This is a genomic window from Sphingobacterium haloxyli (assembly GCF_002980525.1).
In the GTDB taxonomy this organism is placed as follows: Bacteria; Bacteroidota; Bacteroidia; order Sphingobacteriales; family Sphingobacteriaceae; genus Sphingobacterium; species Sphingobacterium haloxyli.
In genome coordinates this window covers 1-57,671 of record NZ_PVBQ01000021.1, presented here as the reverse complement: position 1 = coordinate 57,671, position 57,671 = coordinate 1, and the positions used below count along the sequence as shown (strand labels likewise).

The window sequence follows — 57,671 nt, the reverse complement described above, 5'->3', positions numbered from 1 at the left end:
CACACGGGAATCTTATATAATGCCCCTGCTGACGTTTTAATCGCGTCGGGGTTGATTTCTGCGGATCCTTTTCGCGGAACGATTATCGCATGCACTCCAGCACATTCCGCCGTTCGCGCGATAGCCCCCATGTTGCGGACGTCCGTTACACCATCTAACATTAGCAATAGTGGTATTTCCCCCTTTTCGTATATGACGGGCAACAAATCTTCGATACGCTGATAAGTAATGGGTGAGATTACGGCTATAACCCCCTGGTGATTTTTTCGCGTAATACGGTTCAATTTTTCAATAGGTACCTGCTGATAACCAATATTATGCTCTTTCAATAAAGACTTCAATTCCAAGAAGAGGCTGCCACTCAATCCGCGCTGCACAAACAGCGACTCAATTTCCTTTCCACTATCTATGGCTTCAATAACCGCTCGGATACCAAATACCATCTGGTTTGATTCTCGCTTTTCTCCTCTTTCCCTATGTTGAAAGTTCCGCATGTTTATTTATTCTACGCTTTAAAAAAATGTTCCGCAAAGATAAGAAAAGAAAGACGTATTAACTCAGTCCGAGATTAAATGCTTTACGAAGTGTTTCCAGCGCAGGGTTTTTCGAAACCATAGCTTGGTATTTTTCAGCCGAAGTATACGGTTTTCTGACTTTTGTAACCTCCACCTGGACACCCGATAGATCAAGCGAAAAGTTTTGAAGCTTAACCCGCAGATAATTTAAGATATCTATTTTACCTAATTTCAGTTCGTCCATCTGTACTGCGTTCTCTACATCCACCTCGATCACTGTTCCATTTAAACGCGGGGGATTAGCGGTCATAATCGTATATAAAGTAATGCGCTTCGTCTGCTTTAAACTGTCTGCAAATGCATTCCATTGCGCTATAAACGCATTGAAAGTAACCTCTCGGAACTCATTTCCTTGAACGAGATCCGGTTCCTCTGTGTCAGCTTCAGCTTTATCTTCAAATATAGTATTTAAGTTGGGGACGTTTACGGAGGTAGAAATTTTGCCCCATCCTTTTTTAATAGTAGTACTTTCAGTCGTTACAGACAATATTTCTACGGTCGGTGTAGAAACCGTCGTGGGGACCTGTGGGGGAGGAGCTTCCTTAGGGGCTGACGATATGGGCTTGGGAGCAGGAACACCGTTAGCTACTGCCATTGGACGGCTCACGGTTGAATCAGGGAGTTTTTTTTTTAGCTCTGTCGTAACAGAGGGTGTAAAACTTCCGTGCTTACTCAGCAAAATAGCCGATGCTATATGACACATTTTTAATAATGCTAATTCTACTTGTAAGCGTTGATTTTTGCTACTTTTATAGTTTATTTCACATTGGTTGGCAATATTTAACGCGGAAAGTAAAAGCCCCGAGCTAAGCGCCTGCGATTGGTCAAGATACTTTCGTTTAATATTTTCACTTACTTCAAGCAATTTCAGTGTTGCAGGCTCTTTAGATACCAATAAATTACGAATATGTGTTGCGAGACCGCTGATGAAATGTCCTCCATCAAAACCATTATTTAATACCTTATCAAAAATCAACAGGGCCTGTGCAGCGTTCTCTGTCGCGACGCTGTCCAGCAATTGAAAATAGTAATCGTAATCCAGAATATTGAGATTATCGAGAACCGTTTGATACGTAATATTTTTATTGGTGAAGCTGACAATCTGGTCGAACATGGACAGCGCGTCCCGAAGCCCTCCATCAGCCTTTTGGGCAATAATATGCAGTCCATCCGGCTCAAAAGCTATGTGCTCTTTTTGCGCAATGGAAGCGAGATGATTCGCCATATCCTCTACGTTGATACGGTTGAAGTCGAATATCTGACAACGAGAAAGGATAGTCGGGAGTATCTTGTGCTTCTCCGTTGTTGCAAGAATAAAAATAGCATACGAAGGGGGTTCTTCCAATGTTTTCAAAAACGCATTGAACGCTGCCTGAGAAAGCATGTGCACCTCGTCAATGATATAAATCTTGTATTTACCAGCCTGCGGCGGGATTCGAACTTGCTCGATCAAGCTACGGATATCGTCCACAGAGTTGTTAGACGCAGCGTCCAATTCATGGATACTAAAAGAGTTCCCTAGTTGAAAAGAGTTACAGCTCTCACAAGTACCACAGGCTTCTACCTGTTCTACTATATGTTCACAATTTATTGTTTTCGCTAAAATACGGGCACAGGTTGTTTTCCCCACACCGCGCGGCCCACAAAACAAAAAGGCTTGCGCCAATTGATTGTTGTGAATGGCATTTTTGAGTGTGCTGGTAATATGTTGCTGACCAACAACAGAGTCGAAGGTAACGGGACGATATTTCCGTGCTGAAACAATAAAATTATCCATTGCACGAAGATAAGGATTTTAAGAAGTAAAATCTAAAAATTAAAACGTAAAAAAACCGCTCCCGGGATTAACTTTCCTATGGAGCGGTTCGCATTCAATATGCCAGATTATACCGTTGTATCAGCTTTCGGCTCCATCACTCTCCACACCATAGCGGCTATCACAGCGCCCAGAATAGGTGCTATAATAAATAACCACAGCTGAGATAACGCCTGTCCACCAGCGAGCAATGCAGGGCCCAACGAACGTGCAGGGTTAACAGAGGTGCCTGTAATTGGAATGGCAACCATGTGAATTAACAAGAGTGTAAAACCGATTGCCAAACCCGCCATCGTGCTGTTTCCAACTTTCGAGGTAGTAGCCAGAATAACGAATAGAAATATAAAGGTCAATACAGTCTCAGTAATAAAGGCTGCGGCCGTTCCATATTCGCTTTGGTATTTTGTTCCCCAACCATTTGCGCCGTAAGCCCACTCACCCGCTGTAAAACCTGCTAATTGACCGGTCAATATTTGTTGCAGGACAAACGCACCGAGAAGTGCACCCATACATTGTGCGATAATGTAAACCACGGCGTCCTTGACCGACATCCTACCCGCACATAGTACACCGATCGTGACCGCCGGATTGATATGGCAACCAGAAATGCCACCAATAGCGTACGCAAATACAACCACGGAAAGACCGAAAGCCATCGAGATACCCAATAACCCCAAACCGGATAATCCTGCCATCGTGTCCACGCCAGCAATAGCTGCAGCACCGCAGCCAAAAAGAACCAAGCCGAACGTACCAATTAACTCGGCAACAAATTTTGAAGACATCTTAACTTCCATAATATAACAGTTAAAAATTAAAATTAGTGAGGCGCTAAGTTAACACTTATATGGACTTGGCATGGTATAAAAATAAAAATTTGTAGCGTCTATACTACAAGAAATGAACCTCACTATATCGACAAGTTACCATACGCTCCATTTACTACAAATCTTATAGGATTTTATAGGGACTTTATTCGGATTTCCTTCGGACTTCATTCGGATCAATACGAATAAGTGCCGATTAATTTCCTTATTATATAAGTCTAAAATATATGTTAAATAATACTTAATATTTGATTTGTGACTGCCTATTTCCTATCTTAATCCTGTATTATAATTTTTGAACTATGGCACGAGTTAAAAATGGTGTAAATGGAACTGTTTCAGGTAAAGTTGGACCGTCCGTTTTTTGTAAATGGAAAGACATTTATTATGTTAGAAGTCTTCCCCGGATAAAGAAAAATCGAAAACCCACCTCAGGGCAGCGAAAGAACCAGAGTAAATTTGCTTTTATGCAAGAGTGCCTATCACTCATCGTTCCTTTTGTTCGTCTGGGTTTTATGCAGTACGCTCCCAATCGCACCGGACATAACTCTGCAATGTCTTACAACCTACGTGAAAGCGTCGTTTTTGAAGACGAACGTTATCTTCTAGATTATGAAAAGTTTGCCATAAGCCGCGGGCTACCTTCTCCGGTTTCTAGCGCTGAGATCAATCAGGAGAACGGGCAGGTCATCATACGTTGGAGTGTAGACGCTATCTTCAGACAAAAGCACAGCGAAAGAATGTTCCGGTGCATAGCGTTGCTCTACCCCGATAAGAGCGTAGATTACCCTGTAAATCCGACCGGAGTATTGCAAGATAATTATCTAGAAGACGGTGAACAGGTTATTTCTATAGAACAGGTCCCTGACGACACAACCTATCACGTTTACCTCGCTTTTCTTGCTTCCGACGGAAGTAATATCAGCACAGACAGTATATATTTGGGTGAGATCACAAAAGCGTCTATACCAAGCGAGCACCATCGATAGACGGTTCATGCCCTAAGAGCAATTCCTCAATGTTTCGAAGCGTGGTTGTCGCTATCTGTGTTAAAGCCTCTTCTGTAAAAAATGCTTGATGGGCTGTGATCAATACGTTCGGAAAGCTCATCAGACGCTGAATCGTATCATCTTCAATGATGATACCGCTTAAATCTTTAAAGAACAATTTCTCTTCCTGCTCGTACACATCAAGAGCAAGCCCACCGATTTTGTGTTGCTTCAAACCTTCAATAACCGCTGCAGTATGGATTAGTCGTCCGCGGCTAGTATTCAGCAAAACAACATCGTCTTTCATTTTTTGTATAGATTCCCTGTTAATCATATGTTTATTCTCCAACGTTAATGGGCAATGGAGCGAAATAACGTCAGAGCACCTGTATAATGTATCTATATCAACATACGACACCCCCAGTTCCTTTATCTGTGCATCTTCGTAAATGTCAAAAGCGAGTAATTCGCAACCAAACCCTTTCGCTAACCGACAAAAGGCTTTGCCAATCTTTCCCGTCCCAACGACACCGACTGTCTTTCCGTGAAGATTAAAGCCCAACAAACCATTCAACGAAAAATTCTGTTCCCGCACACGGTTATAGGCTTTGTGCGTTTTTCGATTCAATGTCAACAGCATCGCCATAGCATGTTCCGCCACGGCTTCCGGTGAATAGGCCGGAACACGACATACAGCTATCCCAAATTCCCGCGCTGCATCTAACTCTACGTTATTGAAACCTGCACAGCGCAGCGCCACTATTTTCACCTGCCGCGACGCAAGCACTTCAATTACTTCACGGTTCACGCGATCGTTTACAAAAACACACACCGCGTCCACATCGTTTACAGCCCGCACAATATGAGGGCCCAAATGTGTTTCATAAAATTGATATACAAAAAGTTCATCTTGATTTTCACGATCGAAAAACACGCGGTCATAAGGCTGGGTGGAGAAGAAGGCTATTTTCATCAGTGTTTGTTTATTATGTATTCAAAAGTTCCTGAGCTCGGTTTATTCCCCCTTTTTATGACTTGAATAAATCTCGATGGTATCAAAGGCTAAATATATAAAAATAACAAAAAAGATACAATAGTACAATTAAGGCAAGATAATTGCTTCCGTTATTCCGTTTTAATATAATGCGTTAATAATTTAATACACAAATATGAAAAAAGGTATATTTTCCGCTTTTATTTTATTCGTTTTTTTTTCAACACAGGACGTCTTAGGTCAATTTTCGCGTCCCATTAGTGTAGGGGCAGGAGCAGGTGGCACAATGGTCTGGGCCGATTTAGGAAACACGGACACGCGATTTGCGGGTTACGTAGAAGCAGAAGGATTAATAACCCCTTTTATCTCTATCGGGGTTAAGGGGGAAAAGGGGACATTAAGCGCCTATGGATGGAATAGTGATTTTGAGAATCGGTATCACGCCATAAATGCCAATGCAAAAGTTAGGCTTGGCCAGTTTTTATCCCTTCCAGCTAACTACAGTTATTATACACTGGGGGCTAGTACATTCAGCAAGATACTCGCCAATATCTATGTAGGGGCCGGTATAGGGGTACTGAAAAATAACATCGATCACCGTATAGATGCAAGTTATCGGACATCTATCGAAAATAACGGCGGAGAAATTTCGGAAGATTTAAATTCTCATCAGCTGGCTATCCCGCTCAACATCGGACTAGACATACCAATCGGGCGCACACTGTACGGTCCACGTTGGGCAATAAATATCAATTATCAGCAATCCCTGCTTCCGAAGGATAACGTTGACGGGGTTATCAATAGCAAGATGGATCAGTATTCCTATCTTTCTGTAGGTGTGAAATTAGCCTTATTTAACCGTAATTAATATCGAACATCCATAGCTTAATAAATAATGAATAAGAAGAATTTGAGACACAGATTAACCCAGCCTCGAACTATTGTTATCGCTTTGGTAACATCGCTGATAGTTGTAGCAGCTTGTAAATCGAACAATTTTTATAGCGCGCCAAAGGTATCCGCCTTTAGAGGCGGAAAACTTCCCGCTCCTCCTGGCATGGTCTACGTCCCGTCAGGAACCATTCTCTACAAGAGTTCATTGGACAGTGGAAATGTAGGCAAAAACATCAGTCTGAGCGCGTTTTTCATAGACGAAACGGAAGTGACCAACAAACAGTACCGTCAGTTTGTAAACTGGGTAGCTGATTCCGTTGCGGTGACAGATTATCTAAACGATGACCAATACTTTTTAGATATTGTCGGTGAAGACGGCCAACGCCGAATTGATTGGAAACGGTTAAAGCGTGTTTCTCCTTTATGGAAAAGCAATGATCCCTCCATTCAAGAACGATTGGCGCCGATGGTTATTATGAAGGGAGCCCGTAGAGCGTTAAACGAAGAAGTTGTTAAGTATCGCTTTTCGTATTTAAAATCAAACGGACGTGAAGAAACGGAGTATGTGACGGATACCGTTCCAGTGATGCCTATTGAGGATATCTGGTCAAAAGATTTCCCGAATGCACAGCTAGCCTCTATGGATGCCAATTACTTCACCCATGAATCGTTTGATTATTACCCCGTAGTTGGCGTTACTTGGAAACAAGCGCGTGCCTATACCGACTGGCGAGGAAAAGAATTGATGGCAAGCATCATGAAAAATTCTTATTTGAGCGGCTATCACCTCACATTCAGTTTACCGACCGAAGCACAGTGGCAATATGCCGCGGAGGGGAAGTTGGATCCGCGTGATACTATATCCGGAACTCGATTGACGATTGACGGAAAAGAAGGCAAAAAGAAACTAGCCGTCAACTATAAGCAGGGAGAAGGAACATATTCGCAAGATGGAGCAACCTTTACGGTACCGGCAAAATCGTATACACCGAATGCATTCGGCATTTACAATATGGCTGGAAACGTAGCCGAATGGACACTGGACGCCTATAGCCCTTCTGCTATCGCTTTCGTCAATGACTTGAATCCAGTTCTGTTATATGATGCTAATGAAAGTGACAGTGACGCTCTAAAAAGAAAGGTGGTAAGAGGTGGTTCGTGGAAAGATAACGGTGAGCAGTTAAATAGTGAAACACGCAATTATGTCGTCGAATATGAGCCTCATTCCTATATCGGGTTCCGGTGTGTAATGTCCGCTTTTGAAATGCCAACCGATCAAAGTAAAACAAGAAGATATTAAAAGATGGAGTCTAGAATTATAAGAAATTTAGCAGAAATGAAAGCACTAGTCACAATTGCGTTAATATGTGGGTTTAACCATGCTATAGCACAACAAGAAGTCGACGTCCTATCGCAGCGGGACACCACGACATTGGATACACTTACACAGGACGTCTTATTAGGAAATGAGCAACCAACTCCCTTATATGATACGGCGAACCAGGATATATTAATGGATACCATTCCAGTAACGGACGGTTTCTATCAAGCAAGTAATCTGGAAGACGCGGTTCCGTTCTCCTATCCGAAAGTGAACATGAAAAATATCCGTTTTTACAAACGGGTGTGGAGAGACATCGATTTATCCCACGAGGAGAACTATATTTATGCCATCCCGGGCGCGTCCTTAATTGAGGCCATCATGAAAGGTATGAATGAGGGGAAATTAACCCCTTACAGTCCGGAAGACGATTCGTTCAAAACAAAAATGACCGCCAGCGAAGGTGTCGCGCGTTTCGCCGATAGCGTGTTGGTTCCGATTTTTGACGAAGAAGGAAATCAGATCGATGCACAGATGGCCTTAAATGAATTTAACCCTGAGCGTGTTACCAAATTTAGAATTAAAGAAGATATATTCTTCGATAAGCAGCGCGGTCGTTTAGAAACCCGCATTATCGGTGTGGCACCATTGATGGACATTTCTTCTTCTGCGGAGCTTGCAGAATCAGTAGGATCAACACCCGCATTCTGGCTGTACTTTCCGCAATTGCGTTATACGCTTGTTAAGGTCGATGTCTCCGACCCCGATAGAGGTCTTTATGACATGAGTATGGATGACTTGTTCGTTCAACGGAAATTTGCCAGTACGATTATTCGTGAATCGTCGCCTAGCGCCATGCGACAGGAAGCACAATATGCGGAAAATGCTTTACAGCAGTTGCAGGACGCCCAACAGATCGAGGACAAGCTGGAAGCATATAAAGAAAAACTTTGGTCTACTCCAAAGGGCGTGAACGCCGAAGAACTTGAAAATTACCAACCGCCGGTGCAGCAACAAAACAACACGCCGTCTACCAGCAACCCATCAAGTACAACGACGCCCACAACAGCTGAAGAAGAGACGCCGTTAGAAACAGAAACTCAGCAAATCCCAGAACCTCAGCAGACAACAGAAGAAACGCAAGGTTTGGAATAAGCACATATATCATACGGTATAATAAAAAAATGCCACTCGCGTTCGAGTGGCATTTTTTTATTAATTGTAATTCCCCACTAATTCGCTGTCAACGCAACAGCATTCAATTGTCTTGGAGATCCATCCGGACCCACCGCTATAATATTATCAAATATCACTCTGGTCCCTGGAACAATTCCGTTGAGCGCCGTTTTCATACTAGAGCTCAACGTTCCGCCATTTGTCGAAAGCACAATTGCGTCTGCCCTTGGTTTGGCAATAATCATACTGAATTTAGTGACCTTGAATTTAGCATCAAAATCAAAGTTGTCCAATGTTGCGAATACAGCATTTTGTGCTTTCAATGCAACGGTCGCCATATTGCCGCCTGTTTTTCCACCGAACTTAGCAATTGGATCTGGTATTCTCTTAACTCTAAATTCCGTTGTACTCAACGTCTGTGTTTTACCGGGCGCTACTTCGGCGGATACCGATATGCGAGCTGTTCCCGGCGAGCTAACCGTGACGCTATACTTTCCTCCAGAACCAGAAATACGGCCTCCACCTCCACTCATGTTTACGTTGATCTTATTGGTAGGTGTGCCGGGCGCAGAGACTGATATCGGATTACTGACACCGATATAGAGCACATTCATTTTATCCGGTGAGACAACGGCCGACGGCCTGGCTACCTGGTAGGTCTGTTCAGGCGTACGATATTCTTTAATCGTGCCATCGGTCTGCTTTACTTTAATAGTTCCTGTCCAAGTAAAAATACCTTCCTGGTTTGTAGGGACGGTATAAACACCTTTTCCATCCACCACGTTTAACGTGTTTCCGTTTACACTAATCGCCGGCTCTGATTTGGAATCTGAAGCGGTCAGGAAAACTTCGGCTGTGTAGGGTTGACCTTGAACAAGGTAAGATGTGGGCGCTACCGCTACCGCAGCAAACTTATCCAAATTCACCACAGCTTGATCCATCTTGCCCAAAATAAGCTTCACCACATCGGATTCTGCATTCTGTGCGTCAACCTGTATTTTGGTCAGCGTGGTCATCGCAGCCGTCAAAGGCGTTCCGCTTCCAAAGTTAACCTCTTCCCATTTCCTTTTGCCATTCACGGATTTCTCCGGATCTTGCGCTTCCAATGAAAACGAAACGGATTTCCGATCATCTTCGCTCAATAGCGACAACAGTTTTTCACGGGTACTATTTATCTTGTCTTTTAATTCCGCTCCTCTCTTACCGTTTATCATCAGATGGGGTGCAATATCAGCGTTTTCACGTCGCACCAAATCACCCGTATCTTCATCATATCCACCGCCTTGTTTCTCAAATTCTTGCTTTACTTCATTAATGTATTGATCCAGTTCATCTACAACAGCGCGAGCCTGTTTAGCCTGTTCATAGATCGGCTTTGCCCGTTCTGGTTCTTCTTTTAATTTTGTGTTCTCAAATGCAGCAAACAACTGTTCGACGGAGTTGTCTACATTGGTTTTAGAAGCTTCAAGACTGTCGTTAATATTCTTAAAAGCATCTAAGATGGAGTTTGGTACATTTAATGCGAGTAAGGCTAGCAATACCAAATATAAAATATTGATCATGCGTTGCCTTGGAGTCTCTCTTCCGTAAGCCATTCTTTTCCTTTTTTGTTATAAAATGATGTTCCTACACACGTGGCTGATTCATTGCTGTCAACATACCGCCATACACGGTATTCAAAGCTGCTAGGTTCTTCGCCAACTTATTCACTTCTTCTTTAAATGCCTTCGAATCATCTAGGGATTCATTGAAGTTTTTCATTGTATAACTTAAGCTTTCATAGAATTGATTCATGGATTGCAGATGGGATGCCGAATCACGTAATTCCCGTTCGTACATCTCGTTCAACGATTTCAGGTTGTTAGTGAGATTTTGTACTTGCTGATGATAACCAGCGGTATCCATGTTCGTGTTAGACATGGATACGAGATTTGCAGACGCTTTTTCAAAAGCTAAACTTAAATTGTCAAATTTGGAGCTCGCATATTTTAATTTTTCCGTAAACTCATTCGCAGCGAATGACACATCCGATATTTGGTTAATAGCCGAAACTTTATCACTGAAATCACGCAAGCCTCTTCCTAGATTTTCAATCATAACAGGCTCTATCTTCGCATCCGCGAACATCTTGTCTAATGCTTCTGTCGCTGAGGGTCCAGTCGGCTGCTGACTACGTACAACGGCATGCTGTGGCAACTCTCCAGCGTAGTTCTCGTCCAATTCAGGATATACCCTCTCCCATGCGGGTTCTTTTGGTGGTGGATTGAACCCCATCAAGAAAAATAGAAAGGCTTCTACCGCTAATCCAATACCGATCATATAGTTGGCAAACGAACCTCCTATATAAAGTATTTTAAACAGAACACCAACAATAACGATACTAGCTCCCCAAGAGATAGCAACATGTAACCATCTTGAATTGTCTTTTTTCTTTACGCTCATACTTTTATTAATTTTCTAGTAATTAGATGACACTTTGATATCGATTTATGAATTAAAACGCGATTTGCTTGGCACATATTACTTTTCATAGCTCGTATATTGAAACGATCTCAAAGTACTAGCAATAAAAATACCATAAATTGTAAATGGGGAGATTTAGGGGCAAGGGTGATGAGTGAGAGGTAAAAATCAAGGGTTTACCTTACAGCGTGCTCAGTTTAATAGGCAAGGTATATTTCACCCGGACAGGAACGCCATTTTGAACCCCAGGTTTCCATTTTGCCGCTTTTTTTAGCACACGGATAGCCTCATCACCCGTACCAAAACCAATATCTAGCAATATCGCAATATCGGTTAAAGAGCCATCTGTTTCCACGACAAACGTAGCTATTACGCTTCCTTTAATTCCTTGTTCCAACGCTCTATCGGGATACGCGTAGTTTTTTCCGACCCAGTTCACAAATGCGGACATACCACCGACCGGCTCCGGCATAGCTTCTACTGATATAAATGGTTCACTGTTATCGTTACATCTGCATCCTCGCGAGCGGCGCGATATCTTGACCAACAAATTCTTTGCGCAGATATTTATGGTAACCGGCAATGGCAATCATAGCGGCGTTGTCGGTGCAGTATTCAAATTTGGGGATAAATACGTTCCAACGGTGTTGTTCACCCATCGCTAACAGGCCTTGGCGAAGCCCTGAATTGGCAGATACCCCCCCTGCAATCGCTATATCCCGTACACCTGTTTGTTTCGCCGCCTTCTTCAACTTATTCAACAAAATAGAAACAATACGCTGTTGCACCGAAGCGCATACGTCAGCTATATTCTCCGTTAAAAAATTTGGATTTTTCTTTTCTTCCGCCTGTACCATATATAAAATGGCAGTTTTGAGACCGGAAAAGCTGAAATTCAATTCAGGAATCTGCGGTTCGGGCAATTTATATGCCTCTGGGTTTCCCTCCTGTGCATATCTATCGATTAACGGTCCGCCAGGATACGGCAAGTTCAGTATTTTAGCGGTTTTGTCGAAGGCTTCTCCGGCTGCGTCATCAAGCGTCTGTCCAAGTAGCTCCATTTCAAAATAGTCTTTCACTAGGACAATCTGTGTATGTCCGCCCGATACCGTAAGACAAAGAAAAGGAAAACTGGGCTTAGGGTCCTCTATAAAATGGGCAAGGATATGTGCTTGCATATGATTAACCTCTATTAACGGAATCTGACGAGCCAATGCAAAAGATTTAGCAAAAGAGGTCCCGACCAAAAGTGAACCTAAAAGTCCCGGGCCGCGCGTAAAAGCTACCGCATCCACGTCATTTTTGTGTATTTTTGCCTGTTGAATGGCTTCATCCACTGTAGGGATGATATGTAGTTGATGTGCACGCGATGCTAATTCGGGAACCACACCTCCATATTTTGCATGAATTGCTTGACCAGCAATAATATTTGATTTAATTTCACCGTCTATACAGATAGCGGCGGAAGTTTCATCACAGGAAGACTCGATACCGAGGATAACAGCCATTGTACAATATTTAAATAGAACACAAAAATATCAAAAAAATACTTAAAATAACGTCGATTACCTTGCTTAGCATCATGTTGCTAACGGTATTGGCTATTTTCTTATTACGCTATCCTGCCATACAGACTTACGTTACCAAAAAGGTCGCAAACTACTTAAGTGAAGAGCTTCAAACGGACATTTCGTTAGAACGCGTGTATTTCACACCCTTTCGCTCGTTGGAGCTGCATAATTTTTTCATCAACGATCGCAATGGTAAAACCCTGTTATCAGCCAAAAGTGCAACCGCTCGCATTTCCCTCGTAAAATTATGGAACAAGCAGATCGGGATTCAGCAAGTGACATTAGACAGCGCTTTTATTAACTACGAAATATATAAGGACAGCACTAACGCTAGTTTCCTGATTGATTATTTCTCACCAAAAAAAGAAAACAAGATTTCGAAAACAACCAACATACAATTGGATTTGCAACGCGTTACCTTGCACGACAACCATTTCAAACTGACCGATCATCGTTTTAATCACCACAACCGCGGTGTAGATTTTACTAATTTGGATTTAACCGATATTTCGGGCGACTTTAGAACCATCCGTTATACAGATACCACCCTACAAGCGGATGTGCATAATCTTACATTCAAAGAGAAATGTGGATTATACCTCCAAGAATTCAGCGCGGAATCTTATGTATCCAACACAAAAATGGAATTTACCGATCTCGTGTTGCATACCAACCGCTCTAAGGTAGGCGACTATCTCGCTTTCTATTACAATAATTTTGCAGACTTCTCGGATTTCATCAAAAAAGTACGCATTGAAGGCACACTTGATGATGCATTCGTCGATTCGCGCGATATTGAATTTTTTGCACCTGATATGAAAGATGTCCGGTTCACGACAGATGTGGTTCATGCATCGGTATCAGGAACAATCGAACACCTAAAAGCACGCGATGTGCATCTAAAGACAGGGACGCAAACCAGCTTGCAAGGAGACTTCACAATTGATGGTTTACCCGATATTGAGCAAACGAGATTCCGCTTTGCGTTGACAAGTTTACAAAGTTCCGCAAAAGATGTCGAAGAGCTCGTATCCGAACTGTCCAATCAACCTTCTTTTTCCCTACCGGACCAACTTCATCTTTTGGAAACGGTGGAATATCAAGGCGTACTTAGCGGATACTATCATCTATTTGATGTCGATGGAACGGCCATAACGGCCCTAGGTGAACTTTCTACCGAAAGTACCGTCGTCATAAAACCTACCCTGCAATATACCGGTAAGGCTACAGCCGTTTCCTTTGACTTGGGAAAATTCATACGCTCCAAAGAAATCGGAACAACGGGATTCGACCTTCAATTTGATGGCAAGGGAACAGATGCGAAATCGTTACATTTAACCACACACGGTCATTTGTCCGACCTTCTCTTCAAAAAATACCCTTATCGGCACGTAGAAGTTGAAGGAGAGATATTGGACGGAGTTTTATTTGCACACGGCGAGATTGACGATCGAAATGCTGTTTTGGCCTTTAATGGGGAGGCTAATTGGCAGGATTCAGTCCCGATGTATGAATTTAATTCTACAATAGCGCACTTAAACCTAAAAAGGTTGCACCTCTACCCCAGAGACAGTATCGTCGTGAGTCAATCCAATATCCAGGCAAGGCTACATGGAAACTCATTAAATTCTTTAAACGGTCATATTTCCTCCGACCATCTACAGTTCAGCACAACGAGAGGCGATTTTATTATGAACTATTTAGATTTTGAATCAGAAGGAGACGAGCGATCTAAAAAGTTGACCCTAAAATCCGATGTCGTTGATGGTGTGATGTCGGGGCAAATCGATTTATCCAGTATAGGTGCTTATTTTCGTTCCCTTGCTATGCGGTACGCTCCTGCAATCAGTCTTGAAAGCCGACCTTATAATCCACAAAACTTTGATCTACATATCAACGTTAAAACTTTTGCTCCCATATCAGCATTATTCGACCCCGATCTGGAGCTGGAAAATGGCGCGCACCTGACAGCCAATTTCTCATCCGACAACTATACGGCAAACTTCGACGCTTTTAGTCCCGTAGTTTCATACAAGGGCATGAAAATCACCAATCTCGCCCTTACGGAAAAAGCCGACAACCAAGCGTTTTCTTTAGATGTGACGGCCGACCGCTTTAGTTTCTCTGACTCCGCCTACGTGGACCAAATTGCCATCAACAACGTATTGGCAAATGACAGCTTGACCTTTCATGTTGCTCTGTCGGAAACAAACCGTCCAAACTATCTCAAATTAAACGGAAATATACATTTCGGCCATAATCAGCCAGCCAATATCCGATTTGAGCAATCGGAAATTATTTTAAATAACGAGTCATGGGCGATAAATCAAGACGCAGATCTCCGTGTCTCCAAAGGCAAGTTTTATCTAAACAACCTGCGGATTGCCAAAGACCGTCAAGAGGTGACTCTAAATGGGATCCTTTCCAATGAAGACGACAAGCTTGATATTGCATTTAAAGACTTTAGCTTGGCCTCCTTATCGGGAATTACGCGGCCGTTAGGTATTGACTTAATTGGACACCTCAGCGGGGAGATGCAGATCTATTCGGTTTTTGGCTCACCAACCCTGTCCGCGAACATTGCAACTACCCCGATTGTTTACAACAACCTCCCTATAGGGAATCTACAGCTGAACGCCGATTTTGATCCGCAAACTGGGCTCGTACAACTCCGTTCTCAGTTATTGGATGTAGACGGCGATGGCATTACGGTTAGCGGTTCATATGACGTTAATTCCGAAGATGAAGCGCTCCATCTAAAAGGCACCGTCAAAAATATAGACCTTGGTATAGTGCAACCTTTCCTTCGGACACTTGTTTCCAACTTATATGGCACCATGAGTGGCGAGGTAACGATAAACGGCACGATCCGGCAACCAAAAATCAGCGGAACAACCCATATCAAGGACGCGTCTTTTCTGGTTAACTATTTACAGACGAGATACTATATTTCCGATCAACATTCCGCCATCCAAAAGAATACCATCATTTTAAACAATTTGCTATTAAATGATGTTCGAAATGCCACCGCGAGAGCAAACGGAGAAATCAATCTCAATATGCTGCGTGACCCAACATTGACGATCGATGTAGCTGCGGACAACTTCCAGATCTTAAATACGGCCCGAAAAGACAATGAACTGTTTTTCGGCACGGCCTACGCCTCAGGTACTTTCCGTTTTAACGGTCCAACCAGTGCGATGGTCATGGATATTAACGCACGCCCAGATCCCAATACCGTTATTACCCTTCCTTTTAATACATCGTTGAAAGTAGGCGATAACGACTTCATCTATTTCATCAATCCGAATTCCGCCGAGCGGGAAACGTCTATCTCTAAACGGCTTTTTCAGGGTTTAACCATGAATATGAATATTACGGTGACCCCGGATGCTGAAATTAATTTGGAAAACAACATTGGCTCCTTAACAGGCGTTGGTACAGGCGATATTTCGCTGCGTATATCGAGTTTGGGTGACTTTGAGATGTTTGGTGACTACCATGTCATTTCCGGAAAATTCCATTTTACCGCACAAGATTTCTTTAACAAGTTCTTTGATCTAAAAGAAGGCGGAACCATTCGATGGGCAGGCAATCCGGCGGAAGCAATCATCAACCTTAGCGCAACTTATCAGCAACGGACGTCGATTGCACCTTTATATAATGCTGCTGGTCGAGCCGAAAACAATGACCGCATCCTGGCCCAAGCCGACATGATATTAAAAGGCACTTTATCACAACCTGACGTTTCTTTCGACCTTAATTTTCCACAGACACCCTATATCAAAGATGAACTCCAAGGCTATTTGAGCGACGTCAACAACGTCAATCAACAAGCTATTAGTCTTATTGTTCGAAGGAGCTTCACGCCGGCATCGACACAAGAGTTTGGACGAGAAGTGAACAACACCTTGCTATCGGCCGGAACCGAGATTGCCTTCAACCAACTGAACAGCATCATCTCGCAATCGCTCAACATGAACTTTCTGGATCTTAATATACGCTCCTTCAACGATGCCTCCGCTTCTTTACGGTTTTTCGACGACCGTTTGGTATTTACGGGAGGGGTTACCGACCGTAGCCAGAACCAGCTTAACGACCTCATGCTCTTCTCGGACCAGATAGCTACCGATGCAGAGGTCACGTTCCGTTTACGTCAAGATGGAAACCTCGTATTGAGAGCCTACAACAGGCTTAACACCCGAAATTTCCTGTTTACGCCTTATAGTGATTATATCAGTGCCGTAGGTGTCGTTTATCGACAGGAATTCAATTCGTTATCCGAATTTTGGCGAAAATTATGGTTGTGGAATGAACGTAAAAAACGCGAAGAAGAATAAATACTACAATAATATTTTAACTAGCTGCTCCCACTCTTCCTTCAAGCCTCCTTTATATTCGGGTTGCTTAGCTCGGTTGTACCAATAACGGGCATTCCATAAATCTCCTTCTACACGATGTAAATAAGCATGTACATGTGCTGAAGCGGGGTCCTCCAAATGATCAATCAAGTCATGTGCAATTTGCCAATTTCCTTTTGCGTCATGCCACAGTGCCTGCAATTGGACATTTAATTTATCCGGAACGCTATCCGTGTTTCCGATCGAAGATATAAATTCATCGTAGGTCATAGTTGTATTACTTACAAATGTACAATCACATATTATAGACAAGTTACATATTTCATCTAAAATTAATACTATTTCTGCCTGATATGACGTTACTAACCTAAATTGTAACAAAAATATTATAAATCATAAACTTTTAAAACTAGTTGCGTGTTATACCAAAGAAACAGAAATAAACGCATGAACGAACGTAAATAGCTACTTTATATGAAACACATCCTGTATGCCATTCCCTTGTTATTGTTTAGTCCCTATGGGGCTTTCTCTTCAAACAATACTCAACTCTCTTCAAAAAAAAAATTCGACAACCCTAATTTATTCCCCACAGCGTTTTTTAGCTTGCAAGACTCGATGATCACCGTTCAAGGTTCTGTCAAAGACGAGCGCAGCCAAGCCCTCCCAGGTGGTATCGTTTCCGTAAAAGGAGAAACCCTCAATACCGTATCTGACGAGCAAGGTCTATTTACATTAGAGGTGAAACCGGATGCCACGTTGATTTTTAACAAAACTGATTTCGCACGACACGAAGAGCCTGTGAATAACCGGAGCGAGATACATGTCATACTAAAAATAGCGGAAGCGGATTCATCAGCCGCAACGGATTCCGTACCCGGCACGGGGGATACCACCGGTACAGATACGACTGTTATGGATACTACTGCCGCACCGCTGACATCTCCGGTTTCTCCGACAACACCCATGACATCAACTGATTCTACTGCGAATCCTCAAAACGTCGTCCAAGGTACCGTTAGTGACAAAAATGGCCCTATAACAGGCGTTACGGTATCCGTAAAAGGACAACCGACCTCCGCGGCAACGGATGAACAAGGTCGGTTCAGCATCCCAGCCAATACAGGCGATATACTGGTGTTTAGTGCTGTTGGTTATAAGGAATATGAGGAACCGCTCAACAGCAGAGAAAAAATAGAGGTGTTGCTGAGTGAAGAATCAAAGACTATTGAATCTGTACAAGTAGTGGCTGTTGGGTATGGCACGATGGAACGTGCGACATTAGCCAGTTCGGTATCCAGCATAGGAGCAGATGAGATCGAAAACGAGGTGCTTCCCAGTATTCCGCAAGCTATCCAAGGAAAAGCCGGCGGAGTCCAGGTGACGCAGAAATCCGGTTCACCTGGGGGCGGGCTTAGCATCCGGGTACGTGGTACCACTTCGATAAATGCGAGCTCCGATCCCCTGTACGTCGTAGATGGTATTCCGGTAAACAGTACAACGAACTTTACCGGCGGTTCAGATTTCAATTTCGGCGGAGGTACACAGGGTATCAATGTTCTTTCGTCGCTCAACCCTGCTGACGTACAGTCTGTCGAAATACTAAAGGATGCAGCCTCCTCTTCTATTTACGGTGCTAGGGCAGCCAACGGTGTCGTCCTCATTACGACTAAAAAAGGAGAACCCGGCACAAGCCAATTTCATTTCAACATGTACGAGGGGTATTCGGAAATGCCATCCGAACGCAAATATGAAATGATGAATACTGCACAATACCAGGACTACATGCGGGATTATTATTTTTTTAGAGAACAGGACGATCCTACATCTACCATGCCAGACCAAATTTTAGCTAATCCTCATATCAACACGGATTGGCAAGATGCGATGTTCCGGAAGGCCGGCACAAGAAGCTATGAACTTTCTGCCAGCGGGGGAAGTGAAAACACACAATATTACACATCATTGGGCTATATGCGACAAGGCGGAATCATGCTCAACTCTGATTTTAACAGAATCAGCGGTCGAATAAACCTGAACCACCAACACAATGAAAAACTAAGGTTTGCAACGGCAATTAATGTGACGCGAGCGGAAAATGACCGCATACAGGAAGAAAATTCAAAGGAAGGTCCAACGAAAACAGGTATTTTCTCTCCTCCCAATATACCGGTGTACGACAATAATGGAGGGTACGCTTATGACCAGGTCAGCCTGTCACGAGAAAATCCCATAGCTATGCTCAATTTACCGGTAAACAATGCACAGACCTGGCGCGTGTTGGCAAATGTAAGCGCTGAATACCAATTTGTTCCGTCATTAACATTGAAAACAAGTTTTGGAACCGACATCAGCTTTATCGACGAGACATTTTTTATGCCGCCCAATGGAATCCGCTCATTTGCTAGTCAGGGTGGTATCGGCGCACGACGCAATACACGCGACCAGCTTTGGATCAACGAAACAACATTAACGTTTGACAAACTATTTGGCGACCACCAGCTCAATGCATTGGGTGGATTCTCCGTGCAGGAATCCCGACTGGAGTTTGTCCATGGACAACGTTCCAATTTCCCCTCCAATGATATCGAGCATATCAATGCAGGTGGTGTTATCACACGGGCAGATGCATATCCAGAAGAGTGGGCTATTGCCTCCGCTTTTACGCGTGTAAATTATAATTATAAAAAGAAATATATCTTAACAGCCAATTTGCGTACGGATGGATCATCCCGTTTCGGTAGCGATAACCGATGGGCAACGTTTCCCTCTTTGGCCGCGGCATGGCGTCTATCAGAGGAAGACTTCATACAGAACCTTCCTGTTATCAGTGATTTGAAACTGCGGGCTAGTTGGGGTATTACCGGTAATCAAAATATCGGCAACTATGCTAGCTATTCCCTTTACGCGGGTGGAAACAACTACTTGGGGATGCCAGGTTTTATTCCATCGGTTTTAGGCGACAGAAACTTAAAATGGGAAACAACGGCGCAGACCGATGTCGGAATTGACGTTGGATTATTTGATGATCGAATTTTCCTTCTAGCAGACTATTACCATAAGAAAACTTCGGACCTTCTTATTGGTGTGCCAATTCTGACCAACTCTGGCTACGTGAACCGATTTACTAACTCCGGTGATATTGAGAACAAAGGATTCGAATTTGAGTTGACTACGCGCAACCTAATCGGCGATTTTAAATGGACCACGTCTTTAAACATGACCTTCAACCGCAACACGGTTTTGGCACTACCCGACGGAGTCGACCAAATCTTAGGTGGTGTAGGCAGTCTGAATATCGCTATGGCGGGATTACCTTTAGGTTCTTTTTACGGTTGGAAAATGATCGGTGTTAATCCCGAGACCGGTATGATCGACTACGTGGGACAAGACGGTCAACCGACTACACCGACGAGTGACGAGGACAGACAGATCATCGGCAATCCGCACCCAGACTTCTTCGGGGGTATCACGAACACCTTCCAGTATAAGAACTTTGATTTTAGCGTAATGGGGCAATTTACTTACGGCAATGAGATGTTCAACTATACGTTAGCTTCGGGACTGGAGGGCTATAATGCCAGTTCAAATGCTTTCATCGATTGGGTAGATCGCTGGCGTCAACCGGGTGATATTACTGACATGCCTCGTCCGAGTCCAGGTAGTTTCGATAACGGCGCCATCTCCGATCGGTTTGTGCAGGACGGTTCTTTTTTCCGTATACGTAACATTACACTAGGTTATACGCTTCCACAAGCGGTGACAGAACGGATGAAGGTAAATAGGCTTCGGGCCTACATCACCGTGCAAAACGCGTATGTATTTACCAAATACCGCGGCTTCGATCCGGAAGTAAGCTCCAGTCATGGTGGCGCCAACACGGGGCTTATCTACGGATATGACTATGGTAGTTATCCTCAGCCACGCATATTTACCGCCGGTGTTAATTTATCTTTCTAATCTATTAAATGTAACATACTTATGAACACGATACATAAATTATTTTTGTCCGCTTCACTGCTCGTTAGTTTTACATCCTGCGAGAGCTTCCTTGATCGGGAGCCACTTGCGCAGGTCACGCAAGACGATTATTTCAATTCGGAAACCAATGCTAATTCCGCTGCAATAGGGATGTACCGCACGATGACCAGCTCGTTTACCTATGGACAAACGATGGTTATAGTACCCGAGTTTTCAGCGGGCCATGTTTCCCACGCCGCGATATTTCCAGAATACGAAAATTTTAAAACACACGAGGTTACCGCGACCAACCCGTGGATCGCGAATGTATGGCAAGGGATATACGCTACAATCAACGCGGCCAATAACATCATCGCTCGCGTATCCGAAATGCCCGAAAACACCATTTCCGATGAAAAGAGAGCACAACTTATCGGTGAAGCTAAATTTGTTCGTGCTTTGAATTATTTCTTCTTGGTACGGGCTTTTGGTCGTGTACCGTTAAAATTAACAGCGACTACGGAGGACGAAGATATAGCTATTCCCCAGTCTGAACCTTCTGCCATCTATGAGCAACTGGTAAAAGATCTTGTCGAAAGCATTACAGAACTTCCTGAGGCGCACGAAACTACCGAAGCAACCAAAGGTAGAGCGACAAAGGCTGCGGCACAAGCGCTATTAGCCAAGGTTTATCTTTATCAAGCATCTATTACAAACGATTATGCCTTAGCTGCAAGTACAGCAGCGGAAATAATTAATGCAGAAAACTTTCAATTAGCAGACGATTTCAGTACTATTTGGGCATCCGAAAATTCAGCTGAATCCATTTTTGAGTTGCAATTTGATGATCAAACAACCAATACCCTGGCATCGGTAAGTAATGATAATGCCAGTATGCTTTTCTATGTAAAAGACGAGTCTATCCGAGAACTATTTGAGACTGGCGATAAAAGACAAGATTTCTCTATATTTCAGGGATCAAATGATCGTTACTATATGGGAAAATTCCCCAACGCGACCCCACCAACTCAGAACCTGCCCATCATCCGTCTGGCAGAAATCTTACTCATTCATGCAGAAGCGGAAGCGAGGGTTAACAATAGTGTAAGCGATGCCGCATTCAATTCACTTCAACAAGTATTGACACGGGCGGGCGTACCAAGAAATAAGGGCGATTTTACTTCTGTAGATAGTTTCGTCAAGTTTGTACAGGAGGAAAAGGAACGGGAACTTCTCTTCGAAGGCGAAACATGGTTTGATTTCTGCCGAACAGGATTAGCGATGGAAAAGTATGAAACGTTAACAAACGAAAATCAGTTTGTTTATCCAATTCCTACAGCGCAAATCAATCTCCGTCCGGATATCCTAGAGCAGAACCCGGGATATTAGCAACAAAGGGCAGACGCGAGTGTCTGCCCTTCTATATTATGATTTAAACTTACTTGCCAATGCGGCTAATTTACTGGCCATATCGGTTTCGGGTGTTTTCGCTCTCCTTTGGTCATCATGACGCTTGCGTGGAGGTGCGGGCTTTTCATCGGATTTCATCGACAAGCCAATGCGATTTCGTTTCTCATCTATTTCAGTTACAGTCACCATAACATGCTGTTGTACCTTAACAACCTCATTCGGATCAGATACAAAGCGATTGGCTAGCTGGCTTAGATGCACTAAACCATCTTGGTGAACACCGATGTCGACAAATGCCCCAAAATTGGTGATATTTGTTACAATACCAGGCAGTTTCATACCAATACGCAAATCGCTGACGCTGTTAACGCCGTCTGTAAACTTAAACTCTTCGAATTGTTCACGCGGGTCACGTCCGGGTTTGGCCAGCTCAGCTATAATATCGTTTAGGGTCGGTAGTCCGACTTCTGCCGAAACGTATTTCTTTAAATCTATCTGCTTGCGCAATGCCTCGTTTGTCAGTAAATCCTGTACATTGGCTTGAAGATCTTTTGCCATTTGCTCCACCAGTGCATACCGTTCAGGGTGTACAGCAGAACCATCCAACGGATGTTCGCTGTGACGGATACGGAGGAAACCTGCCGCTTGCTCAAAAGCTTTATCCCCCAAACGTGGAACCTTTCTCAGTTCCTTCCGCGACTTGAACGGCCCATTTGCCACCCGATAATTCACTATTTGCTGTGCGAGGGACGGTCCGAGTCCAGATACATACGCCAAAATCTGCTTAGATGCTGTATTCAGTTCCACACCTACGGCATTCACACAGGAAATGACCGTATCATCCAACGAGCTTTGCAGCTTGTTTTGATCGACATCGTGCTGGTACTGGCCTACCCCGATAGATTTAGGGTCAATCTTCACCAGTTCCGCTAACGGATCCATTAATCGTCTTCCGATAGATACCGCTCCGCGAACCGTTACATCATAGTCTGGAAACTCTTCCCGGGCCACATCCGAAGCGGAATAAATCGATGCGCCGGATTCATTCACCATGACGACCGTAACATCTTTTAAACCTAATTTTCGGACAAATTCTTCTGTCTCACGACCGGCAGTACCATTACCAACAGCAATCGCTTCCACATCGTAGCGTTTCACCAACAATTCTATCGTTTTTGCAGCTTCCGCTAAACCCCCTGCGCCATTATGCGGAAAGATCGTCGTATTCTCCAATAGTGCGCCCTGGGCATCCAACACGACCGTTTTACACCCTGTACGGAACCCCGGATCGATTGCCAACAATCGTCTCTGTCCCAAAGGTGCCGCCAGCAGTAATTGACGGACATTGTCTGCAAAAACGCGGATGGCTTCTTCATCTGCTTTTTGCCGGGTTAATACCCGCACCTCGGTTTCCATGGATGGCTTCAGCAATCTTTTATAACCATCCTGCAACGCGAGTCGTACTTGCGCGGCAAGATCATTATTAGCTTTTATATAGATTTTCTCCATAGCCGAAAGCACCATTTCCTCGTCTACAGCAATGTCAAGATAGAGCATTTCCTCTTTCTCGCCACGGCGCATGGCCAACACCCGGTGAGATGGTGCATTTTGAAGTGGTTCCGACCACTCAAAGTAATCTTTGTACTTCAACGCATCTTCTTCTTTTCCTGGGACGACACGCGAAACAAACTGTCCTTTATCCAAAAATATCTTCCTGGATCTTGCCCGTACCTCGGCATCTTCCGCAATCTGCTCTGCGATAATATCGCGGGCACCTGCTAAAGCTTCTTCTTCCGATGCCACGCCCTTCTCCGAATCGATAAAATCGGCAGCTAATACCGATATGTCGTCTTTCTCTTGTAAAAGCAATCTATCTGCCAACGGCTGTAACCCTTTTTCTCTCGCCATCGAAGCCCGTGTTTTGCGTTTCGGTTTGAACGGCAAGTAAATATCCTCCAGGATGGCTATCGTCTCCGCTTCTTGAATCTGCTGTTCCAATTCGGATGTTAATTTCCCTTGTTCCGTGATAGATTTTAGTACCGTTTCTTTGCGTTTGTCCAGATCGCGTAATTGCTGGACACGGTCACGGATGGTGGTAATCTGTACCTCATCTAAGCTTCCGGTCATTTCCTTACGATAACGGGCGATAAACGGAACGGTTGCCCCTTCGTTTAATAAGCCGATAGTGATGGAGACCTGACGGCTATTTATCCCCAGTTCTTGCGAAATAATAATTTCGTATGCCATATTTAAGTAAATGTAAAAAAGGAAAGCTGTAGGGTTACCAACAGCTTTTAGAATGGTTATTATATGCTAATAAATTTAAACATTTTTAGGCTGCTCCTCGTCGTCGGAAGGCTTTTTATTGGTTTGCGCAGACTCTCCCTCTGTCGTGTCCGTAGTATCTCCTTCATTTGAAAAGTGATCACTGTACCCGTAAGTATAATGTTCATCTCCTGAAGAGGGCTGCTCACCGTGATGATGTTGTACTGTGTGCTCCGGTGTCGTAAACTTAGGAAACTCTTTCTTCGCATCCTCTTCCACGTCAACAGCATCTTTGTCTTCTTTTTGTTGCTGTTTAATCTCTTCCGAGATTGTCTGGGATTTGGTTTTGGTCGCAGGTGTATCCTCTACCGTAACATCTAAATCTTTTTCAAAATTATTTATCTGATCGGAAATTTCCCGCTTTATGCCATCCGATGCGTCTTTAAATTCACGAATTCCGCGCCCCAATCCTCTCGCTAATTCGGGTAATTTCTTCCCGCCGAACAACAGTAAAATGACGATGACAATAAGCACCATCTCCTGTGTACCGATATTCAAGAATCCTAAACTCATTTTATCCTTCTCCTTTTAATCTTCTTAACAAGCAACTAAGGTAAGTCTTTTTACTTTTTTTACCTCAAAAAAAGTAAAAAAACCGACCGAAGGAGCTCATGAATACCAAATTTTAAACCTGCTGCCCGCAAGCTGGGACCCGCTACGCTCACGTCCCGAGGTTGCAAACGCGTATCCAAAGGGCAACCTTGAAACATACGAAATCTTTAAAAGCGAAAGCTCTGCAACATCAAGTATTAATAAGAGGTAATGCAAAACTTAACTATATTTGCAGACTCGAATATTGGCGCACTCGCGAAACACTATGTTACATCATCACTACAAACAAAATAAACATTTTTACTGGAGTGCCTTTGCACTTGCAGGACCTGTTATCATTTCTCAACTGGGCCACACATTGGTACAAACAGCAGATACGATCGTCGTTGGTAAATTTGTGGGAACAATTCCTTTGGCGGCGGTATCTCTTGTACATTCAGTATTTATTGTTGTCATGGTTATTGGTCTCGGCATTTCCTATGGTCTTACGCCCCTTATCGCACAAGCACACGGACAAAAGGACGAAGCGTCTTGCGGAATATTATTATCTAGCAGTTTTTGGCTGAATATAGTGACAGCGTTCGTGTTGTTCTTCGTCATTCAATTTGGCGCTACCTATGCTATGGAACATCTCGACCAAGACCCTCGTGTGGTCGAAGCTGCAAAACCCTATTTGTTCGTGTTGATGCTTTCGATTATCCCATTGATGGCATTCAACGCCTTCAAACAGTTTGCCGAGGGCCTTGGATTTACCCGACAAGCCATGAATATCACGATTTGGGGCAACCTACTGAATATCATACTATCTGTGGTATTGGCTAAAGGAATGTTCGGCATTCCCGCCATGGGTATTGTAGGCGTGGGGTATGCTACCTTGATTGACCGAGTGTTAATGATGTTGGCGATGTCTTTTTATGTACTGCGTTCGAAACGGTTCAGTCCATATACAAAAACATTTTCATTTTTTCACGCGGAACTTTCCCGGATAAAGAGCATTTTTAAAATTGGTGCTCCAATGGCCCTGCAATATGTCTTTGAGGTTGGCTCCTTCGCCGCGGCGTCGCTCATCGCAGGAAAGATTGGGGCGTTAGAACAGGCTAGTCATCAAGTTGCCATTACGTTGGCTTCCATGACCTACATGATGGCCAGCGGAATTGCGTCGGCTGCGACGATCAAAACGGGTCACAGTTATGGAAAAAGAAACATGAGGCGGGTAAAGAAGTTTGCGACCGCTTCGTATCACCTTGTTATTGTATTCATGTTGATCTGTGCGATAATTTTTGCGGTGTTTAATCAATATTTACCAAGAATAATCAGTGATGATCAGACTGTTATCAGCATCTCCGCGCAACTGTTAATTATCGCAGGACTGTTTCAGCTGTTTGATGGCACACAAGTCGTGGGGCTAGGTGTCCTGCGTGGAATGGGTGACGTCAATGTTCCTACCTTGATCACTTTCGTTGCGTACTGGATTGTTGGTATCCCTGCGGCATACCTTATGGGTATCTATTTCAACATCGGGGTGCAGGGCGTTTGGTACGGGCTTTCTCTTGGGCTATTAACCTCTTCGATATTGTTGTATATACGCTACCGGAGCATTATCCGCCAGCGAATGGATAGGTTTGGGTAGGTTGGTTGCATTTACTGGTTCGGCAAATTAGAAAACAAATTCTCCATAAATACGTTGTATTACAAGAAACTAAAACAAAATGTGATATGGACAAGTTGAAAAAATTCGATCTGATGGCGAAAATTGTCAGAGAACTAGAAGACGTACGAAATAGTCAGCAGGCTGTTTTAGAAAAGATAGGCAAAATTGAAGTCGACAATATGGAGTTGGGAGATAAATTAATCGAGTCCAAAATGCCAGATATCTATCAGCGGACCGCAGATAACGCCGATTCGATTCGGGAAATCTTGGAATCTTTCCAGGAGAAAACGGAAGAATACAGCGAAAAGAACAATATCGATAGACTGCGCGAACAAGACACTATTAACAATGTTAAGTAATGAAAAATGGCGTGCACAATACACGCCATTTTCGATTGTTTAAATCTCCCGATTTATATCCCAATTTTCTAAATAATCCGCGACACGTTTCAGGAAAGTGCCTCCCAACGCGCCATCAATGATGCGATGATCGTAAGACATAGACAGATACATCATATGACGGATAGCGATTACATCACCATGCTCCGTTTCCAAAACAGCTGGTTTTTTCTTAATCGTTCCAACAGCCAAGATTGCGGCCTGAGGTTGATTGATGATAGGCACGCCCATTATATTGCCGAAAGCACCAATATTAGTGAACGTAAAAGTTCCGCCCTGCGTATCGTCGGGCTTCAACTGATTCTGCCTGCTACGATGTGCTAAATCATTAACCGTTTTGCTTAGCCCGACAAGACTTAACTGGTCGGCATTTCTGATAACAGGGACAATCAAGTTGCCAGACGGCAATGCTGCGGCCATACCGATATTGATGTTTTTCCGCTTGATGATTTGATGTCCGTCAACGGATACATTAACCATTGGAAAGTCACGTAACGCTTTGCTGATAGCTTCAATAAAAATGGGGGTAAAAGTAATATTTTCGCCTTCCCGCTTTTTGTAGCTATCCTTTATCTTATTTCTCCAATTGACCAAATTGGTTACGTCTGCTTCTACGAAGGAAGCCACGTGTGGCGACGTTTTAACGCTATGCACCATGTGATCCGCGATGAGTCTACGCATGCGATCCATTTCCACAATTTCATCACCAGGTGTTACAGCTTTCGCGACGCCTTCCCTTTCTTGCTTTTTTTCTTCCATGGGAATCGTCCGTACGTGCGCTGATGTCGTTTTAGGAGATTCCTCTGGTGATCCGATTCCCCGATAATCTGTTGTGCGCTTGGCGATATAATCGAGTATGTCCTGTTTTGTGACCCTGCCTTCTGCCCCTGTACCTCGGACGCTATCCAGCTCAGCCTGACTAAGCCCCTCTTCCTGCGCAATATTTTTTACTAAAGGGGAGTAAAAACGCGTACCAGAATGTAGAACCGTCTTATCGCGTTGTTCCTGATCCAATAGTTGCGCACCTGGAACATCCAGTATGGGAACGTCTTCTTCGTCCGTAGCAGAAATGGCGCCTGGATACTCTTCCTTTATCGTATCCTGCTCAACTGTATCTTGGGATATTTCCGGCTGCGGTTCGGACCCTGCTTCTTCTCTCCCGGAAGCATCCGTTTCGTCGACTACTTCTCCCTCTATCTCAATCCACGCGATCACTTCACCCACTTGGGCTATTTGGTTCTCTTCGAAAAAAATCTTGGCTAACTTTCCTGTAACCGGAGCGGGAACGTCAGAATCCACTTTGTCTGTCGCTATTTCCACAATTGGATCATCCTCCTCAACCGAATCTCCGATTCCTTTTACCCATTTCGTGATGGTCGCTTCGGAAACACTTTCTCCCATCCTTGGAAGCACCACTTTATATATACCCATATTGACCTAAGTTCATTGAATGATCTACTAAATTAACATTTAATCTAACAAGTTCAATTAAACAAAACATAATATTTTATAATGAGTCAAAAATAAAATATTATTTCAATATATTCCAAAGCATCGTTAATCCTGCTATAACGGTACGTTCAATATTGATCGCTCTATCGTTTTTAAAATGGAACGTTTGTGTTCGTGTTTCGGATTTCCCAGAGACGGCTATACAGACTGTACCAACCGGTTTTGTTTCGGTTCCTCCACCGGGTCCGGCAATACCACTTGTGGCGATAGCATAATCCGTCCCGAATACACGCCTTGCCCCTTCCGCCATTTCTTTAACAGTCGGCTCGCTGACAGCGCCATATTGTGTTAATGTGTCGGGCAAAACGCCTAGAACATCCATCTTGGCCTGGTCAGAATAAACAACTGCAGCGCCTTGAAACATTCCGCTGGCACCCGGAACTGCCGTAATCTGTGCTGAAATGGAACCGCCGGTGCAGCTTTCAGCAGTGGAAAGTGTAACATCTTTACGCGTAAAAGTGTGTACTAAAACTTCTTCAAACGAACGATTGTCGACCGAAACAACATGATCCTTTACGCGTTCCACCACCTGTTCTTTAAAGCGATTAGTTAAAGTTGTCAAAGCTTCCATATCCGTTCCCCCGGCTGTGAAACGCAAACGTACCATACCGATTTTCGGAAGATAAGCTAATGTAATATATGGTGGCAAAGCGTCTTCTATATCGCCGATCTGTTCGGCCAAATGGGACTCACCGATACCAACCGTTAACAAGTAGGTGTTATAAATAAAGACATCACTTTTATATACCTCGCGCAACCTGGGCAATACGCGGTTTTCCATAAGGAACTTCATTTCAAATGGTACGCCAGGCAAAAAAGCGAAATATTTACCATCGCGTTCAATCGCCATTCCTGGCGCTGTTCCCACATCATTAAACAAAACAGTTGCATTTGCTAGCACCTCAGCTTGTCCGATATTTATAGCAGGCATGTTTTTTCTACCCGCACGGCGAAAAATCGCTTCCACATGTCTCAATACAGCCTCATTATGTACCAATGTCGTTCCAAAATAATCAGCCACTGATACCTTCGTGACATCGTCTCGAGTAGGCCCCAACCCACCCGTCATGATGATTACATCGGCACGCTCTTCAGCCTGTCGCAAAGCTTGCTTTATCGCGTGCCTTTTGTCCGAGATCGACGTCATGTGGATAACAGGAATATGCAACGCACCAAGATGCCTAGCAATCCACGCCGAATTAGTATCCACTACCTGTCCGTTTAATAGCTCGTCCCCTATCGTAATGATTTCTGCTTTCATTTTTATTTAAGTCTAATGTGCAAATTCAGGAACGAATCTCTCCCCCCAATTGTACTACCCCCAATTAACACTTAAATGTGGCATCCGGATATTTGAGGTATGTAGAAATTCATCCTTAGTACGATCCCTTATCTCAACTATCCGAAGCCACGAATTTTTTGGTTCTTTTTTAAGGAAAAAAAGAACGATAAGATTATCAATATCTATAATGACTCTCGCGTTTCGTCAATTTCAAATCTTGCAATATCGATGCTTTAGCACGGATGGTAATATTATAACTTTGGTATTGTCCAAAAGGTGTCCAACCCACTGACATATCCCAACAGTGCAAATCACGATAAATACTAAACCGCGTAAGCGAGAGGGCTTTTTGCCTAAGATCATAGCCTGTATTAAATTGTACTTTCCATTTCGGTGTAACGTTAAAATCACCATTTATATTAACCGTCGCGGTGATGTTATTCATCATCCGTCTTTCTTCGCGATTCCAAGCCTTATTGTAATTCATACTGAAAGAGCCATTTAAGTTCCAGGGAATATTAAAATCGACGAATGCATTGGGATCGGTACTGATACGTGCGAGCGCATTTGCCTGCTCCGCTGTCATATTGGGCATTTGGTTACGGAGAGAATCGAGATTATCATTCCGGCTTTTATTGGCGTTGGGGTTAAGGCTGTAATCAAACGACAAACCGAAATTAGTAAGTCGCGCCAGATTTCCATCCTGGATAGCAAACCTATTGATCTTTTGCCCCGTCTCTGGGTTAAAGGCGTAAGGATCAAACGTACCATTAAAGTTTAAGTTTATCTTTTCTTTGAACAGCGAAGTACGCCCTGAGAAGCTAATATTAGAGAGTTTTAAGGAGTCTGCCATAAAATTATAGTTCCCACTGAAGGTCAGACCCTGTATAATTTTCACTTTTCGAAACGCTTCGTTGCCTGTGGTATCGTTGTTGTTCCGGACTTTGGCCTCGATATTGTTATCGACCGAAAAACCGATACCCATGGATTTACCGGAACCCGGCCCCCCAAAAATGCCACCTTCAAAAATAGAGTAACGTTCCACCACACCATTATCATTTACAAAATCTCGATAAAAACCATAACGAGCGTCCGAGAAATCGGGGCGATAGTTGAGGTTAATTGATGGTGTAATGACGTGTCGAATAGCTTCGATTTTTCCCATTTTAGGATACATACCATAAACCTTTGTCGAAAGACCCGCCGACATGGAGTAGTCGTAAGCACGCTCGAAACCGCTCACCGTGTCACGCATTGCAGAAAAACCGTTGACCTCGTTGATCAACTTTTTACGCACACTTTGCAGGTACCAGCGTTCTGTATAGTTTATGGAGGTGTTAAACTGAAAATATTTGAAAGCATTTAAACTTAAGCTGATCGGTATATTATGTTGAAATCCATTGGTAAAATCGTTTAGTGCTTCTTTTTTAAAAAGTAGCGAATCTGCAGTAGATATCGTATTTCTACCTTGCAAACTATATCCCACGGTAATCCGCTGATACCATTTTTGATCGCCCACGCGATCTTTAGAATCGAAAGGGTTAAACGTGGATACGTTCAAACTAAATGATGGTAGTTCCAAATCTACCTGACCTGACGCCATATCTTGCCGATGACTTAAGTTGGCTGTAAAATTCACCTTCCCATCTGCAAACACTTTACCATATGCAATCGAAGACGACATATTGTTCCGCGTCAGGTCTTCCATCGAGTTTTGTTGATTAAAACCCGTATTCCGGAAATAGGAACTGGTACCAAAATTAACAGAAGCAGAAAAAGAAGTCCCGGGATTGGCTTCTTGTCGCTGCGTGTGGTTCCACGTTACGTTAAAGTCACGATTGACGCCATAATTATCTGTGCCCTCTACCCCCGATGGCGTAGAAGCATAACGGATGTTAAAACCGCCACTAAACTTATAATTGACGAGATAGTTGGTACGAACACTTGCTTCCCATGCGCCTTTAGAGTATAGACTTCCTCTAATCTCAGAATCCCAGTAGTCATTAAATGCTAGGTACCACCCCATATCACGGATAGAAAAACCACGCGTCGCGTCCTCTCCAAAAGAGGGGAATAGAAGTCCAGAAGACCTTTTATCGTTCTTGGGAAAGAAACCGAAAGGAATGGCTATAAATTTAATCGGAATATTTTCCACCACGAGAAACGCTGGTCCTACTATAATATGATTTTTCGCCAATAGGCCTTTTGTAAACTGAATGCCGAAGTGCGTATGCGGATAGGGTAAATTACATGTACTATACATCCCTGTTTGCAAAGAAAGTTCATCGTATAAATTCTTTCGGACTACTCTCGCCTGGATATAAGCTCCATCTTCCTCTGTCATGATACCATAGGTATTTCCCTCCCTGGTTTTATAGTCATATACTAAGGAGTCTACCGATTTGGGGCTCTCTCCCGGAAATATAACTACCGGACGACCGATGTAATTGCCGTTATGATCTATGACTCCGCTAGCAAACAGCTGATTGGTATTTCTATCCAACCGGATATAGTCAGCGGCCAATTCAAAGTCTTGGTATTTAACTTTTGCACCGTTATAAAGGTGAAGCATATTTTTACTTACCTCATTCCAGGAGGAATCGTTAGCAACAATAGTAACCATGGTTTCCAGGCCACTTTCATCCTCCATCATCACGGTGTCTTGACCTTGTGTTTCCTTTAAATGGTTTCTGGTGGTATCTGCTAACGTTGTTGAATCGGTAGCTCTTGTCGTGTCGACCTTATTTTTTACGCTATCAGGAACAATTAATAAGGTATCTTGAACGTTAGATAAAGTGGCTCTTGAAGACGAAGCAATTTGTGCATCGGAGCCCGAGATGGCCACAAATAAGAACAAAATGCTACAGAAAAAACAAGTTAGCGTCTTCAATGTTAATTATGAATGTTATTTTTGTGTTTACTAAAACTACCTGTCGGCAAAAATAGGCAAAAAAGATTTAGAAAGCGCGACAGACAAACGTTAATAAAAAATAAATTTTAGACTACCTTTGTAGCATATTTTAAACGAGGATATACAAGGATATAATACACATGACGAGAAATTTAAATGTAAAAAGGCTGACCTTATTTGTGGCTACGATTTTTACGTTGACGGTAACAACTTCATCCATTACTCCTCTCGCTTCTCCCGACTCGCCCCCAAGGCAGGAACCAAAAGCTGCCGGACAACCGGTCCGTATGATCGTGCTTGACCCTGGTCACGGTGGAAGAGACCCTGGCGCAAGAGGCGCGAGATCTAATGAGAAGGATATTGCCCTTCAAGTGGCTTTAAAGCTAGGAAAAAAAATAGAAGATGAGCTCCCTGGAGTAAAAGTTGTCTACACACGTAAGACCGATATATTTATCCCGTTGTACGAGCGGCCGGCGTTGGCAAACAAACATAAAGCGGATCTTTTTATCTCCATTCATTGCAATGCCGCCGCAACGCGCCGGTCGCCCGCCAGGGGGACAGAAACGTTAGTGTGCGGATATAATCGTCTAGGACAACAAGACGCTGCTATTCGGGAGAACGCTTCGATTTTGTTAGAAGACAATTACGAAGAAAACTATGGTGGCTTTGACCCGAAGGATCCATCTAGCATGATTGTCTTCCAATTGATGAAAAACCAATACCGTAGGGAAAGCATCAAATTGGCTTCCCTAATGCAGGACAAGTTCTCTACATCCAATCGTCCCGACAGGGGTGTTAAAGAGCAATCTCTAGCGGTACTTTCTACCGCGGGTATGCCGGCTGTGCTGACCGAGCTTGGTTTTATGAGCAGCTCTACCGAAGAAAATTATATGTTGTCAACGGCGGGTCAAAAAGAGATAGTTCAGAACTTATTTGATGCAATTAAAACGTACAAAACCGCGGCTGAACGATAAACATTTGTTACATTCGTTTGTTGTTAAACATATAATGGATTTAATTTACCCAAGCTAGATATATTTTGAAAATATCAAACGAAACGAAAGTCGGTATTATTACCGTGGTTGCGCTCACCCTCTTGTTCATAGGTTATAATTTCTTGAAGGGAAATGATGTGTTTTCCCGTGAAAACGTGTTTTACACGGACTATGACAATGTGGATGGTTTAACCATCTCTAAACCTGTCGTCGTCAGCGGTTACCAAATCGGACGTGTATCGGAAATGAGACTTTTGGAAAATGGCAAGATCCGTACGCACTTTAAAATTAAAAGTGAGTATGATATCCCTTCCAATACAGTTGCCCGCATTGTAAGCGCTGACCTTTTAGGAAGCAAGGCCATTGTATTCCAGTTGGGCAATAGTAAAACCATGGCGAAAAGCGGCGATCCGCTCCTATCGGACGTACAAGCAAATTTATTGGAGAAGGTGGAGCCCCTGCAACTAAAAATAGAAAACCTCGTCGTCAAGTTAGACTCCGTACTTTCTGCGGTGAACACAGCATTAGATGTTGAGTTTCAGCGTGATTTTAAAAGCAGTTTACGCAGTATTTCCATTTCGTTGCGAAACATGGAAGCGATTACCAGTGATGTGGAAGGATTGATGGGGTCGGAAAAAATCCGATTCGCCAGAATCATGCAAAATCTCGAGTCCATTACCAATAATTTCCAAAAAAATAACACCAAAATCAACAATATTCTTACAAATCTAGACAGCTTGTCCGATGACCTTTCCAAGACAGAAATCAAGTCAACGATCGACAACGCTACTCAGGTCATGAAAAACGTGGAAGTTATTACCACCAAGATTAATAATGGCGAAGGGTCTATCGGCTTATTATTAAATGATGAAAAACTTTACCATAATCTTAACCACGCTTCCGAAAGCCTTGATAACTTAATTAAGGATGTAGAGGAAAGGCCTGGCAAATATATCCGTCTAAGTATTTTCGGAAAAAAAGATACGAAATAATCATAACAAAAGGGGTTCGAGCTTATTACTCGAACCCCTTCTGTTATAAGGTCTCCTTCAGCCAGCCAAAGAACTCGCGTTGCCATACCAGCGCATTATGCCCCGAGAGTACCCAATGATTTTCGTCTGGAAGATAAACCAAACGACTTTTGATGTTTTTTAGCTGGGCGGCTTGGAAAGCTGCCAAACCCTGTCCTATTGGCACGCGGTAATCTTTCCCACCCTGGAAAATTAAGATCGGTGTGTTCCATTTATCTACATGCGTTATGGGATTAAAATCTGTATATGTTTTCGCATTGTTTTTATCCCAATATGGCCCACCTAAATCGTGATTCGCAAAGAATAGTTCTTCTGTTGTTCCGTACCAAGACGTCATGTCAAACAACCCACAATGCGAAATAAACGATTTAAATCGGCCTTCGTGCACACCTGCCAGCTGAAATACTGAATATCCGCCGTAGCTCGCGCCAACCGCAGCGATGCGCGCATTATCAACGTACGGTTCCTTCGCTAAATCGTCGATCGCCGACAGATAATCTTTAATCGCCTGGCCACCCCAGTCTTTAGAGATATCCTCGTTCCATTTCACACCCCAGCCTGGCATTCCCCGACGGTTTGGCATAATCACGATATAACCTTGCGAGGCCATCAGTTGGAAATTCCAACGATAGGAATAGGTTTGTGTCAACGCGCCCTGCGGGCCGCCCTGGCAATACAACAAAGTCGGATACTTTTTAGTAGGATCGAAATTTGGTGGATAGATAACCCAGGAGAATAGTCCTTCACCATCCGAGGCCTTGGTAAAGCGTCCTTCTACTTCTGTTTCTGCTAAATGGCTGTAAATATTGTCGTTTACCTTGGTGATAGCTCCCAAAGCTCTCTTTTTGAAATCGTAACGATATATTTCCGCAGCGCGCGTCATGGTCGTAGATGTCACAATTAAACCGCCATCTACCTCTCCGACAATACCCGCAATATCGAATTTACCTTCACTGATTTGCGTTATGCTGGACAACGTATTCTGCGTAGAACTTTTCGGCAGCTCTACTTCAAACAGCTGTACCGTGCCACGAACCGGAGCTGTAAAATATATCTTCCTACCATCTTTGCTCCATATATAGGAATTAACCGTTCCGTCCCAGTGTGCCGTCAAATTTTTGCGTTGTGTTGTTGCCTTATCGAAAATGATAATATCATTTTTATCAGCTTCGTAGCCGTCAGTTTTCATGCTAAGCCAAGCTAGTTGCTGCCCGTTCGGACTATATATAGGATGTGTGTCATAACCGTTCATGCCCTCCGTAAGATTAGTGGTTACTTTGCTGGCTACATCGTATCGGTATATATCCGTATTGGTGCTGGAGGCATATTCTTTCCCAAATCTCTTCTTGCATACATATAGTACGGCTTTGCCATCTGGCGTCCAAGTAAAATCGTCCGCCCCCCCAAAGGGCGCTTGCGGACTGTAGAACGGTTCGCCTTCCAAAATATCCAACGGCTCTCCCACCTTACCGTTATCATAAGGGGCTATAAACGGATGACTAAAACGACCATCATTAAAAGTATCCCAATGTCTATAATCTAAATCGTCATAAATATAGACATCTGACTTGGGTAAATCGCTGTATTTATCTTTACTGTGGTAAGGATGAATGAGCACGGCCCGGCTAAAGAGGATCTGTTTCCCATCTGGGGATAACTTCACATTTGCCAACCCACCTTCTATATCTGTTAGCTGTTTCGCTTCGCCCCCGGCCAACGGTTTTGACCATAACTGTTCTTTAAACAGATAAATGACTTCGCCATCGTTATTTATCTGGACTACTGATTCACCACCTTCTTCCTGCGTGAATTGGACTGGTTCTCCTCCTTTTATTGGAATGACATAGAGGTTTTTTTCTGATTTATTCTCGCCGAACGTATAATTGGATACACCGTACACCAACCATTTGCCATCTGCCGATAGCCCTTCTGCTGATACACGTCCCAGTTCCCACAGTTTTTCCGGGGTCATCACTTCTTTTTTCAAATGATATACTTTATTTGTTGTCACCGGTCTTTTTACTCTCATATTCGAATTCTCCTGTCCGAAAGACAAGGTACTCACGATCATAGTACAGGCTAAAATTGAAATTTTATCCATAAAGTTTGTTCTTTTTCATCGCAAGATAGGAAATGTAGCTTCGATTTAAAAATCGAGTTTTCTTTATAATTTTTTTGTGTCGCTCAAGCCGCGGCATAGCTTATACTTTTTTTCTCTCAAAAAAAGTCGTCGCTTCAGATATTTGAGATCACGGATAGTACTAAGGGCGAATTTCTACATACCTCAAATATCTGGATGCGACAAGTAAAGTTAAGGAGGGGTTCATGCAATTGTATTCCCCCCTATTAACCTAGTAATCCCATATATAAAAATTTTGAAATTGCAGAAATATTATTGACGCACTATCTCTCCATTCAAAACTATTCTCGATGCGGGAGAAGTGCGGGGTAGAGGGTCGCATCAAATTTTAAAGTGGGGAGTTTTATGAACTTGTGTTTACTTTGGTGTTCATGAGCTCCCGTTGGTCGGTTTTGCTTCTTTTTCACGGGGAAAAAGAAGAGAAGAAAGTTATTTCCTCTCAAACTGATACCAATTCACGCGAATGGATAGCCTCATCAATAAAGCTAGGATCACAAACACACCTATTGTACCGACAATCAGAGAATAATCCTGTAACTGCATCAATGAGTAAATAAAGACGTAGAAGGCAGAAAGGATACCGCTGAAAATAAACGCAATCTTTTTGTCTCTTGTGATACCAAAGATAAATGATGAAATGAGAATAATCGTGGCTAACGCAGCAATCAGATAAGCAAAGTTAAACCCAATATACTCACTTAATGACAATAATAGTGAATAGAACAGCACCATAGCACAGCCAATTAATACATATTGGACAATATGCACCCGTTGCTTCTTAATGACTTCGGTGAAGAACAACGACGTAAACGTTAAAAGCACCACCAAAATACCATATTTAGCAACGCGTGTGGTTCTTTGGTAGTTATTGACAGACTCTAGAAAATTGACTTGTACCATATCTTGTTCTGTAGATAGGTGCACATTTGGTTCAGAAGAAGCGGAATAGGGCACTGTTGTAGCAGTAGCAGGATAATAATCTGCATCGGTGACCTCATAGTTCATTATTTGGTACATACGACCTCGCGCCCCTTTCCACTGCTGTGGAAATTTTCGGCTGAAGCTCGGAATCCGCCATTTGGCCGTAAAGTCCTGTTCTGAAATAGCCCGATCTTCCGGTAAAAATCCGCCGTTAAAGCTGGGGTTATCCCATGTACCAGAAACGACTATGCTGGTCTCGTTGCTGGTCGGAAAAACAGTCAGATTTCGCGATCCTCGTATATCTAAATTTATCTCAAATTCGTTTTTAGTCGATCTATCCGATAAATCTACATTGGCGACCATCGTCTGCTCAAAGAGTGCCACATCGGCATTACCAACTTCAAATTCCACCTCATCCTGCCCCATGCTCAGTTTCGGAATCGCTTTTATACCTTTTAGGTCACTTAGTCCAATAAATACCTTTGCGTTTTCCCATGCTAGATCCTCCGGATTCAAATCCAGTCTGACCAAGTCTATTTCATCGAATTCGCCACGCAACGCCACTGTTGCGTTATAAACGACCGTTTGATAGATCCCTCGCTTCAAATAGGTGGGCTCTACTGTAGATTCCACATCGAGTTTTTTCGAAACGAGAAAGACGTAATCTTTTTCGACATGGTTTTCTACGGTAATTTTACCCTTTTCATCGGTGGTGTTCACGCTATAGGAATAGGTATAGGGGATTCCAATAACAGGTCCGGAAACAACTTGTTTATCACCCCATTTGCTGGCTATTTCGTTGCTGACGGACTGATCCCTGTTTTTACGTTCTCTTATTAAATCCTTGACGCTCTCCATGGGAATAAGCAAGAGCAGAACCAAAAAGAGAATAATCCCTAATTTCAAGATGACAGAATTAGCCAACCGTTCAAAAAAGGTAGGTTGAGACGGTGGAAATGCGGGTGGATTGTTTTGATTTTCCATGTTTTTTTGTTTTTAAAAGTACTTTGAATTTCAAAGTTTGTGGGTAAAAAAATTATTTATATTGTTGTTTTATTAAATTTTCTAACGCTGTCAAATGGTTTTCAAAGGCTTTGACACCCTTTTCAGTCCGCTCATATCGCGTATTGGGCTTTCGATCAACAAAACTTTTCTCTACGCTTATATACCCCTCTTTCTCTAACGTTTTTAGATTGGACGCCAGATTGCCATCGGTCACTTCCAACGCTTCCTTGAGCGAACTGAAATCGTACGAATCATTTGCCATAAGTACGCTCATGATCTGTAGACGTATACGATTTTCGAATACCTTATCATATAGAGAAAAATCCAAACCCACTACTACTCGTATCTTTTATGTACAATGAAACCATAAATGATGTGCAATACGCCAAATCCAACCGCCCAAAACCACAATCCATAGCCAGGGAACAATAACGCGAATAATCCTAACAAAATCTCCAGTACGCCTAGCCAACGTACTTCTTTAAAGGTGTAAATACCTCCAGATGTTAAAGATAAACCATAAAAAATAAGAAGTGTTGCACCTATTAAACTAAAATAACCTTTTGAAAGCAGCACTAACGAGAACAGTCCGCCTGCTATCAATGGAATCGCCATGGCCAGTAGCATCGCTTTACTAGATGGATTCCAAATGTGCTGACGATTCTTCTTTGCTTTTTTACGTGCCATCCAAAGACCTGTAGTTAAAGAAGCAATTAAAACGGTCAGCGCGATACCCATGAGGTTATTAATAACAGCTGGCTCGGTAACATAATGGTCCCGATAATTAAAGCGACTATCGAAACCGTATACGACAACATAACCTGCCGCGGCTCCAAGCAATGCGTAAATACCGATCAGTACTCCAGAAAGTCCCGAAATAGATAACACCTTGGACGATTTTTCCATCATCGAGCGGATATGCCCTATTTCTTTTATTAAATCCTGCTGATCCATATGTGAATAATAATGTATCTATTTATCTCCTTCAACAACTATCTGTACAAACAAATAAAGTACTTTGAAAAACAAAGTAAATGAATACAAAGCATTTATACAAGCGTAAAATATGTTTTTTTTATTTTTATAAAATAATCCAAAAAAATCTTGCAAGATAACAGGAGGCTTACTATCTTTGTGCCACAATAAAAGTCCTAATAACTGCGGAAGTGGCGTAATTGGTAGCCGCACCAGACTTAGGATCTGGCGCCGAAAGGCGTGGGGGTTCGAGTCCCTTCTTCCGCACTTGATGTCCTCCCGAACTTAATAAACTCGGGAGGATTTTTTTTGTAAAATGCGTAAAAGCGAAACGAGAGTATGAATATTTCACACCAAACAGTTGACGACGTCAACGCGAACATCAAGGTTGAACTAGCGCCCGAAGATTACAACCCTTCGGTAGATAAAGCTATTAAAGAACAAGCAAAAAAGGCTAAGCTGCCAGGTTTCCGTCCAGGCATGGTTCCTCCGGGACACATCAGACGTACATACGGGAAATCGATCTTATTGGATGAAATCAATAAGTTGGTCAACGATAAGATTTCGGAATACATCAGCGAAAACAAACTGGAAGTTTTGGGACAACCTCTTCCTGTAGAGGATGATGCCGATGCGAAATATAACTGGGATTTTAACGACACGTTTGCCTTTACATACGAAATTGGTATCGCGCCTGAATTCGAAACACCGTTCTCTAAAGAAACAGCGTTTACAACTTACGACATCAAGGCAGATGATGCTACCTTAGCGGAGCGTGTTAAAAATCTTCGCCGCAGCTACGGTAAAATGACGAACCCGGAAGTTTCTGAAGAAGGAGATGTGCTATACGCCACGTTGAAACAAGTCAAGGAAGAAGGTATTGAAAAAACAACTTCTGTACGTACCGATATTATTGAGGACGCGAAAACTAAAAAGGCTTTGACAGGGTTGAAACAGGATGATACGGTTAAAATCGACATCAAAAAGGCCTTTAAAGTAGCGGATATCGCGCGCATCTTAGGCATTACCGAAGATGAGGCGGAAAATCTAGATGTAACAAAGTTTGAGCTGACTGTTAAAAACATCAACCGTTTGGAAGAAGCCGACCTAAACCAAGAATTCTTTGATAAGTTATTCCCTGCGGGTGATGTGACAAAAGAAGAAGAGTTCGAAGCTAAAGTAAAGGAAGAAGTTGAAGGTCTTTTTAAACAAAATGCCGACCAGAAGTTACGTAACGACATGTATACTTATGGTATGGAGAAAGTCGATGTCAAATTCCCAGAGGCATTCTTGAAAAAATGGCTGAAAGCGACGAATCCTAATATTTCCGATGAGGAACTGGATGAAGGTTTTGCTGATTTCTTAAGCAACTTGAGATGGACAATCATTGAAAACCGCATCGTTACAGCAAATAACTTGGAAGTTAAGTATGACGAAGTGATTAACTTGGCGAAAGAGCGCATCTACGCGCAAATCAAGATGTACAACATCAACGACGAGCCTACAGATGAACAATTGGGCCAATATGCTCTTCAGTTGTTACAAGATAGAGAACAAGCAAACCGCCTTTTCGAAGAAGCAAAAGCCCTTAAAGTTTTTGATTATCTAAAAGAAAACGTAACGTTAAAACCACAGGAGATCTCTTACGTAGATTTCGAAAAGTTGGATAAAGACAGCAAATAAGCTGTCTTAAAAATACCACAAATAAAGGCTACCTTTTTGGGGTAGCCTTTATTGTTTTTTTGAAAGATGTTACAGATTAGACAAGCTCTACCCACTGATGCAAATGCAATAGCGCCCATCATGTTGATGGCCATGGAAGATATTATTTACTATTTTATTGGTGAACGCCACCAGCAAAAAGCAATAACTTTTCTGGCACACCAAATCGCGCAAACTGGGAACCAATACAGCTACGAACATATCATCGTCGCGGAAGAAGATGGGAGCATCATCGGACAAATCTGTCTTTATCGCGGAGATGCGCTAGAACAGTTACGTGCGCCTATCCTCTCCTATTTAAACGCACATTTTAATAGGGAACTGAACTTCGGCAATGAAACACAGGCTGGGGAAGTTTATATTGACACCCTAGCAGTATCAGCTGCTGCACGGGGGAAAGGCATTGGAAAAATCTTATTGCTTTACGCCATTGATCTTTTTGTATATAGACAAAAAGAAGTGTTAGGTTTATTGGTAGACAAAGAAAACCCAAAAGCACAGAAACTCTATTTAAACATGGGCTTCAAACCTGTACGGGATGTCGAGCTCTTCGAGAAAGAATTAACGCACTTACAGTTTTCGTTGCCGTGACTGCCTCGTCGCTTCTGGGCCTAGAACCGGACGTTATATCCTATCGATATCCGGCCAAATGGAAATTTTCGATTAAAATCAGCGTACTGTTCATCTTCGAAATGCCCTTCCAATGCAAAATAGCCAGAGCTAACATTTAGGGAGAAACTCTTAATGACGCGTAAGCTGGCCTCTAGCGTCGCGGCGTGCAAAATATAATACGATTCGTTTCCGCTAACGGTGAAAAAGACACCACCATTGTAGTCGCCTGTGATAAGCAACCGGTTCAGTACACTTAATTCGGCACGGTAGCGATACCCCGCCCCCGAACCGTAATTATAATTCCGGCTTGCACCATATAGCAAATAAGGATCCGGTACAGCTGCCAATAGAATTGCCCCCACACCCAAACTCATGTTGAGCCGATTCTGCTTTTTATATCGAAACTCGGAATTCCAGTTATAAATTAAGTTCTGTGCTCCATAAAAAAATGCGTCATTATTGTAAAAATCGTAATTAGCGCTTAGTACCCCGTAATGTTCGCCACGCTTGGTCTTGAAAAACTTATTGCCATACAAAAGCGCATGTACATTCACGGCATTTATAAAGGTGCTGTCTCCTTTGCCAAATTCCAGGTTCACATAGAACTGATCAAACGGGCGTTTTAAATTTTGGAGACCGTTACTATACCATAGTCTGAGCCGCCCATATGACCCGTTTTTTCCTTTTTCCACAATATCCCCCTCCTGTGCATCAAACCGACGCATTCCTATATTGACTTCTGTCCATATCGCGGAAGAATCGACGGCGTTGTATTTGTCAACCTTACCCCATTTACCATCCAGCAGACGGTTTAGACCATTCACCGGATTAACAAAAAATGCGCCTATTTCATTCGAAGTTCTTAAACGGGGATACCTACTTCCTCTTCCTAAAATATTACGGGCAATACGGTGTGTCATTTCTCCCAGAATAATTCCACCATAGGTGGTATTTATTAAATCGTTAATCGAGGGGGCTTGCGTTTCGCCACCCGTTTCCCAAAGGTAACTTCCAGCCAACGTAGCGATACTGGACTGATAAAAGTTGTAGCCATTACTTCTGAAAGCATTAAAATAAAGCTGCCCATGATAAGGATGATCTAAATGATTGGTAGTAAACTGGTTGTCGTCCCAGTCCCAGGCAGAAAACCGTTGATGGTTGATGAAATTTTTAAAACTGATGTAGGAATAGGGATCTTTCGTAATAAACCGATTAAAAGTAGCGGGAAAGGCTTGCGCCAAAAACCATTCACTACCTGCTCTCCAAAATTTCTTTTCTCTTTTTGGCTCTTCTGCTGTGCGGGCAAAGCTAGGCCGTGAATGAACTTGTGAGCGTTGCCCCCAACGCGCATGCCGACTCGTGTCCAACAATTGTATGGTTGTGTCGACACCATGTAGGAATCCGAAATGTTGAGCATCTGCGTTAACGTTACATAACGATAAAACCGTCAACAACAAACAATACTGTAGTAATCTCATTATCATCTTAACCCGCAAAGGCATATTTTGTGTGATAGAAACGGAAAATCGAAAGAAAAAAACATGTCTTAGTATAATTTGTTACTTTTATGTTGGACCAACATAGACATACCATGAGGAAATTAATTTTATCGACTGTTTTAATGTTTATCACTACACTGATGATCGCACAAACAGTTCCAGATCTTAAGGGCGTATATACTACAAAAAAGGACGATACAAATATCGTTTGGATGTTTATTGATGGATATTCTTCTCAAACCACCTATAAGGATGACGCTTATGTATCAACTTTCGGCGGTCCCTATACCTATCAGGATGGGACGTTAGATGTTCAGGTAGAATATAATGATATTGATACCGACGCCATTGGTCAAACAAAAAGCTTTGCTTTGACTGCTAATGCTAACGGTATACAGGAACAATCTGGACAAGTATGGAAAAAGGAAGCGGCTAAAGCGCAAGATTTGGATGGGTTATGGCGAATAACCGGACGAAAACAAGACAACGACCTCGTCCAAATACATCAAAGTGGTACCCGCAAAACCATTAAGCTCCTGGTGGATGGGTATTTCCAATGGATGGCTATAGATCCAGGAGCGAAGACTTTCTCCGGTACAGGAGGGGGACATTATACGTTTACTGATGGTAAATACAGTGAACATATCGTATTTTTCTCGCGGGACAATTCGCGTGTCGGTGCTAATTTGAGCTTTGACGGCGAATTAAAAGACAGATCCTGGCACCATAGCGGTTTGAGTTCCAAAGGTGCTCCGATATACGAAATTTGGAGTAGAGATAATAAATAAAATAAGGAGCTTTCAGCCCGCCTTATCAAACTGCGGGCTGAAAAGCTACCCAAACAAATCTGAGCTTAAATAACGGTCGCCGCGATCACAGGCTACAAAAACAACCACACCCTCATCGATCTCGTTGGCTACCTGTAACGCTGCATGAAACGCACCACCAGTACTCATACCGGCAAAAATCCCCTCTCGTCTGACTAACTCCCGCGTTCGTCCAACAGCATCTTGTTGAGCAATATCAATCACGCGATCTACACGCGAAGCATCGAATATTTTAGGCAAATATGCTGCTGGCCACCGGCGAATCCCAGGTATAGAAGATTCCTCTGTCGGCTGACAACCAACAACCTGAATGTCCGGATTTTCATTTTTTAAGAACATCGAACACCCCATAATCGTACCTGTTGTCCCCATAGCACTTACAAAGTGTGTAATCTTTCCTTCGGTATCCCGCCAGATTTCCGGCCCTGTCGACTTGATATGGGCTTTATAGTTATCTGGGTTCGCAAACTGATTTAAAATAAAGTAATCTCCCGAAGCTGCTTTTTCTTCTGCATAATCACGACAGGTTTCCATATTATCCAATAGCGTTACCTTCGCACCATATGCTTCCATCGTTAGTGTTCGTTCACGCGTAGAAGTAGACGGCATAACCAATTCCAGTTCCAGGCCATACAGACCTGCGATCATCGCCAAGGCAATACCGGTATTACCAGAGGTGGCCTCAATCAATCTCGATTCTTTCGTAATCTCTCCTCTTTCCAATGCCGAGCGGATCATATTCAATGCAGCCCTGTCTTTCACCGAACCAGCTGGATTATTTCCCTCCATTTTAGCAAAAATCTTGACGTTGGAATTGTCATGAAAAGAAGTAATTTCCACAAGGGGTGTATTACCGATGGTATCTATCAATTTCCCCATTATGCGATAGGTTTTGAGTCAATAAATTTAGAATTAGGCTGATGGTAAACCGTAGTATAAGGATCTACACTCGAAGTCAGCCATACGTTTCCGCCAATAATGGAGTGATGACCGACCACCGTTTGCCCCCCTAAAATTGTCGCACCTGCGTAGATTATCACATGATCTTCAATAATGGGATGACGTTGGGTGTCTACCATGTTTTTCTCTACGCTCAACGCCCCCAGTGTAACACCTTGATATAGCTTCACGTGGTCTCCGATAATACAAGTCTCCCCTATTACCAGCCCGGTTCCGTGGTCAATATATAAGTATCGGCCGATTTGGGCTCCCGGATGGATGTCGATTCCTGTTTTGGAATGGGCATGTTCAGTCAATATACGAGGAATAAGTGGTACGTTCGATTTCCACAGTTGATGTGCCAGGCGGTAAACACATATAGCCGTAAAACCGGGATATGTCCGTATGACTTCTCGCAGACTCCGTGCGGCAGGGTCGCCATCCATAATCGCCTGCGCATCTGTAAGCATCACGTCATAAATGGCAGGAAGCTCTTCTAGAAAACGGCGCGCAATTAGTTTGTTGTCACAATGCGAGCACGCTTTTGTCTTCATCAACAATTCCAACAACTCTTCTTCGGCTTCTTCAAAAGCTTTACGTACATCATTCACATGTTGAAAATGAGACGATTGTCGTTCTGGAAACAGCAAATGGAGCACGTGCATCGCCCAATCTGCTATACGCGCATTGCTGGGCATGTCTTGGACTTCCATTTGTTTTTGATATATGTGACGATAAAATTCTTCCATTTTTTATCTGTGAGGTTTAGTGTTTTTCAAATTTAAAAAAACTCCACTTTCTATAATACTAATTTTTCAAATAGTTCTTGATGGGTATCCTCTGCCGAAATGCACAAACCTGGATGCACCACCGAACATTGTATGATGGTACTTCTTTTTGCTGTTAGCCAGCGGAAGCGTTCTGCTTGTTCTAAAGTAGCCAGTTTCCCTCCTCGATTATCTCCAGTGCAGATACGCTGAAAAGAATCCAGATGCTTCATAATTAACTCCAAATCAATATCTGGATCAAGCATTCTACATTTAGCTTCGTTTATGTAAAACTTGACCTGTGCATATCGCTGTTTCCGACAATAGAGTGCTACGCCAACATTAATAAACTCATCACGTTCCACGCGAGGGACTACGCGTACGATAGCATACTCATACAGTGTTCTCTCGCTCATGTTGTATCTGTTTAATAAAGTTTTCTGAATGGGCCAATCTTCCCAACAAAAAAGATATATATACGCGACGGGCGTCGTCTGGACTCGATTGCCTATGCTCGTCTTCTAACCATTCATCAGGCACAATCTGCAATATGTTCCACAAATTTTCTTCTGTAAAAAGAGAGCGGTACTGCGCATCCACCTCTTCTACCTTTGACGCGAATTTAAGTAGTACGTGATCCTTTATTTGTACAAAAGGTTTTTCCATCTGCTCTTTCCAGTTATCCCACGTGTGGTGAAAATAAAGTGATGCGCCGTGGTCTATCAGCCACAGCTCTTTATGCCATATCAACATATTGGTATTCCGTACGGTACGATCTACGTTCATAAGCAGTGCATCTAACCATACAATCCTGGAAGCTTCTTCTACACCTATCTCATCTACGTTCGGATCAAACGTAATTGCGCCGTTCAAAAAATGCACACCTAAATTTTTCCCTACCGAGAAACGTAATAAATCCTGTATTTCTTCATCCGGTTCCATACGCGCAAAAGATTCATCGAGGTCTGCAAAGACCAATTCGGGCATGCGAAGCCCCAAAAAGCGACATAATTCTCCTCCGATCAGCTCCGCAATCAATGCTTTCCTTCCTTGGCCCGCCCCACGAAACTTAATGACGTAGCTAAATCCATCGTCCGCATCCACCAAAGCAGGCAACGATCCTCCCTCCCGAAAAGGTTGGATATAACGTGTAATACGTACTTCACGTATCTCTGGTTTAAATATTTTCATCGTCCTGTCCTTATATCTGATGTTTCATACCTCAAAGAACGGAATTATTTTTCATCTGTATTTAATTTTATTTTAAAGGTGATGAAGCTATCAGATTTATAACCAGTGCCTGTTAAATAAGTATCCAGGAGCTTGCAAGCTCGATAATTCATCCCTCAAATATGGCTTGAATAAATCATGATGGTTCCTTTAATAGCAAATTGTACCTTTTTATGACCTGTCCCTTAAACATATTCTAATTATATTTGTAATTTGTAGGACTATCAATAGAAAAGGCAAGCGACAATGACGGACACGACTACCGAATACAATATTGTTATAAAACATTGTAAGGATTTATTTCTAAAGAAAACCAAAGATTACGGTACCGCCTGGCGAATTATGCGTCCGCCGTCTATAACGGATCAGATCTATATCAAAGCGCAGCGAATAAGGACGCTGGAAGTCAAAAAAGTTTCGAAAGTCGGGGAAGACATTTTAGGAGAATATATCGGAATCGTCAACTATTGCGTAATGGCGATGATGCAGTTAGAGATGCTCGAAGACGCAGAGGAAAACTTGGCGTACGATATTGTAGATCAGCGATACTCCAAAAAAGTAGATGAAACGCGTGATTTGATGTTTGCCAAAAATCATGACTACGGCGAAGCTTGGCGGGATATGCGTATTTCGTCGTTGACAGACCTTATTCTCATGAAAATTCATCGTGTCAAACAGATTGAAGACAATGGCGGGCAAACACTCGTATCAGAAGGATTGAAAGCAAATTATCAAGACATGCTCAACTATGCCGTTTTTGCACTTATAAAACTAGGACTTGCCGAACAAAACTAGACTCATGGAAACGAACTTTAACCCCACACGAAAAAAGAATGCTGGCACGATTGATATTGCATTAGGGTTTAGCCGGATATTTGTTGGTTTACTCTTCATTTTTTCGGGCTTTATCAAGGCGAATGACCCAACAGGTTTCGGCTATAAATTGGAAGAGTACTTTCTGGTTTTTAACATGGATTTTCTCAACGACTACAGTATTTGGCTTGCCGTTCTTATCTGTGGCCTGGAAATCATTCTCGGGGTATTCCTGTTATTGGGATTCTATAAAAATAAAGTAGCTTGGGGTTTATTGCTATTAACGATATTTTTTCTCTTCCTGACTTTCTATTCTGCTTTTTTTGAAGTCGTGAGTTCCTGCGGATGTTTTGGTGATGCCATCCCGCTAACACCCTGGCAATCGTTTATCAAAGATATTATCCTATTGGCATTCGTGCTTGTCATCTTCAAATACAGAACACGCATAAAGCCTATCCTCTCCAATCAGACTACAAGACGCCTAGTCAGTACGTTGGTCATTCTTTTATCTTTTGGGATAGGTGCCTATACCATTTACTTCCTTCCTTTTATAGACTTTCTTCCTTATAAGGAGGGCAATAACATACCGGAGCTAATGATACTCCCCGAAGGAGAAGAAGGAGATGTATACGAATACGTCTATGAAATCAAACATAAACAAACGGGAGAATTGAAAAAAGTCACTGATAAAGAATATATGGATGGCATTTGGGAAGATGACAACTGGGAAGTTATGGGTGAACCCACATCAAAGCTTGTCAAAAAAGGTTACCAAATCCCCATCCCGGATTTGTTGATATCGGATGCAGAAGGAAATGATGTAACGCAAGAGATCATAACAAACCCTTATTACAACTTTGTGGTGGTAAGCACTTATGTAGACAAACTATCTTTAGCAGACATTATCGCGCTGGATCGCATTAATACAACAATTCGTGATTTAGCGACAGACTATAACCTCCGCGCACTATTATTAACCACCAGTTCGTCAGAAGTAGCAAGAGGTCTTCAAGACGAAATGGATCTCGTACTGGAAACGTTCTACGCCGATGCCGTCCCTCTTAAAAGTATGGTTCGCTCTAATCCCGGCGTATTGCTACTGCAAAACGGAACGGTAATTAAAAAATGGTCAAAGATCACGTTCCCATCAAAAAGAGAATTGGAAGAAGATTATTTAGCAAAATAATGGATAAACCCATTTTTATAATTGGCTTTATGGGTAGTGGGAAGACTACCTTAGGCAAGAAGTTGGCCAGCCATCTACACTTAAAGTTTATTGATTTAGATCACTTGATTGTAGAGCGTGCTGGCATGTCGATACCCGAATACTTTATACAACATGGCGAACTGAAGTTTCGCGAACTAGAAAGTCAGATACTCAAAGAACAAGGTGGAAAACCGGCGGTTATTTCAACTGGTGGTGGTAGTCCGTGTTTTTTTGACAACATGCAGTGGATTCTGGAAAATGGTATCTCTATTTATCTATTTCTCACACCCAAAGCACTGTATAATCGGCTACAACAATCAAATATCGCTTCCCGTCCCGCTCTCCGTGGGTTACGTGATGAAGCTCTTTTACAATTCATTGAAGAAAAACTGAACGAAAGAGAGCCTTTTTACAGCCAGGCACATATCCGTATCGATCAATTAAACTCTTCTTTAGATACTATATCCCAATCCATTAAGACCTATGCAAAAAGCAATTAACTGTTGTTTACCCCTCGTATTGCTATTGTTTTTCGGCAGCTGCTTCAGAAGCAATACTGAAACAAATACGCTTGGAACCGGCAACACGCGGCAGGTATTTAATTTTAAAGGAATAGAGGATTTGTATCGTTTTCTCACCTATTCGGAAAACAGGGTTCCTTTAATCAGTGCACACCGGGGCGGACCGGATATCGACTATCCCGAGAACGCTATCGAGACCTTCCAACGAGTGGCCTCGAAAATGCCTGCCATTATCGAGTGTGACATAGCGCTCACAAAAGATTCTGTTCTCGTTTTAATGCACGATGAAACATTAGACCGCACCACAACGGGAGGGGGGAAAGTAAGTCGATACACTTTAGCTGAATTGAAAGAATTACACTTAAAAGATCCTGCAGGAACGGTAACTAACTATCGTATTCCAACATTGGAAGAAACATTACGATGGGGCATAGGACAGGTTATTTTCACGTTGGATGTAAAAAGAAATGTACCTTATCAACTCGTGGTAGATGCCATCAGAAAAACAAAGTCCGAAGCATATGTCGTAATCATTACCTACAGTGCCAATCAAGCGGCAGTAGTGCATAACCTCGCACCAGATTTAATGATTTCGGCTTCTATCAAAAATATAGAAGACTTGATACGCTTAAATGACATGGATATTCCGGATACGAGACTTGTTGCTTTTATCGGCACATCGCAGGCTGACAAAAACCTCACCGATCTATTGCATCAGCACGGTATCCTATGCATTCTGGGCACCATCGGAAACTTGGATCGCCAAGCGCAAGAGAGAGGCGAACAGGTTTACGCGGAATATATTGAAAACGGTGCTGATATATTGAGTACAGACCGACCATTTCAAGCAGCGAAAACATTGGACTATTACGGTAAACAACGTGGTCTGTCCTCTCCATTTGTCAATTAACGTCTTCATAGAGGACGTGACTACTACTTTAAATTATTGCATTGTTTATTAAATTACTTCAAACAATTATCATCATAGAACGTTATTAAATCAGATTAGAATAATTTTAACGTAATAGATCATAATATGAAGAAGTTTACATTTCTATGCCTCTTACTAGGAGGTTTCGCAATTAGCGCACAAGCACAACGTGTAGAGACCACACCACAGACATCAGCCAACGTGGGTCTAGAGCCTATCAGACAAGGTAACTGGATGGTCGGTGGCGAATTAGCCGGCTTAGGTTACAATTTTGAAGCAGAATCCTTTAATATAGGATTAAGGCCGCGTGCTGGTTATTTTGTTTCGGATGGCGTCGCTATCGGTGCACAGGCCAGTCTAGGCTTTGCTTCAGTTAAGGATGGGGACAACGAGTGGACTTACGGTGTAGCACCTTTTGTACGTTATTACTTTCCTGGAGGAGCTAGTGCAAGCGGCCGTTTCTTTGGTCATGGAAACGTAGGTATTGCCGGTAGCTCAAGGGGGGATGATGTATCGCTAGAACTCGGTGTAGCTGGCGGCTATGCTCACTTTATTACACAAACGGTGGCTTTAGAAACGACGGTGGGATACAATTACAACAAAGCTAATATCAATTCCGGCGGAGGACAAAGCGGATTGGGTGTAAGCCTTGGCTTTCAGATTTATCTACCTGGAAATAGATAAAAAGCAGTATATGTTGTAGTAGAAAAAGCACATCCTCAAACGGGGATGTGCTTTTTGTTTTAGCGCACAAAGCATCCTACTTTTTCATTGTACCGGTTTCCGTAAGCCGTAAGTGCCAGCTGAAAGCCTCTTCCAGTAAGTGAGGCGTATGCCCCCCTCTTTCACATGCCCTATCAAAATAGGATTGAAGTTCTTCTCTAAAATCCGGGTGCACACAATTATCGATAATTGTTTGGGCGCGTTCCCTCGGAGCAAGTCCGCGCAAATCCGCCAGACCAATATCCGTAACCAAGATATCAACGTCATGTTCGGTATGATCCACATGCGACACCATAGGCAGCACGTGCGAAATCGTATTATTTTTAGAAGCTGCTTGCGTCACAAAGATACTGAGGTATGCATTTCGGGCAAAATCACCCGAACCACCGATACCATTCATAATTTTTGAACCTGCTATATGTGTAGAGTTAACGTTTCCGTAAATATCAAATTCAATTGCCGTATTGATAGCAATAACCCCTAGGCGGCGAATCAAACCAGGTGTATTGGAAATGTTTTGCGGTCGAAGTACGATTTTATCCCGATACCGTTGTAAATTGCCGAATACCCGTTCGTAACAGGCTTCAGACACCGTAATAGACGATGCCGACGCAAATGACAACTTCCCACTATCAATTAAGTCGAATGTGCTATCTTGCAATACCTCAGAAAACATGGTTAAATCGTAGAAATTACTATTTTTGAAGCCCATCAGTACAGCGTTGGCTACTTTCCCAATACCTGCTTGCAACGGCAGAAGCCGGTCGCTAAGGTGGCCCAGTTGTACCTCATTCTCAAAGAAATTTAAGATATGAGTAGCTATGGCCGATGTTTTCGCATCCGGCTCAGCGATTTCTGCCGGGCTGTCTTTTTTCTCGGTAAAAACGATTCCAACAATCTTATCCGGATTAACAGCTATGGTCTTGCGTCCAATCTTATTCCACGGCGCAACAATAGGTATTACATTTCGATGTGGATAGTTCTCCGGTTTATATATGTCATGGAGACCATAAATTTCCATTGGAATAGCCGTGTTGATCTCAATAATGACTTTTTCTGCAAGTTCAGCAAATGTAGCTGAATTTCCGACGGAGGTGGTAGGCACAAGGCCACCATCCCGATCGATATAAGCTACTTCAATAATTGCGATATCAACGGACGGAAGGTTCTTATTATGTAGCAATTCTGCGCTCTCACTAAGGTGCTGGTCGATAAACAATACTTCACCTGCATTAATTTTATTTCGCAGCGTACGGTCTACCTGAAACGGCATTCGCTTTTTTAAAGCTCCTGCTGCTGCAAGCTTTCCATCTGTATCATGACCTAACGAGGCACCGGTCATTAGCGTGATTTTTATATTTTCGTTTTTCGCGCGTTCTGCCAAGGCCTCCAAGACAACTTTACTGTCTCCTGCTTTCGTAAATCCACTGGCACCAATCACCATATCATTCTCAAAAAAATCGACAGCTTCTTGTACGGTGATTACTTTATCTTTCAACCTTTCGAATTTTATTCTTTCCTCTTTCATACTAAGCTATTGTTATTCGTCAACAAGATGTAAGATAAGCAAATTTGTGTATGTCTTCTACTTTTTTGGTTATATCATTAAAAAACGAGAAATTTATGCCTCCTACTTAAAAGAATAATGGACAGAACGCTTTATGTAGACAAATATTATATGACGGAAGTAGACACTTTCGAAGATAGTATTTATTGCCACCATGCACTTATGGGGGAAAGCTTCATTTCGGAACACAGCCATATAAAAGGGCAGTTTCTTTATACCGAAGGAGGAATTGTTTTTTTAAGAACTGACGAAAAATCTTACTTTCTCCCCGCGCGTCATTATATATGGATTCCCGGTGGAATAAGACACAGCATTTATCCCAGCAGTCCAGAGGTCGTGATGCGAAACTTATATTTCCCCAAATTTGATACCGACACTGATTTTTATGACAAAGTAAACATCTACCCTGTCAATGATTTTTTGATCGAGTTTATTATGTTTACCAATCGCTGGACAGGGAACATATTTCCTGGTGAAGACGCCAAATTCTCTATCGCGAAAGCTTTCAAGTTAATCCTTCCCGAAATTTCGCAAACCGAATTGCCTCTAGCACTCCCCTATCCGAAACATGAAAAACTAAAAGCGATTGTCAATTATTTGGAACAACGCATAGAAGAGAATATCAGCTTTAAAAACCTAGCAAACGAATTTGAGATTAGCGAACGAACATTAGCCCGTCTTTTTCAACGGGAATTAAACATGAGCTTTATCCAATATTACACCATCCTTCGCATGCTCACCGCATTAAAACTGCTTTTGGACGAAAAGGCGAGCGTGAATGAGGTAGCCACGCAAGTTGGTTATAGCAGCTTGCCAACCTTCAGCAATACGTTTAACAAAGTTATCGGGGTAAGACCCAGTGAATATGTCAAAAATAAAAATTTATTATTATAATCCTTAAACCAAACGCATGAACATCAAACTCAATCTTCTGTCAGTATTAGCAACTGGAGCCATTTTAGTTGCCTGTTCTTCGGCCGAAAGTAAAACGGCAGCATCGGACGATGGAACACCTCAACCAATCCAGCTCTTCAATGGGAGCGACATCAACGATTGGACGCCAAAAATCAGACTACATGAAGTAGGCGAGAACTATGCTAACACATTTCGTGTAGAAGACGGTTTGTTGAAAGTACGTTATGATAGTTACGACGAATTCAATAAGCAATACGGCCACTTAGCGTATAACACACCCTATAGCTATTACTTGCTCCGGATCGAATATCGTTTCGTTGATCAACAGGTTAAAGGAGGTGAGGGCTGGGCTTTTCGCAACAGTGGAGCCATGCTTCATGGGCAGGATCCAAGCACAATGTTAAAAGACCAGGATTTCCCCATATCCATTGAAGGGCAACTTCTGGGTGGAAATGGGAGCGACGAACGCACAACATCAAACCTCTGCACACCGGGAACGAATGTAATGATTCTCGATTCGCTATACACACCACACTGCCTCAGTTCAACTTCAAAAACGTATCATGGAGATGAATGGGTAACGGCTGATTTCTTAGTATTAGGCGACTCGCTTATCCAACACATACTGGAAGGAGAAGTAGTGCTAGAATACAATAAACCACAAATCGGAGGAGGAAACGTAGAAAATTATGATCCCGCCCAGAAACCGGAAGGCAAACTTTTAAACCAAGGATTTATTTACTTGCAAAGCGAAAGTCACCCAATCGATTTCACAAAAGTAGAATTATACGATTTATCTCCTTATAAGAATAACCAGACTAAACTCAACGACATTGTTCAAAAGCTCCTATAGCGAAATTCTATTACGAAAGCCAACAACAAAAGGGATGTAAATTAATACATCCCTTTTTATTCTTAACGAATAGCTTACAAATTAACCTAATTTGTTAACCAACTTAGTTAACTTGGATTTGTTATTAGAAGCCTTATTCTTATGGATAACGTTTTTCTTAGCCAAACGATCAAGCATAGACACAACTCTCGGTAACAACGTTTTAGCTTCTTCAGCATCTGTTGTATTACGTAATTTTTTTATTGCGTTACGAGTAGTTTTTGCTTGGTAACGGTTTCTTAAGCGTTTTGCCGCGTTTGCTCTAATTCTTTTAAGCGCTGATTTATGATTTGCCATTTCTCTTAGCTAATTTTATTTTCTTTCTTATACCAATTTCGGAATGCAAAAATAACATATCGTTTCCAATATTCAAAATGTATTCGAAAATATTATGCTATTGTTCTTTTTTTAATCTTTCCTTTTTAATTTCGCTCATGCGAAAACTATCAATGGAAGAGTTAAATCGGGATGACATCGATTCTTTCAAAAATAAAGAAAAAATTCCGATCGTCGTCGTATTGGACAATGTACGCAGCATGCATAATGTCGGATCAACCTTCCGCACCGCGGATGGATTTGCGGTTGAGCGCATCATTTTATCTGGTATCACGGGTACGCCTCCACACCGGGAAATCGAGAAGACAGCGCTAGGTGCAACACAGTCCGTTGATTGGGAATACTATCCAGATACGAAAACTGCTATTGGACAATTGAAAAAAGAGGGCTATACGCTCCTTGCGGTAGAACAAGCTTCTGGGAGCATTCCATTACAAAGCTTTGAAACAAATCCACAAAAAAAATACGCGTTGATATTCGGCAACGAGGTACACGGCGTCTCTGACGAGGTCATGCCAGCCATCGACGGATGTATTGAGATCCCTCAATTTGGCACTAAACACTCGCTAAACGTATCGGTTACTATCGGAATTGTGCTATGGCAATTTGCGCAAAAATTTAAGTTTTTGTGATACTAGAAGGTGCTGGGAAAATGAACACAAAAAAAAGACGAATAGCATAAGCTTAAATTTTTAGAAGTCATTGCAAAATGGTAGATTTGCTTTGCAAAAAAACAGAAAAAATGAGTGTATTAGTAAATAAAGATTCAAAGGTAATTGTACAAGGCTTTACCGGAAATGAAGGTACTTATCACGCATCTCAAATGATTGAGTACGGGACAAACGTAGTTGGGGGCGTTACTCCCGGCAAAGGAGGGCAATCTCATTTGGATCGTCCGGTGTTCAATACGGTACAAGATGCAGTAGAAACAACGGGTGCTAACGTTTCCATCATTTTTGTTCCCCCTGCATTTGCCGCTGACGCGATTATGGAAGCAGCTCAAGCAGGTATTGAAGTTATTGTTTGTATCACAGAGGGTATCCCTACGAAAGATATGATTCAAGTAAAATCATACTTAAGCGATAAAAAATCTAGATTGATCGGACCAAATTGCCCGGGTATCATCACTGCGGAAGAAGCTAAAATTGGCATTATGCCTGGTTTTATCTTCAAAAAAGGAAAAGTTGGAGTAGTTTCCAAATCGGGAACATTAACTTACGAAGCGGTTGACCAAACGGTAAAAGCAGGTTTAGGTATCACAACGGCAATTGGTATCGGTGGAGACCCGATCATCGGCACAACAACAAAAGAAGCTGTAGAATTGCTAATGAACGACCCTGAAACAGAGGGTATCATCATGATCGGAGAAATTGGCGGCGGTATGGAAGCAGAAGCAGCACGTTGGATTAAAGAACATGGTACCAAACCAGTGGTCGGTTTTATTGCTGGACAAACAGCGCCTCCGGGACGCCGCATGGGACACGCTGGTGCAATTGTTGGCGGAGCAGATGATACTGCTGCTGCGAAGATGAAAATTATGCGTGAATGCGGTATACGTGTTGTAGAATCTCCCGCAGAAATCGGCGTAGCTATCGCGGAAGAGCTAACAAAATAATGCTAAAAATTCATCCAAAATAGATAGAAAGGGCTTGCGTAAATAAAACGCAAGCCCTTTTTTTAAGTCATCGCCTCGCTGCTATACATTTCATAGTGAAGCCCTCTTCACATTCCTGAGAAATCAGGTCGTCTTTTTCACCATAACGACAAGGTCGATTCTTCACTCAATCAAAAGCCATATTAAACGATCTTCTTGGAAGTATTCTGTCACATCGAACTCATATGCTATAAAGGGATTATATACGCTGAGACATTTCGCTTTTCAATAGGAAGGCTAACACAGGCCAGATTCTTATCGCTAATTATAATATAAATATGATTCTTGGAAGTTAGGCATTAAATATTATAAACAAGAAAGCCCCTCCAGATTACTGAAGGGGCTTTGTATAAAAATCGGCACCGACCTACTCTCCCACCTTTTACGGCAGTACCATCGGCTCTGGCGGGCTTGACTGCTCTGTTCGGAATGGGAAGAGGTAGACACCGCCGATATAGGCA

Annotated in this window: 48 protein-coding genes, 1 tRNA gene and 1 rRNA gene (1 of these 50 running past the window's edge); 24 read left to right on the top strand and 26 right to left on the bottom strand. The window is 42.7% G+C overall.

All coding sequences use genetic code 11. The annotated features are described in order from the left end of the window. From rlmB to C5745_RS18475, 3 genes are all read right to left on the bottom strand, one after another. Positions 1-494: the 5' portion of a 23S rRNA (guanosine(2251)-2'-O)-methyltransferase RlmB gene (gene rlmB / locus C5745_RS18485; protein ID WP_105718499.1), read on the bottom strand. The gene continues 280 nt to the left of window position 1, outside the view; the window shows 494 of its 774 coding nt (coding positions 1-494); the start codon lies at positions 492-494; its stop codon lies off the left edge, out of view. A gap of 58 nt (positions 495-552) precedes the next feature. Then, the gene (locus C5745_RS18480; protein ID WP_105718498.1) at positions 553-2,352 is read right to left on the bottom strand and encodes a DNA polymerase III subunit gamma/tau; all 1,800 of its coding nucleotides are present in this window, start codon (positions 2,350-2,352) and stop codon (positions 553-555) included. A gap of 107 nt (positions 2,353-2,459) precedes the next feature. After that, positions 2,460-3,188, bottom strand: a complete 729-nt coding sequence (locus C5745_RS18475; protein ID WP_105718497.1) for an MIP family channel protein — start codon at positions 3,186-3,188, stop codon at positions 2,460-2,462. Between the two features lie 332 nt (positions 3,189-3,520). Between C5745_RS18475 and C5745_RS18470 the strand changes: the two genes are divergently transcribed. After that, the gene (locus C5745_RS18470) at positions 3,521-4,207 is read left to right on the top strand and encodes a DUF6266 family protein (RefSeq protein WP_105718496.1); all 687 of its coding nucleotides are present in this window, start codon (positions 3,521-3,523) and stop codon (positions 4,205-4,207) included. Here C5745_RS18470 and C5745_RS18465 read toward each other — a convergent pair. Then, the gene (locus tag C5745_RS18465) at positions 4,182-5,180 is read right to left on the bottom strand and encodes a 2-hydroxyacid dehydrogenase (RefSeq protein ID WP_105718495.1); all 999 of its coding nucleotides are present in this window, start codon (positions 5,178-5,180) and stop codon (positions 4,182-4,184) included. The genes C5745_RS18470 and C5745_RS18465 overlap by 26 nt on opposite strands. Before the next feature lie 196 nt (positions 5,181-5,376). Between C5745_RS18465 and C5745_RS18460 the strand changes: the two genes are divergently transcribed. Genes C5745_RS18460 through porN form a run of 3 tightly spaced genes read left to right on the top strand, consistent with a single transcriptional unit; the run spans position 5,377 to position 8,571 of the window. Next, a complete protein-coding gene (locus C5745_RS18460; RefSeq protein WP_105718494.1) occupies positions 5,377-6,069 on the top strand; it encodes a hypothetical protein in 693 nt (230 codons plus the stop codon). 27 nt (positions 6,070-6,096) lie between these two features. After that, on the top strand, positions 6,097-7,395 hold the full coding sequence (porK, locus tag C5745_RS18455; RefSeq protein WP_105718493.1) for a T9SS ring complex lipoprotein PorK/GldK: 1,299 nt from the start codon (positions 6,097-6,099) through the stop codon (positions 7,393-7,395). Positions 7,396-7,431: 36 nt separating this feature from the next. After that, on the top strand, positions 7,432-8,571 hold the full coding sequence (porN, locus tag C5745_RS18450; RefSeq protein WP_165793141.1) for a type IX secretion system ring subunit PorN/GldN: 1,140 nt from the start codon (positions 7,432-7,434) through the stop codon (positions 8,569-8,571). A gap of 77 nt (positions 8,572-8,648) precedes the next feature. Here porN and porM read toward each other — a convergent pair whose 3' ends face one another. The 4 genes from porM to tsaD form a co-directional block, all read right to left on the bottom strand. Continuing rightward, positions 8,649-10,187 (bottom strand): type IX secretion system motor protein PorM/GldM, encoded by a 1,539-nt coding sequence (gene porM / locus C5745_RS18445; protein ID WP_105718491.1) that lies wholly within the window; start codon positions 10,185-10,187, stop codon positions 8,649-8,651. Between the two features lie 31 nt (positions 10,188-10,218). Next, positions 10,219-11,034, bottom strand: coding sequence for a type IX secretion system motor protein PorL/GldL (porL, locus tag C5745_RS18440; protein ID WP_105718490.1), 816 nt, complete (start codon positions 11,032-11,034; stop codon positions 10,219-10,221). Positions 11,035-11,236: 202 nt separating this feature from the next. Next, entirely contained in the window at positions 11,237-11,527 is a 291-nt protein-coding gene (locus tag C5745_RS18435; RefSeq protein WP_105718489.1) for an energy transducer TonB, read from the bottom strand. Positions 11,528-11,561: 34 nt separating this feature from the next. Beyond that, on the bottom strand, positions 11,562-12,563 hold the full coding sequence (tsaD, locus tag C5745_RS18430) for a tRNA (adenosine(37)-N6)-threonylcarbamoyltransferase complex transferase subunit TsaD (protein WP_105718488.1): 1,002 nt from the start codon (positions 12,561-12,563) through the stop codon (positions 11,562-11,564). A 14-nt stretch (positions 12,564-12,577) separates the two neighbouring features. Between tsaD and C5745_RS18425 the strand changes: the two genes are divergently transcribed. Further along, positions 12,578-16,966: a translocation/assembly module TamB domain-containing protein gene (locus tag C5745_RS18425; protein WP_449448537.1), complete on the top strand. Its 4,389-nt coding sequence runs from the start codon at positions 12,578-12,580 to the stop codon at positions 16,964-16,966. 3 nt (positions 16,967-16,969) lie between these two features. On the opposite strand, the gene C5745_RS18420 is transcribed toward C5745_RS18425, so the two are convergent. Next, on the bottom strand, positions 16,970-17,257 hold the full coding sequence (locus C5745_RS18420; RefSeq protein WP_105718486.1) for a hypothetical protein: 288 nt from the start codon (positions 17,255-17,257) through the stop codon (positions 16,970-16,972). A gap of 204 nt (positions 17,258-17,461) precedes the next feature. Between C5745_RS18420 and C5745_RS18415 the strand changes: the two genes are divergently transcribed. Continuing rightward, positions 17,462-20,947, top strand: a complete 3,486-nt coding sequence (locus C5745_RS18415) for a SusC/RagA family TonB-linked outer membrane protein (protein ID WP_105718485.1) — start codon at positions 17,462-17,464, stop codon at positions 20,945-20,947. A gap of 21 nt (positions 20,948-20,968) precedes the next feature. After that, a complete protein-coding gene (locus C5745_RS18410) occupies positions 20,969-22,336 on the top strand; it encodes a RagB/SusD family nutrient uptake outer membrane protein (RefSeq protein ID WP_105718484.1) in 1,368 nt (455 codons plus the stop codon). A gap of 36 nt (positions 22,337-22,372) precedes the next feature. Here the strand turns inward: C5745_RS18410 and C5745_RS18405 are convergent, their stop codons facing one another. Continuing rightward, a complete protein-coding gene (locus C5745_RS18405; RefSeq protein ID WP_105718483.1) occupies positions 22,373-24,604 on the bottom strand; it encodes a Tex family protein in 2,232 nt (743 codons plus the stop codon). A gap of 75 nt (positions 24,605-24,679) precedes the next feature. Next, the gene (locus C5745_RS20750) at positions 24,680-25,195 is read right to left on the bottom strand and encodes a Sec-independent protein translocase subunit TatA/TatB (RefSeq protein ID WP_105718482.1); all 516 of its coding nucleotides are present in this window, start codon (positions 25,193-25,195) and stop codon (positions 24,680-24,682) included. A gap of 304 nt (positions 25,196-25,499) precedes the next feature. Between C5745_RS20750 and C5745_RS18395 the strand changes: the two genes are divergently transcribed. Beyond that, entirely contained in the window at positions 25,500-26,864 is a 1,365-nt protein-coding gene (locus C5745_RS18395; RefSeq protein ID WP_105718481.1) for an MATE family efflux transporter, read from the top strand. Positions 26,865-26,950: 86 nt separating this feature from the next. Beyond that, positions 26,951-27,244 carry a hypothetical protein gene (locus C5745_RS18390; RefSeq protein WP_105718480.1) on the top strand — a complete coding sequence of 98 codons (294 nt, stop codon included), beginning with the start codon at positions 26,951-26,953 and terminating at the stop codon, positions 27,242-27,244. Between the two features lie 39 nt (positions 27,245-27,283). On the opposite strand, the gene C5745_RS18385 is transcribed toward C5745_RS18390, so the two are convergent. From C5745_RS18385 to C5745_RS18375, 3 genes are all read right to left on the bottom strand, one after another. Further along, on the bottom strand, positions 27,284-28,714 hold the full coding sequence (locus C5745_RS18385) for a dihydrolipoamide acetyltransferase family protein (RefSeq protein WP_105718479.1): 1,431 nt from the start codon (positions 28,712-28,714) through the stop codon (positions 27,284-27,286). A 100-nt stretch (positions 28,715-28,814) separates the two neighbouring features. Next, entirely contained in the window at positions 28,815-30,056 is a 1,242-nt protein-coding gene (locus C5745_RS18380) for a competence/damage-inducible protein A (RefSeq protein ID WP_105718478.1), read from the bottom strand. Positions 30,057-30,252: 196 nt separating this feature from the next. Beyond that, entirely contained in the window at positions 30,253-32,967 is a 2,715-nt protein-coding gene (locus tag C5745_RS18375) for a putative LPS assembly protein LptD (RefSeq protein ID WP_243403391.1), read from the bottom strand. A gap of 161 nt (positions 32,968-33,128) precedes the next feature. Between C5745_RS18375 and C5745_RS18370 the strand changes: the two genes are divergently transcribed. Both C5745_RS18370 and C5745_RS18365 read left to right on the top strand, forming a co-directional pair. Next, positions 33,129-33,962 (top strand): N-acetylmuramoyl-L-alanine amidase family protein, encoded by an 834-nt coding sequence (locus tag C5745_RS18370; protein ID WP_105718476.1) that lies wholly within the window; start codon positions 33,129-33,131, stop codon positions 33,960-33,962. A 65-nt stretch (positions 33,963-34,027) separates the two neighbouring features. After that, a complete protein-coding gene (locus C5745_RS18365; RefSeq protein ID WP_105718475.1) occupies positions 34,028-34,975 on the top strand; it encodes an MlaD family protein in 948 nt (315 codons plus the stop codon). Between the two features lie 43 nt (positions 34,976-35,018). Here the strand turns inward: C5745_RS18365 and C5745_RS18360 are convergent, their stop codons facing one another. From C5745_RS18360 to C5745_RS18345, 4 genes are all read right to left on the bottom strand, one after another. Beyond that, positions 35,019-37,115 (bottom strand): S9 family peptidase, encoded by a 2,097-nt coding sequence (locus C5745_RS18360; protein WP_105718474.1) that lies wholly within the window; start codon positions 37,113-37,115, stop codon positions 35,019-35,021. 468 nt (positions 37,116-37,583) lie between these two features. Next, entirely contained in the window at positions 37,584-39,059 is a 1,476-nt protein-coding gene (gene creD, locus C5745_RS18355) for a cell envelope integrity protein CreD (RefSeq protein WP_105718473.1), read from the bottom strand. Between the two features lie 52 nt (positions 39,060-39,111). Continuing rightward, positions 39,112-39,414 (bottom strand): winged helix-turn-helix domain-containing protein, encoded by a 303-nt coding sequence (locus C5745_RS18350; RefSeq protein ID WP_105718472.1) that lies wholly within the window; start codon positions 39,412-39,414, stop codon positions 39,112-39,114. Positions 39,415-39,416: 2 nt separating this feature from the next. Then, positions 39,417-40,034: a hypothetical protein gene (locus C5745_RS18345; protein WP_105718471.1), complete on the bottom strand. Its 618-nt coding sequence runs from the start codon at positions 40,032-40,034 to the stop codon at positions 39,417-39,419. Between the two features lie 206 nt (positions 40,035-40,240). On the opposite strand from C5745_RS18345, the gene C5745_RS18340 reads away from it, so the two are divergent. The 3 genes from C5745_RS18340 (at position 40,241) to C5745_RS18330 (ending at position 42,368) form a co-directional block, all read left to right on the top strand. Next, positions 40,241-40,322 (top strand) — tRNA-Leu (locus C5745_RS18340). 72 nt (positions 40,323-40,394) lie between these two features. Beyond that, positions 40,395-41,738 carry a trigger factor gene (locus C5745_RS18335; RefSeq protein WP_105718470.1) on the top strand — a complete coding sequence of 448 codons (1,344 nt, stop codon included), beginning with the start codon at positions 40,395-40,397 and terminating at the stop codon, positions 41,736-41,738. Between the two features lie 66 nt (positions 41,739-41,804). After that, on the top strand, positions 41,805-42,368 hold the full coding sequence (locus tag C5745_RS18330; protein ID WP_105718469.1) for a GNAT family N-acetyltransferase: 564 nt from the start codon (positions 41,805-41,807) through the stop codon (positions 42,366-42,368). Positions 42,369-42,388: 20 nt separating this feature from the next. Here C5745_RS18330 and C5745_RS18325 read toward each other — a convergent pair whose 3' ends face one another. Next, complete coding sequence (locus C5745_RS18325; protein WP_207795846.1) at positions 42,389-43,867, bottom strand: DUF3943 domain-containing protein; 1,479 nt, start codon at positions 43,865-43,867, stop codon at positions 42,389-42,391. A 113-nt stretch (positions 43,868-43,980) separates the two neighbouring features. Between C5745_RS18325 and C5745_RS18320 the strand changes: the two genes are divergently transcribed. Beyond that, positions 43,981-44,676 (top strand): hypothetical protein, encoded by a 696-nt coding sequence (locus C5745_RS18320; RefSeq protein ID WP_133166389.1) that lies wholly within the window; start codon positions 43,981-43,983, stop codon positions 44,674-44,676. A 45-nt stretch (positions 44,677-44,721) separates the two neighbouring features. On the opposite strand, the gene cysM is transcribed toward C5745_RS18320, so the two are convergent. Genes cysM through C5745_RS18300 form a run of 4 tightly spaced genes read right to left on the bottom strand, consistent with a single transcriptional unit; the run spans position 44,722 to position 47,612 of the window. Next, entirely contained in the window at positions 44,722-45,594 is an 873-nt protein-coding gene (gene cysM / locus C5745_RS18315) for a cysteine synthase CysM (protein WP_105718466.1), read from the bottom strand. Continuing rightward, positions 45,594-46,403: a serine O-acetyltransferase EpsC gene (gene epsC / locus C5745_RS18310; RefSeq protein ID WP_105718465.1), complete on the bottom strand. Its 810-nt coding sequence runs from the start codon at positions 46,401-46,403 to the stop codon at positions 45,594-45,596. The genes cysM and epsC overlap by 1 nt, the downstream gene beginning before the upstream one ends. Before the next feature lie 50 nt (positions 46,404-46,453). Continuing rightward, positions 46,454-46,837 carry a DUF3037 domain-containing protein gene (locus C5745_RS18305; RefSeq protein WP_105718464.1) on the bottom strand — a complete coding sequence of 128 codons (384 nt, stop codon included), beginning with the start codon at positions 46,835-46,837 and terminating at the stop codon, positions 46,454-46,456. Next, positions 46,815-47,612 (bottom strand): HipA family kinase, encoded by a 798-nt coding sequence (locus C5745_RS18300; protein WP_105718463.1) that lies wholly within the window; start codon positions 47,610-47,612, stop codon positions 46,815-46,817. Before C5745_RS18300 ends, C5745_RS18305 begins: the two co-directional genes overlap by 23 nt. Before the next feature lie 285 nt (positions 47,613-47,897). Between C5745_RS18300 and C5745_RS18295 the strand changes: the two genes are divergently transcribed. The 5 genes from C5745_RS18295 to C5745_RS18275 all read left to right on the top strand — a co-directional run bounded on the left by C5745_RS18295 (position 47,898) and on the right by C5745_RS18275 (position 51,807). Beyond that, on the top strand, positions 47,898-48,446 hold the full coding sequence (locus C5745_RS18295; protein ID WP_105718462.1) for a DUF1599 domain-containing protein: 549 nt from the start codon (positions 47,898-47,900) through the stop codon (positions 48,444-48,446). Between the two features lie 4 nt (positions 48,447-48,450). Then, positions 48,451-49,650 (top strand): BT_3928 family protein, encoded by a 1,200-nt coding sequence (locus C5745_RS18290; protein WP_105718461.1) that lies wholly within the window; start codon positions 48,451-48,453, stop codon positions 49,648-49,650. Continuing rightward, complete coding sequence (locus tag C5745_RS18285) at positions 49,650-50,171, top strand: shikimate kinase (protein ID WP_105718460.1); 522 nt, start codon at positions 49,650-49,652, stop codon at positions 50,169-50,171. The genes C5745_RS18290 and C5745_RS18285 overlap by 1 nt, the downstream gene beginning before the upstream one ends. Then, on the top strand, positions 50,155-51,102 hold the full coding sequence (locus C5745_RS18280) for a glycerophosphodiester phosphodiesterase family protein (protein ID WP_105718459.1): 948 nt from the start codon (positions 50,155-50,157) through the stop codon (positions 51,100-51,102). The genes C5745_RS18285 and C5745_RS18280 overlap by 17 nt, the downstream gene beginning before the upstream one ends. Positions 51,103-51,228: 126 nt before the next feature. Beyond that, positions 51,229-51,807, top strand: coding sequence for a hypothetical protein (locus tag C5745_RS18275; RefSeq protein ID WP_105718458.1), 579 nt, complete (start codon positions 51,229-51,231; stop codon positions 51,805-51,807). Positions 51,808-51,883: 76 nt separating this feature from the next. Here C5745_RS18275 and C5745_RS18270 read toward each other — a convergent pair whose 3' ends face one another. Continuing rightward, positions 51,884-53,374 (bottom strand): succinate CoA transferase, encoded by a 1,491-nt coding sequence (locus tag C5745_RS18270; protein ID WP_105718457.1) that lies wholly within the window; start codon positions 53,372-53,374, stop codon positions 51,884-51,886. A gap of 117 nt (positions 53,375-53,491) precedes the next feature. On the opposite strand from C5745_RS18270, the gene C5745_RS18265 reads away from it, so the two are divergent. Both C5745_RS18265 and C5745_RS18260 read left to right on the top strand, forming a co-directional pair. Continuing rightward, the gene (locus C5745_RS18265) at positions 53,492-54,307 is read left to right on the top strand and encodes an AraC family transcriptional regulator (protein WP_105718456.1); all 816 of its coding nucleotides are present in this window, start codon (positions 53,492-53,494) and stop codon (positions 54,305-54,307) included. A gap of 16 nt (positions 54,308-54,323) precedes the next feature. Further along, entirely contained in the window at positions 54,324-55,181 is an 858-nt protein-coding gene (locus tag C5745_RS18260; RefSeq protein WP_105718455.1) for a family 16 glycoside hydrolase, read from the top strand. An 81-nt stretch (positions 55,182-55,262) separates the two neighbouring features. On the opposite strand, the gene rpsT is transcribed toward C5745_RS18260, so the two are convergent. Continuing rightward, on the bottom strand, positions 55,263-55,517 hold the full coding sequence (gene rpsT, locus C5745_RS18255; protein WP_105718454.1) for a 30S ribosomal protein S20: 255 nt from the start codon (positions 55,515-55,517) through the stop codon (positions 55,263-55,265). A 137-nt stretch (positions 55,518-55,654) separates the two neighbouring features. Between rpsT and C5745_RS18250 the strand changes: the two genes are divergently transcribed. Continuing rightward, positions 55,655-56,188, top strand: coding sequence for an RNA methyltransferase (locus C5745_RS18250; protein ID WP_105718453.1), 534 nt, complete (start codon positions 55,655-55,657; stop codon positions 56,186-56,188). 110 nt (positions 56,189-56,298) lie between these two features. Next, the gene (sucD, locus tag C5745_RS18245; RefSeq protein ID WP_105718501.1) at positions 56,299-57,171 is read left to right on the top strand and encodes a succinate--CoA ligase subunit alpha; all 873 of its coding nucleotides are present in this window, start codon (positions 56,299-56,301) and stop codon (positions 57,169-57,171) included. Positions 57,172-57,564: 393 nt separating this feature from the next. Here sucD and rrf read toward each other — a convergent pair. Then, positions 57,565-57,671, bottom strand: a 5S ribosomal RNA gene (gene rrf, locus C5745_RS18240); the annotation flags it as partial.

Bases quoted from the DNA above. Each gene is read 5' to 3' on its own strand.
- sucD (WP_105718501.1), top strand. From the start codon at position 56,299: ATGAGTGTATTAGTAAATAAAGATTCAAAGGTAATTGTACAAGGCTTT.
- C5745_RS18295 (WP_105718462.1), top strand. From the start codon at position 47,898: ATGACGGACACGACTACCGAATACAATATTGTTATAAAACATTGTAAG.
- C5745_RS18265 (WP_105718456.1), top strand. From the start codon at position 53,492: ATGGACAGAACGCTTTATGTAGACAAATATTATATGACGGAAGTAGAC.
- C5745_RS18330 (WP_105718469.1), top strand. From the start codon at position 41,805: ATGTTACAGATTAGACAAGCTCTACCCACTGATGCAAATGCAATAGCG.
- C5745_RS18465 (WP_105718495.1), bottom strand. From the start codon at position 5,180: ATGAAAATAGCCTTCTTCTCCACCCAGCCTTATGACCGCGTGTTTTTC.
- C5745_RS18275 (WP_105718458.1), top strand. From the start codon at position 51,229: ATGAAGAAGTTTACATTTCTATGCCTCTTACTAGGAGGTTTCGCAATT.
- porN (WP_165793141.1), top strand. From the start codon at position 7,432: ATGAAAGCACTAGTCACAATTGCGTTAATATGTGGGTTTAACCATGCT.
- C5745_RS18420 (WP_105718486.1), bottom strand. From the start codon at position 17,257: ATGACCTACGATGAATTTATATCTTCGATCGGAAACACGGATAGCGTT.
- C5745_RS18380 (WP_105718478.1), bottom strand. From the start codon at position 30,056: ATGAAAGCAGAAATCATTACGATAGGGGACGAGCTATTAAACGGACAG.
- cysM (WP_105718466.1), bottom strand. From the start codon at position 45,594: ATGGGGAAATTGATAGATACCATCGGTAATACACCCCTTGTGGAAATT.
- epsC (WP_105718465.1), bottom strand. From the start codon at position 46,403: ATGGAAGAATTTTATCGTCACATATATCAAAAACAAATGGAAGTCCAA.
- C5745_RS18405 (WP_105718483.1), bottom strand. From the start codon at position 24,604: ATGGCATACGAAATTATTATTTCGCAAGAACTGGGGATAAATAGCCGT.
- tsaD (WP_105718488.1), bottom strand. From the start codon at position 12,563: ATGGCTGTTATCCTCGGTATCGAGTCTTCCTGTGATGAAACTTCCGCC.
- C5745_RS18270 (WP_105718457.1), bottom strand. From the start codon at position 53,374: ATGAAAGAGGAAAGAATAAAATTCGAAAGGTTGAAAGATAAAGTAATC.
- C5745_RS18470 (WP_105718496.1), top strand. From the start codon at position 3,521: ATGGCACGAGTTAAAAATGGTGTAAATGGAACTGTTTCAGGTAAAGTT.
- C5745_RS18285 (WP_105718460.1), top strand. From the start codon at position 49,650: ATGGATAAACCCATTTTTATAATTGGCTTTATGGGTAGTGGGAAGACT.
- C5745_RS20750 (WP_105718482.1), bottom strand. From the start codon at position 25,195: ATGAGTTTAGGATTCTTGAATATCGGTACACAGGAGATGGTGCTTATT.
- C5745_RS18345 (WP_105718471.1), bottom strand. From the start codon at position 40,034: ATGGATCAGCAGGATTTAATAAAAGAAATAGGGCATATCCGCTCGATG.
- porK (WP_105718493.1), top strand. From the start codon at position 6,097: ATGAATAAGAAGAATTTGAGACACAGATTAACCCAGCCTCGAACTATT.
- C5745_RS18390 (WP_105718480.1), top strand. From the start codon at position 26,951: ATGGACAAGTTGAAAAAATTCGATCTGATGGCGAAAATTGTCAGAGAA.
- C5745_RS18415 (WP_105718485.1), top strand. From the start codon at position 17,462: ATGAAACACATCCTGTATGCCATTCCCTTGTTATTGTTTAGTCCCTAT.
- C5745_RS18325 (WP_207795846.1), bottom strand. From the start codon at position 43,867: ATGAGATTACTACAGTATTGTTTGTTGTTGACGGTTTTATCGTTATGT.
- C5745_RS18370 (WP_105718476.1), top strand. From the start codon at position 33,129: ATGACGAGAAATTTAAATGTAAAAAGGCTGACCTTATTTGTGGCTACG.
- C5745_RS18480 (WP_105718498.1), bottom strand. From the start codon at position 2,352: ATGGATAATTTTATTGTTTCAGCACGGAAATATCGTCCCGTTACCTTC.
- C5745_RS18250 (WP_105718453.1), top strand. From the start codon at position 55,655: ATGCGAAAACTATCAATGGAAGAGTTAAATCGGGATGACATCGATTCT.
- C5745_RS18335 (WP_105718470.1), top strand. From the start codon at position 40,395: ATGAATATTTCACACCAAACAGTTGACGACGTCAACGCGAACATCAAG.
- C5745_RS18290 (WP_105718461.1), top strand. From the start codon at position 48,451: ATGGAAACGAACTTTAACCCCACACGAAAAAAGAATGCTGGCACGATT.
- C5745_RS18300 (WP_105718463.1), bottom strand. From the start codon at position 47,612: ATGAAAATATTTAAACCAGAGATACGTGAAGTACGTATTACACGTTAT.
- porL (WP_105718490.1), bottom strand. From the start codon at position 11,034: ATGAGCGTAAAGAAAAAAGACAATTCAAGATGGTTACATGTTGCTATC.
- C5745_RS18395 (WP_105718481.1), top strand. From the start codon at position 25,500: ATGTTACATCATCACTACAAACAAAATAAACATTTTTACTGGAGTGCC.
- porM (WP_105718491.1), bottom strand. From the start codon at position 10,187: ATGGCTTACGGAAGAGAGACTCCAAGGCAACGCATGATCAATATTTTA.
- rpsT (WP_105718454.1), bottom strand. From the start codon at position 55,517: ATGGCAAATCATAAATCAGCGCTTAAAAGAATTAGAGCAAACGCGGCA.
- C5745_RS18305 (WP_105718464.1), bottom strand. From the start codon at position 46,837: ATGAGCGAGAGAACACTGTATGAGTATGCTATCGTACGCGTAGTCCCT.
- C5745_RS18435 (WP_105718489.1), bottom strand. From the start codon at position 11,527: ATGCCGGAGCCGGTCGGTGGTATGTCCGCATTTGTGAACTGGGTCGGA.
- C5745_RS18410 (WP_105718484.1), top strand. From the start codon at position 20,969: ATGAACACGATACATAAATTATTTTTGTCCGCTTCACTGCTCGTTAGT.
- C5745_RS18475 (WP_105718497.1), bottom strand. From the start codon at position 3,188: ATGGAAGTTAAGATGTCTTCAAAATTTGTTGCCGAGTTAATTGGTACG.
- C5745_RS18360 (WP_105718474.1), bottom strand. From the start codon at position 37,115: ATGGATAAAATTTCAATTTTAGCCTGTACTATGATCGTGAGTACCTTG.
- C5745_RS18260 (WP_105718455.1), top strand. From the start codon at position 54,324: ATGAACATCAAACTCAATCTTCTGTCAGTATTAGCAACTGGAGCCATT.
- C5745_RS18320 (WP_133166389.1), top strand. From the start codon at position 43,981: ATGAGGAAATTAATTTTATCGACTGTTTTAATGTTTATCACTACACTG.
- C5745_RS18460 (WP_105718494.1), top strand. From the start codon at position 5,377: ATGAAAAAAGGTATATTTTCCGCTTTTATTTTATTCGTTTTTTTTTCA.
- C5745_RS18280 (WP_105718459.1), top strand. From the start codon at position 50,155: ATGCAAAAAGCAATTAACTGTTGTTTACCCCTCGTATTGCTATTGTTT.
- creD (WP_105718473.1), bottom strand. From the start codon at position 39,059: ATGGAAAATCAAAACAATCCACCCGCATTTCCACCGTCTCAACCTACC.
- C5745_RS18385 (WP_105718479.1), bottom strand. From the start codon at position 28,714: ATGGGTATATATAAAGTGGTGCTTCCAAGGATGGGAGAAAGTGTTTCC.